The 57,671-nt window shown below is 47.8% G+C and carries 45 protein-coding genes, 1 tRNA gene and 1 rRNA gene (2 of these 47 running past the window's edge); 11 read left to right on the top strand and 36 right to left on the bottom strand.

The features are described from left to right. From ACI3EW_RS04070 to ACI3EW_RS04060, 3 genes are all read left to right on the top strand, one after another. Positions 1 to 1,225: the 3' portion of an IS110 family RNA-guided transposase gene (locus ACI3EW_RS04070; protein ID WP_227117340.1), read on the top strand. 77 nt of this gene lie to the left of the window's left edge; the window shows 1,225 of its 1,302 coding nt (coding positions 78-1,302); its start codon lies beyond the left edge, outside the window; it ends in the stop codon at positions 1,223 to 1,225. Between the two features lie 606 nt (positions 1,226 to 1,831). Next, entirely contained in the window at positions 1,832 to 2,941 is a 1,110-nt protein-coding gene (locus ACI3EW_RS04065) for an SLC13 family permease (protein WP_405579571.1), read from the top strand. A gap of 241 nt (positions 2,942 to 3,182) precedes the next feature. Then, complete coding sequence (locus tag ACI3EW_RS04060; RefSeq protein WP_021905215.1) at positions 3,183 to 3,989, top strand: enoyl-CoA hydratase/isomerase family protein; 807 nt, start codon at positions 3,183 to 3,185, stop codon at positions 3,987 to 3,989. 100 nt (positions 3,990 to 4,089) lie between these two features. Here ACI3EW_RS04060 and ACI3EW_RS04055 read toward each other — a convergent pair whose 3' ends face one another. The 9 genes from ACI3EW_RS04055 to ACI3EW_RS04015 all read right to left on the bottom strand — a co-directional run bounded on the left by ACI3EW_RS04055 (position 4,090) and on the right by ACI3EW_RS04015 (position 13,715). After that, on the bottom strand, positions 4,090 to 5,313 hold the full coding sequence (locus ACI3EW_RS04055; RefSeq protein WP_118532367.1) for a MalY/PatB family protein: 1,224 nt from the start codon (positions 5,311 to 5,313) through the stop codon (positions 4,090 to 4,092). A gap of 239 nt (positions 5,314 to 5,552) precedes the next feature. Then, entirely contained in the window at positions 5,553 to 5,738 is a 186-nt protein-coding gene (locus ACI3EW_RS04050; protein WP_177307950.1) for a hypothetical protein, read from the bottom strand. A gap of 298 nt (positions 5,739 to 6,036) precedes the next feature. Continuing rightward, complete coding sequence (locus tag ACI3EW_RS04045) at positions 6,037 to 6,744, bottom strand: helix-turn-helix domain-containing protein (RefSeq protein ID WP_118532369.1); 708 nt, start codon at positions 6,742 to 6,744, stop codon at positions 6,037 to 6,039. Between the two features lie 586 nt (positions 6,745 to 7,330). Next, positions 7,331 to 8,224, bottom strand: a complete 894-nt coding sequence (locus ACI3EW_RS04040) for a hypothetical protein (protein ID WP_485663300.1) — start codon at positions 8,222 to 8,224, stop codon at positions 7,331 to 7,333. Positions 8,225 to 8,774: 550 nt separating this feature from the next. Further along, positions 8,775 to 9,923, bottom strand: a complete 1,149-nt coding sequence (locus tag ACI3EW_RS04035; RefSeq protein WP_118532375.1) for a mandelate racemase/muconate lactonizing enzyme family protein — start codon at positions 9,921 to 9,923, stop codon at positions 8,775 to 8,777. Between the two features lie 20 nt (positions 9,924 to 9,943). Next, positions 9,944 to 11,233 carry an SLC13 family permease gene (locus ACI3EW_RS04030; RefSeq protein WP_405579563.1) on the bottom strand — a complete coding sequence of 430 codons (1,290 nt, stop codon included), beginning with the start codon at positions 11,231 to 11,233 and terminating at the stop codon, positions 9,944 to 9,946. A 74-nt stretch (positions 11,234 to 11,307) separates the two neighbouring features. Continuing rightward, positions 11,308 to 11,934, bottom strand: coding sequence for a L(+)-tartrate dehydratase subunit beta (gene ttdB, locus ACI3EW_RS04025; RefSeq protein ID WP_215704627.1), 627 nt, complete (start codon positions 11,932 to 11,934; stop codon positions 11,308 to 11,310). Beyond that, positions 11,934 to 12,836, bottom strand: coding sequence for a L(+)-tartrate dehydratase subunit alpha (gene ttdA / locus ACI3EW_RS04020; protein ID WP_345941794.1), 903 nt, complete (start codon positions 12,834 to 12,836; stop codon positions 11,934 to 11,936). Before ttdA ends, ttdB begins: the two co-directional genes overlap by 1 nt. A 231-nt stretch (positions 12,837 to 13,067) precedes the next feature. Beyond that, positions 13,068 to 13,715, bottom strand: a complete 648-nt coding sequence (locus ACI3EW_RS04015) for a GntR family transcriptional regulator (RefSeq protein WP_405579559.1) — start codon at positions 13,713 to 13,715, stop codon at positions 13,068 to 13,070. A 342-nt stretch (positions 13,716 to 14,057) separates the two neighbouring features. Here ACI3EW_RS04015 and ACI3EW_RS04010 point away from each other — a divergent pair, with 342 nt between their 5' ends. Both ACI3EW_RS04010 and ACI3EW_RS04005 read left to right on the top strand, forming a co-directional pair. Next, positions 14,058 to 15,008 carry a 2-hydroxyacid dehydrogenase gene (locus tag ACI3EW_RS04010; RefSeq protein ID WP_405579556.1) on the top strand — a complete coding sequence of 317 codons (951 nt, stop codon included), beginning with the start codon at positions 14,058 to 14,060 and terminating at the stop codon, positions 15,006 to 15,008. A 171-nt stretch (positions 15,009 to 15,179) separates the two neighbouring features. Continuing rightward, positions 15,180 to 16,319, top strand: a complete 1,140-nt coding sequence (locus ACI3EW_RS04005; RefSeq protein WP_405579553.1) for an amidohydrolase — start codon at positions 15,180 to 15,182, stop codon at positions 16,317 to 16,319. Positions 16,320 to 16,446: 127 nt separating this feature from the next. On the opposite strand, the gene ACI3EW_RS04000 is transcribed toward ACI3EW_RS04005, so the two are convergent. After that, the gene (locus tag ACI3EW_RS04000) at positions 16,447 to 23,091 is read right to left on the bottom strand and encodes an InlB B-repeat-containing protein (protein ID WP_405579550.1); all 6,645 of its coding nucleotides are present in this window, start codon (positions 23,089 to 23,091) and stop codon (positions 16,447 to 16,449) included. Positions 23,092 to 23,270: 179 nt separating this feature from the next. Continuing rightward, on the bottom strand, positions 23,271 to 24,680 hold the full coding sequence (locus tag ACI3EW_RS03995) for a cell wall-binding protein (protein ID WP_405579547.1): 1,410 nt from the start codon (positions 24,678 to 24,680) through the stop codon (positions 23,271 to 23,273). Positions 24,681 to 25,069: 389 nt separating this feature from the next. Here ACI3EW_RS03995 and ACI3EW_RS03990 point away from each other — a divergent pair, with 389 nt between their 5' ends. Genes ACI3EW_RS03990 through ACI3EW_RS03980 form a run of 3 tightly spaced genes read left to right on the top strand, consistent with a single transcriptional unit; the run spans position 25,070 to position 28,768 of the window. Further along, positions 25,070 to 25,930 (top strand): class I SAM-dependent methyltransferase, encoded by an 861-nt coding sequence (locus ACI3EW_RS03990; RefSeq protein WP_015552713.1) that lies wholly within the window; start codon positions 25,070 to 25,072, stop codon positions 25,928 to 25,930. 24 nt (positions 25,931 to 25,954) lie between these two features. Further along, positions 25,955 to 27,313, top strand: a complete 1,359-nt coding sequence (trkA, locus tag ACI3EW_RS03985) for a Trk system potassium transporter TrkA (protein WP_021905211.1) — start codon at positions 25,955 to 25,957, stop codon at positions 27,311 to 27,313. Between the two features lie 12 nt (positions 27,314 to 27,325). Further along, positions 27,326 to 28,768 carry a TrkH family potassium uptake protein gene (locus tag ACI3EW_RS03980; RefSeq protein ID WP_405579543.1) on the top strand — a complete coding sequence of 481 codons (1,443 nt, stop codon included), beginning with the start codon at positions 27,326 to 27,328 and terminating at the stop codon, positions 28,766 to 28,768. Between the two features lie 198 nt (positions 28,769 to 28,966). Here ACI3EW_RS03980 and ACI3EW_RS03975 read toward each other — a convergent pair whose 3' ends face one another. The 5 genes from ACI3EW_RS03975 to ACI3EW_RS03955 form a co-directional block, all read right to left on the bottom strand. After that, a complete protein-coding gene (locus ACI3EW_RS03975; protein ID WP_485663297.1) occupies positions 28,967 to 29,755 on the bottom strand; it encodes a ZIP family metal transporter in 789 nt (262 codons plus the stop codon). A 177-nt stretch (positions 29,756 to 29,932) separates the two neighbouring features. Next, complete coding sequence (gene feoB, locus ACI3EW_RS03970; protein ID WP_485663296.1) at positions 29,933 to 32,116, bottom strand: ferrous iron transport protein B; 2,184 nt, start codon at positions 32,114 to 32,116, stop codon at positions 29,933 to 29,935. Between the two features lie 115 nt (positions 32,117 to 32,231). Then, positions 32,232 to 32,456 carry a FeoA family protein gene (locus ACI3EW_RS03965; protein WP_015552719.1) on the bottom strand — a complete coding sequence of 75 codons (225 nt, stop codon included), beginning with the start codon at positions 32,454 to 32,456 and terminating at the stop codon, positions 32,232 to 32,234. 246 nt (positions 32,457 to 32,702) lie between these two features. Further along, a complete protein-coding gene (locus ACI3EW_RS03960) occupies positions 32,703 to 32,918 on the bottom strand; it encodes a FeoA family protein (protein WP_117470097.1) in 216 nt (71 codons plus the stop codon). A gap of 28 nt (positions 32,919 to 32,946) precedes the next feature. Next, positions 32,947 to 33,123 (bottom strand): FeoB-associated Cys-rich membrane protein, encoded by a 177-nt coding sequence (locus ACI3EW_RS03955; protein WP_015552721.1) that lies wholly within the window; start codon positions 33,121 to 33,123, stop codon positions 32,947 to 32,949. A gap of 382 nt (positions 33,124 to 33,505) precedes the next feature. On the opposite strand from ACI3EW_RS03955, the gene ACI3EW_RS03950 reads away from it, so the two are divergent. Continuing rightward, on the top strand, positions 33,506 to 34,708 hold the full coding sequence (locus tag ACI3EW_RS03950) for an FprA family A-type flavoprotein (protein ID WP_405582058.1): 1,203 nt from the start codon (positions 33,506 to 33,508) through the stop codon (positions 34,706 to 34,708). 15 nt (positions 34,709 to 34,723) lie between these two features. Then, positions 34,724 to 35,230, top strand: a complete 507-nt coding sequence (gene bilS / locus ACI3EW_RS03945) for a flavodoxin family protein BilS (RefSeq protein WP_182426591.1) — start codon at positions 34,724 to 34,726, stop codon at positions 35,228 to 35,230. A 108-nt stretch (positions 35,231 to 35,338) separates the two neighbouring features. Here the strand turns inward: bilS and ACI3EW_RS03940 are convergent, their stop codons facing one another. From ACI3EW_RS03940 to ACI3EW_RS03880, 13 genes are all read right to left on the bottom strand, one after another. Then, the gene (locus tag ACI3EW_RS03940) at positions 35,339 to 36,754 is read right to left on the bottom strand and encodes a serine hydrolase domain-containing protein (RefSeq protein ID WP_405582055.1); all 1,416 of its coding nucleotides are present in this window, start codon (positions 36,752 to 36,754) and stop codon (positions 35,339 to 35,341) included. A 282-nt stretch (positions 36,755 to 37,036) separates the two neighbouring features. Beyond that, on the bottom strand, positions 37,037 to 38,239 hold the full coding sequence (locus ACI3EW_RS03935) for a M20 family metallopeptidase (RefSeq protein WP_329752329.1): 1,203 nt from the start codon (positions 38,237 to 38,239) through the stop codon (positions 37,037 to 37,039). A gap of 22 nt (positions 38,240 to 38,261) precedes the next feature. Next, on the bottom strand, positions 38,262 to 39,560 hold the full coding sequence (locus ACI3EW_RS03930) for a CapA family protein (protein WP_405582051.1): 1,299 nt from the start codon (positions 39,558 to 39,560) through the stop codon (positions 38,262 to 38,264). Continuing rightward, entirely contained in the window at positions 39,561 to 40,826 is a 1,266-nt protein-coding gene (locus ACI3EW_RS03925) for a M20/M25/M40 family metallo-hydrolase (protein ID WP_405582048.1), read from the bottom strand. It abuts the gene before it with no gap. A 17-nt stretch (positions 40,827 to 40,843) separates the two neighbouring features. Continuing rightward, a complete protein-coding gene (locus tag ACI3EW_RS03920; protein WP_405582045.1) occupies positions 40,844 to 41,812 on the bottom strand; it encodes an ABC transporter ATP-binding protein in 969 nt (322 codons plus the stop codon). After that, positions 41,805 to 42,806: an ABC transporter ATP-binding protein gene (locus tag ACI3EW_RS03915; RefSeq protein ID WP_405582042.1), complete on the bottom strand. Its 1,002-nt coding sequence runs from the start codon at positions 42,804 to 42,806 to the stop codon at positions 41,805 to 41,807. The genes ACI3EW_RS03920 and ACI3EW_RS03915 overlap by 8 nt, the downstream gene beginning before the upstream one ends. Before the next feature lie 10 nt (positions 42,807 to 42,816). Then, positions 42,817 to 43,698, bottom strand: coding sequence for an ABC transporter permease (locus ACI3EW_RS03910; protein ID WP_405582039.1), 882 nt, complete (start codon positions 43,696 to 43,698; stop codon positions 42,817 to 42,819). Then, positions 43,691 to 44,644 (bottom strand): ABC transporter permease, encoded by a 954-nt coding sequence (locus ACI3EW_RS03905; protein WP_405582036.1) that lies wholly within the window; start codon positions 44,642 to 44,644, stop codon positions 43,691 to 43,693. Before ACI3EW_RS03905 ends, ACI3EW_RS03910 begins: the two co-directional genes overlap by 8 nt. A gap of 88 nt (positions 44,645 to 44,732) precedes the next feature. After that, positions 44,733 to 46,337 carry an ABC transporter substrate-binding protein gene (locus ACI3EW_RS03900; RefSeq protein ID WP_405582033.1) on the bottom strand — a complete coding sequence of 535 codons (1,605 nt, stop codon included), beginning with the start codon at positions 46,335 to 46,337 and terminating at the stop codon, positions 44,733 to 44,735. Positions 46,338 to 46,564: 227 nt separating this feature from the next. Beyond that, a complete protein-coding gene (locus tag ACI3EW_RS03895; protein WP_405582030.1) occupies positions 46,565 to 47,440 on the bottom strand; it encodes a LysR family transcriptional regulator in 876 nt (291 codons plus the stop codon). 33 nt (positions 47,441 to 47,473) lie between these two features. Next, positions 47,474 to 48,736 carry a 2-hydroxycarboxylate transporter family protein gene (locus ACI3EW_RS03890; protein WP_118532431.1) on the bottom strand — a complete coding sequence of 421 codons (1,263 nt, stop codon included), beginning with the start codon at positions 48,734 to 48,736 and terminating at the stop codon, positions 47,474 to 47,476. 22 nt (positions 48,737 to 48,758) lie between these two features. After that, positions 48,759 to 49,262 (bottom strand): transcription elongation factor GreA, encoded by a 504-nt coding sequence (gene greA / locus ACI3EW_RS03885; RefSeq protein WP_405582026.1) that lies wholly within the window; start codon positions 49,260 to 49,262, stop codon positions 48,759 to 48,761. Between the two features lie 257 nt (positions 49,263 to 49,519). Next, on the bottom strand, positions 49,520 to 50,290 hold the full coding sequence (locus ACI3EW_RS03880) for a sulfite exporter TauE/SafE family protein (RefSeq protein ID WP_021905198.1): 771 nt from the start codon (positions 50,288 to 50,290) through the stop codon (positions 49,520 to 49,522). Positions 50,291 to 50,522: 232 nt separating this feature from the next. On the opposite strand from ACI3EW_RS03880, the gene ACI3EW_RS03875 reads away from it, so the two are divergent. Further along, positions 50,523 to 51,488 carry a LysR family transcriptional regulator gene (locus tag ACI3EW_RS03875; RefSeq protein ID WP_405582023.1) on the top strand — a complete coding sequence of 322 codons (966 nt, stop codon included), beginning with the start codon at positions 50,523 to 50,525 and terminating at the stop codon, positions 51,486 to 51,488. 57 nt (positions 51,489 to 51,545) lie between these two features. Here ACI3EW_RS03875 and ACI3EW_RS03870 read toward each other — a convergent pair whose 3' ends face one another. The 7 genes from ACI3EW_RS03870 to ACI3EW_RS03840 form a co-directional block, all read right to left on the bottom strand. After that, a complete protein-coding gene (locus ACI3EW_RS03870) occupies positions 51,546 to 51,926 on the bottom strand; it encodes a hypothetical protein (protein ID WP_346011298.1) in 381 nt (126 codons plus the stop codon). A 121-nt stretch (positions 51,927 to 52,047) separates the two neighbouring features. Next, complete coding sequence (locus tag ACI3EW_RS03865) at positions 52,048 to 52,308, bottom strand: RidA family protein (protein ID WP_243022331.1); 261 nt, start codon at positions 52,306 to 52,308, stop codon at positions 52,048 to 52,050. A gap of 46 nt (positions 52,309 to 52,354) precedes the next feature. Continuing rightward, positions 52,355 to 53,548, bottom strand: a complete 1,194-nt coding sequence (locus tag ACI3EW_RS03860; RefSeq protein WP_118532415.1) for a Zn-dependent hydrolase — start codon at positions 53,546 to 53,548, stop codon at positions 52,355 to 52,357. Between the two features lie 79 nt (positions 53,549 to 53,627). Next, positions 53,628 to 54,959: a sodium-dependent transporter gene (locus ACI3EW_RS03855; protein WP_118532417.1), complete on the bottom strand. Its 1,332-nt coding sequence runs from the start codon at positions 54,957 to 54,959 to the stop codon at positions 53,628 to 53,630. Positions 54,960 to 54,983: 24 nt separating this feature from the next. Next, positions 54,984 to 55,565, bottom strand: coding sequence for an EAL domain-containing protein (locus ACI3EW_RS03850; RefSeq protein WP_405582018.1), 582 nt, complete (start codon positions 55,563 to 55,565; stop codon positions 54,984 to 54,986). 409 nt (positions 55,566 to 55,974) lie between these two features. Next, positions 55,975 to 56,046 (bottom strand) — tRNA-Gly (locus ACI3EW_RS03845). A 69-nt stretch (positions 56,047 to 56,115) separates the two neighbouring features. Continuing rightward, positions 56,116 to 57,671 (bottom strand): 23S ribosomal RNA (locus ACI3EW_RS03840) (it continues 1,331 nt past the right edge of the window).

The raw sequence follows: 57,671 nt of genomic DNA, 5'->3' as shown, positions 1-57,671 counted from the left end.
GGATTTTGAAGAAAACAAGTACATCTCATCCTCATTTGGCAACAATCAGCCCGGCGCTGATGAACTTGCCGATATGATCGCTAAATGCATGCAGAAACATAAAAACCTTGATACAATCATCGTTGCTTTAGAGTCTACCTCTGTTTACAGCGTCCATATCGCAAATTTTCTTTCTACATGTGAGACGCTTATGCCGTACAAGCCCTATGTTTTCTGTGTCAACCCCAAGGCTACATCCAATTACCGTAAATCCTATATCGGAATGGAAAAGACGGATCCTATCGATGCTTTTCTCATTGCTGACTTCGCAAGGGTCGGCAGGACGAAAAAGCTTGAGCCTTGGCGCGGCGGCCAGTTTATCGCCCTGAAGCGTCTTACCAGGCATCGCATGCACCTGTCAGAATGCATTACCAGGGAAAAGACCTACATGGTTTCAAACCTGTATCTGAAGTTCAGCGAACTGCAGCTTCTTGAGGGTGATAACAAGCCGTTCAGCAATATTTACGGCGCAACATCTTCTGCCATACTGACGGAGTTCCTGTCCCCCCAGGAGATCATCGACCTCTCAGAGGAAGAACTCCTTTCGTTCCTCGCTGAAAAAAGCAGGAACCGTATTTCTGACATATCCAGGACATCCGAGCTTTTGCGGAAAGCCGCAAGGGACTCGTACCGTTTGGATCAATGCATGTATGAACCACTGAATATTTCACTTGCAAGCTCATTTAACTGCATCCAGGCCTATCAAAAAGAAATAAAACTGATAGAGCAGGCAATTGAAAAGTGCATCAATGGGATGAACCCGAATGCGTTTCTTATCCTGAAGTCCATTCCCGGTATCGGACCGGTATGGGCCTCCGGCATGCTGTCCGAAATAGGCGACATAACTGCGTTCCACTCATCCGATGCACTTGCAAAGTATGCCGGTTTGTACTGGCTGAAAAACGATTCCGGCGATTTTATTTCCGAGGACAATCAAGTCTCAAAAGTCGGGAATCCGTATCTGCGCTATTATCTGGGAGAAGCGGCTAACAGCGTCAGGAAGCATGTGCCAGAATACACTGAGTATTATGCAAAAAAATATGCTGAAGTTACCAAGCATCAGCACAAAAGAGCACTCGCGCTTACATCTCGTAAACTTGTACGGCTTGTTTTTGGATTGCTGGTCAAAAACCAACTGTACACCGGCGAAAAGCTGGACACTCAATCAAATATCAACAAGAACTGATGTTCGCCTTTGGATTTTCCGCCGAAGGTCTATTAAAGTTACCCTTTTTCCTGAAAAATATATCAAAATCTTTTTTAAAAACTCTTGACATATCACCAGAATGCTCAAACAGAAACAGCAGACATCCTGTCCTGTTTATGCGCTGCTGTTCCGCGTAAATTAGCGGCACCCAGGAATTTTCATCCAGAGCTGCCGCTTTCCATTATTCTGACATCATTGTCTATACAGGCATAAAAGAAGCCCAAACAGTAACTGATTTTGCCGATGCTTCGCATTCCAAATCGGCAAAATCCACTGCCACCACTGTATTGTACGGAATTTTCAGGTCAGAAAATTCCTACCCATTTGCAGTGACCAAACATGTACAGTATACTCTTCTTCTTTACATTCGTAAAGTCACTGTTTATAATAATTACAGAAGTTTTGCAGTTGTTCCCATCCCGCAGGATAGGCAGTGACTCTGATCGGATTTGTCAGCTTCGCTGACCAGAATCACGCACCAAGTCTCTCGGATATTCGACTTGAATTGCAGGGCGGCACTTTGTATACAGTTTTTTCTGTCTTTTGCCGCATGCATGATATTTATATAAGGAAGGAAATTGATCCATGTCATTCATAAAAAAAGAACCAGTCCTTTCCGCGGCAGCGGTTCTGGCGGTCCTCTCCATGTTTTTTGTCGCTCCGTCACCGGAGTATCTGTCTTACATTGACTTCCGCACTCTGGCACTCCTCTTCTCCCTGATGACAGTGGTCGCCGGGCTGAAGGAGATCGGTCTGTTCCGTTATCTCGGATCATCCCTGCTCGCCGGAATGCATTCCACACGCCAGCTTGCCTTCACCCTGACAGCACTCTGCTTTTTCTCCAGCATGCTGATCACGAACGACGTGTCCCTGATCACATTTGTCCCGTTTTCCATACTGATCTTACATATGGCAGGACTTCCGGAGCTCATGATCCCCGTGATCGTCCTGCAGACCATCGCCGCGAACCTCGGCAGCATGGCAACACCCATTGGGAATCCACAGAACCTGTATCTCTACTCTTCCTTTGGCCTCTCTGCCGGTGAGCTTGTGGGATACATGCTGCCATTAACGGTACTCTCAGCCCTGCTGCTTGTAGCTGCCGTTTTTCTGCTGAAAAATAAAGTAATCACCCTCAGCCGGACCTCCCTTAAACAGGACGATTGTCCCACGAAGACTTCTCTGATCTTCTATCTGGCGCTTTTTCTCGTCTGTCTGGGCTGCGTCGTTCGGATCTATTCCTGGCCGGTCATGTTTTTCATCATCCTGGCCGCTGTTCTCATAAAGGACCGCTCGTTGTTTATCCGGGTCGACTACTTTCTGCTCCTGACATTCGTCTGCTTCTTTATCTTTATCGGCAATATGGAACGGATCCCTGCGATCTCCGGACTCCTCACGAAGCTGATCTCCGGTCATGAATTTCCGGCAGGTGTTCTCTTAAGTCAGTGCATCAGCAATGTCCCCGCGGCGATCCTGCTCTCCGGCTTTACCGACGCAGTGCGTCCTCTGCTTTTTGGTGTGAATGTCGGCGGTCTTGGGACCCTGATCGCATCCATGGCAAGTGTGATCTCCTACCGGGCCTACGCTGAGATTCCGGAAGCAAAGTCCGGAACGTACATGATGGTATTCACCCTTTACAATCTCATATTTCTCATAATTATGTGCGCGGCGGGGTGGATGCTGCTCTCTCTGTAAATCAAGTGTGCAGATGGTTAAATCATTACGTCTGTAACAGAATTTCATATTGTGATATAGAATGCAATACTTTTTCGCTTTGTGATATTGTCCAGGATTTTTCGATTCTGGACAATATTTTTTTGCAAATTTTACGTTAAAACCAGTTTCAAGGGCTTGACATTCTGTGTGAAATTCCATATAATGAAATCAGTTCCACAATATGGTATATTGAGAGAGTAAATAAGGGAGGAGATATTCTATGGCAGACTTGATCTACGAAGTACACAACCACCTTGCACGCATCACACTGAATCGTCCGAAGCAGCTCAACTGTTTCAGCGAGGAGATGATCCGTCTCTGGACAGAAGCGTTGGAAGATGTCCGTGACAACGATGATGTATATGCACTTCTGCTTTCCGGAAACGGAAAAGCGTTCTGCGCAGGCGGTGACGTCAAGGCAATGGCAGCCGGTGACGGATTCTTCGAAAGTCATGAAGATATCTCCTCCACAGCCCTCGCAAGAAAGAATTCACTCTGGAAGGGAATCCAAAGAATTCCGCTTCTTTTAGAAGAAATCGATAAACCGGTGGTTGCCAAGATCCATGGTGCCGCAGTCGGTGCCGGTCTTGACATGGCTCTCATGTGCGATGTGCGGATCGCCGGGGAGAGTGCTTCCATGTCGGAAAGCTATTTTAATGCCGGAATTGTACCTGGTGACGGCGGAGCATATTTTCTGCCCCGTCTCGTCGGCCGGGACAAAGCTTTAGACCTGTTCTGGACAGCCCGGACCTTAAAGGGAAAAGAAGCCGCAGATATGGGTCTCGTTACCCACTGCGTCCCGGATGCAGAGCTTGACGCGTTTGTGGAGCAGTATATGGAGAAGCTTCTGGCCGCGCCGCAGCAGGCTATGCGCCTCACAAAACGCGCAGTCGTACAGGGTGAGCAGAGTTCTCTGCGCGCCTCCTTAGATCTTATCTCCTCTTTCATGGGAATCGTCACCGAACTCGACGACTACCGTCAGAGGACCAGCGCCCTCGTTGCGAAAATGCAGCGGAAAGCTCAGTAAAACAGCCCATCAACAATCCTTAATTTCAGATAGAAACCCATCACACAAAAAGCGGCTCGTCCCATTGCGGGAAGAACCGCTTTTTGTATTTATGTATTAACTACTTCTCTTCTCCATGATACTTCTCTGTATGTTTCGTATTGACTGCCTCGCAGATCCTCTTTAAACCTTCCTCAAGAGTTGCGCGTGGGCATGCAAGGTTCAGGCGGATAAATCCATCTGAATGCTGTACAAACATATTTCCGCCTTCGAGAAGAACGCCTGCCTTGTATGCAAAGAACAGCGGAAGAACTTCATCCGGTTCAAAATATTTGCTGAGATCTACCCAGGCAAGATACGTTGCCTCAGAAATACGGAAGGTTGCTTTTGGAAGATGCTCTTTTAAGTATTCCTGAGTAAATTCAAAGTTTCCATCAAGATAAGCACGTAACTCCTGAAGCCATGCATCTCCGCCCTCGTATGCGGCCTGGGCAGCTGCAATGCTCAATGGGTTATCAAAGTTATAATGTTTGGAAAGCCAAATGTTTTTTAATCCCTCATCACGGATCATGACATTGGAGATCATGAGACCTGCAAGGTTGAATGTCTTACTCGGCGCCATGCATGTTACAAGCTTTTTATAGTCCGGCATAACCTTTCCCAGCGGAATATGCTTCTGATCAAGCCGGAGCAGATCACAGTGGATCTCATCAGAAATCACCCACATATCGTTCTTTTCAATGATCTCACCGATTTTCTTTAACTCCTCTTCCTTCCATACACGTCCACTTGGGTTGTGAGGATTGCAGAGGATAAAGAGCGTTGTTTTCTCATCTGCCGCTTTCTTTTCAAGATCCTCATAGTCAATGGTATAGTATCCATCTGTGTTGATCAGATCGGAGCAAACAGACTCGCGGTGGCTGGCATCTGCCGCATATTTAAAATATGCATAGGATGGGGTCAGGAAAAGAACCTTTTCATCCGGTTTGCAGATATACTCAACCATCTCAAACAGAGCCGGGATAATACCGTTGGACATTACCAGTTCTTTGCGGTCGAATGTCCAGTCGTATTTGCTCTTGCACCATGCCGCGAATGCGTCATAATAGCTCTTCTCAAAAACTCTTGTGTAACCGAAAATACGCTTTTCCAGTCTCTTTTTAATTCCGTCGATGACAACATCAGGTGTGGCAAACTCCATATCCGCCACCCACATACGGATAAACTCTTCATCCTGATACGGAAATTTCATGGTCTCATCCGCATGGAAGATATAGTCACGGAAACCATCCGTGTTCATTGCATTCGTATGACGTCTGTCAATGATCTCATCAAAATTATACATATCGTTTTCCTCGCAATTTCATTATTTTTACTGTAATGATTCCTATTTATCTACTGGATTGTTACAGCCTGTCTGATATTTTTATACTCTTCAAACTCACTGTCTGAGCAGTAGATCATGTGACCCGGGCTTACTTCGTGGTAAGATGGTCTGTTCTCATCACTGTAATTGTGAATCGACGGGTCATAATGGATTTTTACCCTTTTCTTCTCCTTGATCGGATCCGGTTCCGGAATCGCCTATAAAAGCGACCGGGTATACGGATGCAGCGGGTAGCGGAACAGCTCATCCGCATCTGCCATCTCTACAAGCTTTCCAAAGTACATAACTCCGATCCGGTCGTGGGAAAATATCATCCAGATCATACCAATACAGACTCCTGTGATCATATGGAAACGTATCGTTTTCATGGAAAGCTTTGTCATTCGTTTTCTCCTTTCCTCTTGTCGTTTTTTGCACAAAAAAGAGGGGATGCTGATCTCTTTTTGTGCAATATGCTTTGCTATGAACACATTGTACCAATCAGCATCCCCTCTGTCAAAACGCCTATTGTTTCCTCAGAGTGGATTTTTTATATTTATTTTTGAATGAAAATAAACTTTTTTGACCGATCCTCCAAAATTATATCCTTCTCACCAAAAAATCCCCTAATTCTTTTTAGAATATGATTTTTAGGAAACCTGCCAGTTACATTTTTCATACTATCCGGCATTGTTTTTTCCGTCAGGTGATCGCCATCATATTGTAAAGTTTCATCACCCGGATGTCCTCTTTTGATATTTTTAAAGAGGATAAAAGTGCATCATCCTCTTTCAGTTTTTCTTTTGAGAACAGCATCTTTGCTGCGATCGGCATCATAGGTCTGGATGAAAACCCATTAAACAGTCCCCATTTTGTATCTGAATCAAGATATGACGCCAGTAACTGGGCGCTTGCCTTCTCCATCGGAGAGTCCTGATTTACAAGGTGGATATTAGTAACTGCGTTATAATGTTCCATGTATCCCCAGTATGTATTTTCACATTTCTGGTAGTGCGCGTAATCCTTAAAATTCATATACATCATAACTTTATCACGGTTTCTTTCGTCTTTTGAGAGAAGGTCAAATACACAGCGTATTAACTGATTGCTCCTTCCATCAAATATATATCCATAAAAACGGTTTCTTCCCCGAAAGAATGCCGGACAAAACTCGTTCTGCATTTCCTTTCGTTCAAATGATCGCTGTGAGAGAAGCTGCTCTACATGGACACCGATCGCGTCCGCGATCTCGTAGAGCGTTTCAACGTCCACGGCAATCTCTCCTTTTTCATATTTCGAGATCGTTGATTTACTTTTGCAGATCTTTTCCGAAAGTTCGTCCTGCGTAAGATTCTTCGCTTTTCTGTAGTTTCTTATAAGTCCTCCGATCTCCCGGTTTAATTCCGACATTGTCTTCCCTTCCTTTCCCGTAATAGTACCGCCAGCGGTCCCTGCTCTTCATCTCTTTCTGTGTTATTGCAAGTGTCGTTAAAATCCAGATTTTGATAAAATATGACTGTTTTCTTTCCTTTTCCCTTTATTTTAGCACAATACTACTTTAAATTCTATTTCAAATGTAAAATTTTTGCAAAAAGTTTCTTTTAAAGAAACTATTGGGATTTTGACTTTCTTCTCTGAAATCATTAAACTGGAGATATCTTAAACGAAAAGGAGATTCGCCATGCTGTGTATTAAAAATGGTACCCTTCATACCGCAGTTTCAAAAGAACTGGTTTTGGCTGATATTCTTATTGATGCCGGTCCTTGAACATAAAATCCCATTAAAGGCTCATGCACACCAGGCAAACGATATTTTCAATGCGATCCGTGTCGCAAAAGAGTTTGGTCTTGATATCACTCTGGAGCATGTCACTGAAGGTCATCTCATTGTAGATGAGCTTGTAAAAGAAAACTTTCTTTATAATTTTGCTTCCTCAATATTCATTATATAGCCCCCTCCCTGGTCTTTCCAAGGCGGGGGGCTGGTTTATCGTATTTAGCGAGTCCGCTCCTCTTCCATCACCTCATGGACCTTCTTGCGGATCATCGCCGCCTGATGCGGCGTAAGTGTTCCGCCTCCCATTCCCCAGGTGTGGGAGACAGGCACAAAGTCTGCTTTCGGCATCTCTCCGAAAACAATTTCAAAGCAGACGCAGGCAGAAATATAATTTCCAAGATTATTCTGGTGTCCAAAATCTCCTGTTTTCTCTTCTGCGAGATATGGATCTCCGATTCCACACTTCACGACTTCATGATATGCTCTCACCACCGGTGCCAGCAGGATTCCCTTATTTTCCGGTTCTTCACAGAGATGTCGGTACCACTCCATATTTCTCTCCACCATCTCCTGCTCCGACAGGGTCAGCTGATATCTCCATCCATCCCGTTCATACCAGTCTCCCACATTTCCTATTTTCCATGGTTTCGCTGTCTTATCCCGGAAAAATCCATACTGATAAGCATGAGGTGCCCACAGAACCATCTTCGCGTGTTTTTCTTCTGCCCTTTTCTTCAGGATTCTGACTGCCTTCTCCATATTTTCCCGCAGAGAATAGTCCTCTGCTCCCGGCTTTCCGCTATGGGTTGACAAAGCCTCATCACTGTTTCCCGCAAAAAAGCAAAAATCATATTCCTCATTCGCGTCTAATACCTTTTGGCACTGCTCAGCACGTTCCATGCTCTCCGGGATCAGTCCCGCATACTGGGCAAGTCCCGTTCCTCCCCAGTAGCTGTATGCCACCTGCGCATGGTATCCGTCCGCCTCCGCCATCTGACGAAAATATTCATATGTACTGTCCCAGAGTCCCGTAAAGCTGTTTCCGGTGAAAGCCACTCTCGGTCCGTCCGCAATATAACTTAATGTTACTTCTGCTGCCGGATCCTCAGACACCCAGGTATGGGACCGCTGCCATGTTTTCCTTTTTTCTTCATCTCTCCATACAAGCGCATGAAAGGGTTCTCCACAATAAATTCCCGATTTTTCATCATACAGTCCCGGATCTATGATCTGTTCTTTTCCTTCATAAAAGGAAGCCGCATGAAACGGAGGGATATTTTCTGTACGATCTCCGCTCTTCCATGTTTCATGCGCCTCGATTCTCCCGATAAACTCTGTCCGTTTTTTTCCAGCGTATTCTGTTGTTACCGTAATATTCCCGACACGGAACGTGTTATGATTTGCGACCTGGATTTCTATTTCTTTATCTTTCTATATGTTACTGTCATTTCCAGATTATCATAACTATATCTCATAGATGATCTCCTTCCTGCAATTGCCCTTTGTGGCTGATTGATTCCCCGCTTACCCTGTCTCTGTGTCTTAGAATAAGACAACAGCCGCCTCTGAGATCAGGGGCGGCCGTCGATCGCAACCGCCTACAATTCTAAGCAGTTACTGAACATAAGGGGTATATGAAAAATTATATAATGAGGGGGCTAAATCACATATCCTTAACAGAACCGTCAAAGTACCGTTTTGCGGAGTTGCTTCCACGCTCATGAAGCGGATAAAGCTCTGATGCGTTCTCCGAAAGTTCCACACCGATACCAGGTTTGGATGGAATTTCCAGATAACCGTCCTTGAATTTTAACGGTTCCTTCACCATTGCATCTTCCTGACCATTCAGGCAGAATCCCGGAAGCTCCTGAATTCCAAGGTTTGGAATACTTGCACAGATCTGCAGGCATGCTGCTGTCGATACCGGTCCTAACGGATTGTGCGGGATCACGAGAACATCGTGTGCCTCCGCGATCGCAGCTACCTTCTTCGCGGTAGTGATTCCACCGATGGCACATACATCCGGGCGGACATACTGGGCAGCATGGCGGCTCATCAGGACTTCAAACTCCCTGAGGCTTGTGAAACGCTCACCGGTAGCAATCGGTACGCCGATTTTCGAAGCAACCTCTGCCATGGTATCGTAATTGTCCGGTGTCACCGGATCTTCCAGAACCATCGGGCGGTATGGCTCGACTGCGCGTCCGAACGCAACTGCCTCCGGAAGTGTCATTCCGCGGTGTGCCTCTAATATGAAATCGAAATCATATCCCACGGCTTCTCTGCAGATCTTCACTTTTTCAAGTTCCATCTCGATACGACCGGAGAAATATTCGTCATGGCCTTCTTTTAAGGACTTGTCATTTCCGTTGACAAAAATCTTCGCTGCTGTAAATCCCTGTTTCTTCAGGTCAATATAGCGCTTCGCCAACTGTTCCGGATCCTTATCCCGCACCATCGGAGATGCGTAAACACGGACCTTATCTCTCGTGAGACCGCCAAGCAGCTCGTAAACCGGTACGCCGAGAGCTTTTCCCTTGATATCCCAGAGTGCAATGTCGATCGCTGAGATCGCACTCATCACGACAGATCCCCGGAAATAAACAGACCGGTAAAAATTCTGATTGAAATCTTCGATCCGGAATGGATCTTTTCCTATTAAATATTCTTTGAACTTTTCGATCGCCGCAGCTGTCGCCATCAGGTAACCCCAGTTGCCCGCCTCACCGAGCCCGACGATCCCTTCATCCGTGTAAACCTGGACGAAAAGATAATGCTTCGCAAAAATCAGTTTCACATCTGTGATCTTCATTGTTTTTCCTCCTGACAGACTTAGAACGCCGGATATACCGTCATTGTGTAGAAAATGTTCACGACTGCGAGCAAAATACAGATCAGCCAGCCGCTCTTAAAGAGTGCCTTCAGGTCATATCCGCCTTCTCCCATGCACATGGCAACAGCCGGAGTCGCCATCGGAGTCATGAAAGCAGTCTGACAAGCGGATGCCACGCACATGACGAGTCCCATCGGCGCAGCCCCCAGGGACTGGCAGGTCAGAAGACAGATCGGGATAAATACTGCCTGGACAGAACGGTTTAACATAAACTGGGTCATCAGGAACGGAATTACAAAGAACAGTGCTCCGAGAAGGTAATTGTTGTGGGTTCCTCCGACTGCTGCAGCAAGCCATCCCCCGATCGCCTCGCCTGCTCCGGTGTTCACAAGACCATTTCCCAGGGCGAGCGCTCCTGCGTAGAGGATCAGCATTTCCCACGGGATCTCTGACAGTGCTTTTTTCTGATCTACAACTCCGAACATTGCCATGAGGATGCTTCCCGCGAGTGCGATCCACCAGGACGCAATGTGAAGCTGTGTGGAGAAGATCAGACCGAGCATGGTGACGATGAAGATCACGATTCCGATCCTGTCAACGGTCGGCGATAATTTGCTGGAGATATCTTTCTGCTCCTCGATCTCGGCCAGATCGGAGACCGCCTGCTGCGGACACATCTTCGGTCCGATCGTCATCGCCCAGATCAGGCAGAGGATGATCACCGGGAATCTCGCGAAGAAAAAGCTGATCGGGGTAAATTCCAGCCCGGTGAACTGATATGTCTCGAGATATCCGTTAAACTCTCCCGCTTTCTGGATCGAAGTCGGAAGCGGAAGTGCAAAACAGCAGGCAACCACGATCACCATCAGCGGGAAAATGTATTTTGAACGGCTGTATCCCGTCCTGTCACATAATGCGCAGAGGAGCGGACCAATGATCGCGTAGACCACCATCGGGCTGTTCATAAAGTTTGTCAGGAGCACTCCCAGCAGGAGATATCCGAAATATACCTTCATAAAAGAACCATTTGTCAGCTTCAGGAGCCAGTCACACATCAGTTTTACAAGAGATGTGCGGCGGAATCCCGACGCCACCATGAAACAGGCGCCCATCAGGATCGTGTTGACATTTGCGAATCCCCCAAGTGCTCCGTTCGCATCCACACACCCGGTAATGTAAAGTGCGCTGAGTGATAAAAGTGCCGTGACCCACATCGGGATCGTGTTGATGATATAGCTCAAAAGTGTCAGTGCAAAAATGACCATACAGATGACCAGTTTGTTATCCATCTTGTACTCCCCCGTATTATCTGAACCTGCAGCGATCTATGGAAGCATCTCTTTGATCTGCTGCTTTCTTCCAGTTATTTGATGAAACTTACCTGCGGATAGATCTCCTCTAACGCTTTATCTTTTCTCTCGTTAAATGTGACCTTGTTTTCCTCAAAGAGATTTCTTCCGTCCGGATCAATGGAGACAATTAACGGTCCAAGTTCCTTCACATCACAGTGCCATAAGGTCTCTGGCATTCCGAGGTCTCTCCACTGTGCTTCCACGATCTGCTCAACATGGGTTGCGGCAACAACAGCACATCCGGCCGGGAATACGCAGTGAATCGCCTTGAAATTCTTGCATGCGTACTCTGTATTCGGGCCCATGCCGCCTTTTCCGATGATCACGCGGACGCCGGTCTGCTCCACAAATTCCTTCTCGAACTTTTCCATTCTCATGCTCGTTGTCGGTCCAATGGAGACCATCTCAAATTTGTCATCCGGAAGCGGCCGGATGATCGGTCCGGCATGGAAGATCGCTGCATCCTTTACATCGACCGGGAGTTCCCTGTGCTCTTCCACGAGACGGCGGTGTGCCACATCACGGCAGGTCGTCATGCTTCCGTTTAAATATACGATATCACCGACATGGATTCCTTCCAGATCCTCAGCGCTGATCGGTGTTGTCAGAATTTTTTTTCCGTTCTTTACCTCAACCATTATAAAGTCACCTCCGAATGTGTTGTGATCGTGTAATTTAAGTCTTTATCAAAGATAATGTGTCCGCGGCGGTGGGACCAGCATCCAACATTTACTGCTACACCGATGGCAGATGGATGTCTTGCGGTATTCTCGATATTAACACCCATAACAGATGCTTTTCCGCCCATTCCCTGCGGTCCGAGACCGATATCATTGATACCTTTTTCAAGAAGTGCTTCCATCTTTGCGGCGCGCTCATTCTCATTGTGGCTTCCTATCGGACGCATCAGTGCTTTCTTGGAAAGAAGTGCTGCGGTCTCGACAGATGTTGCGACGCCGACGCCAACAAGAAGCGGAGGACATGCGTTTAAGCCATAGCTTGTCATAACGTCAAGGACGAATTTCGCGACGCCCTCATATCCGGCACCTGGCATTAAAACCATCGCCTTTCCAGGAAGTGTGCATCCGCCGCCTGCCATGTAGACATAGATCTCACACTGGTCGCTGTTCGGGACGATATCCCAGAATACGGTCGGTGTTCCTTTTCCGACGTTCTTTCCGGTGTTGTACTCATCAAAAGTCTCAACACTGTTGTGGCGGAGCGGGGCATCCACAGTCGCACGGACAACCGCTTCCTTTAAAAGAACTTCCAGATCATCGATCAGCGGGAACTTTGTTCCGCATTTTACCCAGAACTGGATCACACCGGTATCCTGACAGCTCGGTCTGTTTAACTCAGAGGCTAATCTCTGGTTTAAGTTCATTGTCTCATAGATGGACTTTGCAAGCGGGTTTGTCTCCGCCTCTGCTAATTCTGAAATTTTTGCCTTTACATCGTCCGGGAGATGCTTTCCGATATAGTCCGTAAAATGGGCGATATATGTGGTAAGCTTCTCCACCTGCTCCTCTCTGTTCATCATATAACCTCCTTAAAATTTTTGACTGTTCGTGCTTTAATTTTGACTTCCGGCAGCCATTTGCTTTTCGTCTGCATGTTGATTTCTTGCATTTGATATTTTATTTTTTATCATGTATACAATTTATGTATTTAAAATAAAACAGTATGATGAAAAAGTCAATACCAATTTTACTTTTTCATCATACTGTCTAATTTGTAGCTTATGTTTTTGTGCATTATAGATAAATTGTATTTATTTTCTGTACCGCGTCAGCATATCCTCCAGGCTTCTCCTGATATGTTTCTCCATCTGCGCTCTCGCGGTCTCTGCGTCCTTCGCCGCAATCGCCTCATAAATTTTCTTATGTTCCGCAAACGATTTCTTCGCGTACTCCATCTCCGTCGTCTGGACTCCCATGGAAAGTCCGTTCCAGAGTTCTGAGAGCATTGTCACAAGCTTCTCATTCCCCGACGCATTCCAGATCTCGTAATGGAACGACTGGTTCATATCCGAATATCTGCTGCTGTCTCCGGAAGCGAGCATCTCCTCCGATGCCTTCAGACAGTTTTGCAGGGCAGAGAGATCTGCCCCGGTTTCCACGCAGAGCACACAGGCGTACCCTTCAAGCACTGCCCGGATCTGATAGTGATCCCGCAGCGTCTTTTCCGTAACCCCTAAAACGGTGGCTCCTTTATTCTGTTTCAGCTCTAAAAGCCCATCCCTCGCGAGGATCTGAAACGCCTCCCGCACCGGAGTGATCGACACCCCAAGCTCCTGAGCCGTCGCCTCGAGCGCCAGCGTCTCGCCTTCCTTAATCTGTCTCGATATAATTGCCTTTCTGAGCGCCGAAGCAACCCGCTCCCTCGCAGGCATCAGTTTTACCGGTTTTAATCCAAGCATATGATTCCATCCATTTCAAATATTATGGCATAAGTATACTTCCGAAATCCGGACAGCGCAAGTAGCTTCACGCTAATTTCCAGCACTTAGGCAGTGGCATATTTCCCATTTACTGTCTCACAGGCCCATTTAAGTTTTTCCGGAAGTATCGCTCCCTGACACACAAGTTTCAGACGGATAAAACCTTCGGAATCCCCATCAGACCACGACAATACTAAAACGATTCACATAACCTATAACCACAAACTCTTTATTGTCACATTTCAAAAACCGATATATAATGGATATAGGGTCAAAGCACGCACAATTTTCTTATTATCATTTTCACAGGAGGATTTACCCATGAGCGACAAGACCGTTGTATTAAACGCAAAAAAAATGAACTTTGACGGAAATCTCGACTTTTCTGTTCTCTCTTCCGACGTGACCGTCTACGATGATACCACACCGGAACAGCTCTTAGAGCGCATTGAGGGAGCTGATATTATCGTCACAAAGGAGATGCCGGTGAACAGTGACCTGATCCGCAGATTTCCAGCTTCCGTAAAGCTGATCTGTGAGGCCGGTACCGGATACAACAATCTGGATCTTGATGCCGCAAGGGAGAAGGGGATTACCGTCTGCAATATCCCGGCATACAGCTCCGAGCGCGTAGCCCACACGGCGGTCATGATGATCTTAAATTTAAGTTCCACCATGCAGGTCCAGATGAAAATGCTGGCAAACGGAAACCATGATAACTTTACGAAAAATCTCCAGGTTCCGCACGTTGAGGTAAACGGAAAGACTTTAGGAATCATCGGTGCCGGACATATCGGAAAGACTGTAATGAAGATTGCAAAAGCTCTTAATATGAACATTCTCGTGTATACAAGAACACCGAGAGCCGACGAAGACGGCATCCGCTATGTGGATCTTGAGACAGTCTTAAAGAACAGTGACTATGTTTCCCTGCACTGCCCGTTAACTCCGCAGACAAAGCATATGATCAATAAAGAGACTCTTGCGCTCATGAAGCCGACCGCATTCCTGATCAATACCTCCCGCGGTGCTCTCATCGATGAACCGGCTCTGATCGAAGCGCTTGAAAAGCACCAGATCGCAGGCGCAGGCCTCGACGTCCAGGAAACTGAGCCGCCGAAAGCCGACAACCCGCTCTACACCCTCGACAACGTGATCCTCACCCCGCATATGGGCTGGAAGGGACTTGAGACAAGACAGCGTCTCGTTTCCATCCTTGCCGGAAATGTAAAGGGATTCCTTGAAGGGAAACCGGTGAATGTAGTTTCATAACTCAAATATAAGGAACTTTTCATCTTTTAAGATGATATAGTTCCTTTTTTATTACTGTTTGCGCAAAGCGTGAATCGTAACTTTTTTTAACTACTGTACAGAAAGAATCCTTGAAATATTCTCGCAATTCATGTATGATGGAGTTATGATTTGAAAAGAGGAGGAATTCCCATGATTTGTATCAAGAATGGAACACTTCACACAGCGGTATCAAAGGAAACTTTTATCGCTGACATCCTGATCGACGGCGGAAAGATCGTAAAGATCGGAAAAGGTCTCTCTGCTGACGGTGCTGAGGTTATCGACGCCACCGGACTCCAGGTTTATCCGGGATTTGTTGAGGCCCACTGCCATATCGGTCTTGACGGCTACGGGATCGGCTACGAGGGACATGACTACAATGAACTGAATGACCCGGTAACTCCACAGGTACAGGCGATCGACGGAATCAACCCGTTTGACCCGTGTATGAAGATGGCCGCGAAAGCCGGTGTTACCTGCTTCGCAACCGGTCCAGGCAGTTCCAACTCCATTGGCGGAACCTTCGCTGCTATCAAACCGGTTGGAACCCGTGTTGACAATATGATCGTAAAATTCCCGGTCGCTATGAAATGCGCTTTCGGTGAAAACCCGAAACGCTGCTACCAGAAACAGGGAATCTCCAGCCGTATGACAAATGCCGCAAAGATCCGCGAGGCTTTAAATAAAGCGAAGGTTTACAAGGCAAAGATCGAGGCGGCCGGTGATGATGCTTCCAAGCTTCCGGCTTACGACCAGAAGTCCGAAGCTCTGATCCCGGTATTAAACCATGAGATCCCGTTAAAAGCCCATGCCCATCAGGCAAACGATATCTTCACTGCGATCCGTATCGCGAAAGAATTCGGTGTCGGCCTGACTCTGGAGCACGTGACAGAGGGCCATATGATCGTGGATGAACTCGCGAAGGAAAATCTCCCGCTCGCGGTAGGTCCGACCTTCGGACATGCCTCCAAATTTGAGCTTCAGAATAAGACCTGGGAGACACCTGGCATTCTCGCGAAAGCCGGATGTCATGTTTCCATCATCACAGATGCGCCGGTAACTCCGCTCCACTACCTGCCGCTCTGCGCAGGGCTCGCTATCAAAGCCGGTATGGACGAGTATGAGGCACTCCGCGCCGTAACCATCAACCCGGCCGAGCATATCGGCATCGCTGACCGCGTCGGTTCTCTGGAAGAAGGAAAAGACGCCGATGTTGTCATTGTTGACGGCTGTCCGTTTGATGTGACAGGTGTGATCCAGCACGTTTTGATCAATGGTAAAGAAGTTTAATGAGACTGCCTTTCATTGATTATTTCTCTGAATTTTTAGGTTCATAAATGATAAAAACTCCCTCTCTGTGCGTTTATCCCATAAACTGCAAAGAGGGAGTTTTCTCACCTGGCTGTTCTCTTATTTATTATTTTGTCTTTCCGTCCCAGCTGCCATCTTCCGTCACAAAATACTCATCCGGCGTTTTTCTTCCGATAAACATCATTCCTCTTGTTCCATCAGAAACCGGATTGAAGAAATACCATCTTTCATTGATGAGTACCCAGCCAGTCTGCATTCCGGAATTTTCGTCCATATAGAACCAGCCCCTATAACCGGCATCATAGAAAAGTCCAACACGCAGATATCCCTGCTCATCAAATGTATACCAGCTTCCGTTGATCAGTTCCCACTGATGCTCAACCGTCTGCATATTATCGTGCTCTCCCACGATCATCTTTCCTGCCGCATAACTGCCATCGCTGTATCTCAGCCACCAGCCATTCTTATCCTTCATCCAATGGCTGTGTCCATCGTTTACCGCTTTGTTCGCAGCGCCCGGGATAATTCCCTTTACAGGATCAATATATCCCTTTTTACTGTCACGGCTGATATCCGGCTTTCTTTCACTGATCTCCGGTTTGGAAGAGTCTGAACTGGATGAACCAGTTCCACTTCCTGGTCTTGAGCCATTGTTTTCTCCGGAATTTCCACCATCTCCAGGCTTTGTGCCGTTATCTTCTCCAGCATTTCCGCCATCTCCAGGCTTTGTGCCGTTGTCTCCTCCAGTATTCCCGCCATCTCCGGGCTTCTCCGGTCCGTCCACAGGCGGCTTTTCTGCCAGTTTCGGAGTTCTTCCGGAAACCTCCGCCGCAGGTCCCGCATTTTCTGTCTCCGTCTCCTTCAGACGGATCCATCCGTGATACAGGGTATCCGGCTGGCAGTCATCTTTCCGGTTGTTGTCTGACCAGGTGGTACCGTCAAAACTGTACTCTGCGCCCTCGACAGCCCCGATCTCAGCTGTGAATGTTTTTTCATCACCATTCAGCTGGAACGTAATCGTTCCCGCAATCGGATGCTGCTCATTCTTGTCATTCAGAGAGATTACGACCTGAATATCCGGTATCTCATAGTTTTCCGTAAGAACGCCACTGACCCGGATCACTGCTGATGCTCCGATCTGTGATCTGTCATTCTTCTTCAGCGCGAATTTTAACTGCGTCCCCTCTACGGCAATTTTCTCTTCCAGAATGCCGGACTTATCCGATATGATATCGGCATTTCCGCCAGAAATCTCTCCACAGTCTTCCGAGAATCCGGAAAGAACGATCTCCTGCTCTCCGCTTATTCCATAGCTGTACGCCTCAGAGATCTCCGGAACAGAGGGCGCTTCGGCTTTTTTGATGCTCTGTCCATCAAGAATGAACTTTCCTGCTTGATCCAGAACGTAATTCTTTGCATTTTCCGTATCGGATAAGGAAACCTCTACAAAAGCTTTTTTATCTGTTCCCGCATTTGCATCTTCAAATTCTGCTGCTGCAGAATAATCCTTTGACTCCAGAGTATCTCCGTTTGCAAGACCGCCAAAGCTTACTGATCTCACATTCACGTCAGTTCTTCCGTCATAGATTTTTTCCTCCAGTACAATGCCCGCCACAATCACCGTTTTGGGAATAATCTTCCAGGAAGAAATATTCTCTCCTTTCTGTGAGTCATCCTCATAAAAAGCTTTTACAAGATAACTTCCCACTGTTTTCGGTGCTTCCGTACCCCATGTATTTCCACCATCCACACTGTACGTGTAAGCCCATGTCTCATCTCCATCCACATTTCCCGCAAATGTTCCCTTCGGAACTGGTGAGCTGCCATATTCCACATCAGGTACCGTCACAGATATCTGCTTATCCACGATCGTTTTGTCTGCCACTGTCACCGTTTTTGTCTCGGAAGTTTCAATATATCTGCCATCAACAGCAGCTGTTTTCGCCGTGATCGTGATGATCGTCCCGACAGCGGTACCAATAGGGATCTGGATCTCATTTCCTGAAGCAGTCTGCTCAGCTCCATCCCCGATCTGATAAGAAATTCGGATCTCCGGTACATCCTCAAGTGCAGAAGAAAACGCATTTTTCGCTTTTGCCGAAACAGTTATCCGCTTTCCTGCAACCTGCGTCTCCCGGTCAAGTTCCATAGTGAGATCTGGTTTTGCCGCCGAAACAGTAACCGAAACTTCTTTTTCAGTCGCTCCCGTGTAGTTTTTCGTATCCTCCGGGGTAAATACTACTGCGCAGGATGTATCTGGATAAAGTACAGAATCTGGATCCTTAAAGCTCCATTTTCCATCCACAATCATCTGCTTCTGCTCTATATATTTTGGATTGATCACCTTTCCTCCAGAGATCACCGCATCTTTCAGGGACTGTCCATACTGAATATTTACCGCAGGATTCTCCTCGACTTTCGGAGTTGACGGTAAAACTTTAATCTTAACTTCATGGTAGATCGTCTCATACGTATCGCGGTACGCTGGCTTTGGCGTAAAGTGGCACAGAGCTTCATCTGTTCCCACTTCCGGCCATGCGACATCAAAACCAAAGTCGCCAGGTATAGTTCCAGATTGTCCGCCCTGCAGTCCGGCATTTGATGCCCGTTGACCATAATAAATCTCCCTTATAGCTTCCGGCCATTTTACAATCTGTGGATTACGTTTTTTTACAGTCACTGAGATCTGTCCACTCTTGACCCGGAATCCGTTTCCGTAATATTCCGCATAGATCTCATGTGTTCCCAGCGGGAGAAGTTCTTTTCCGATCGGAAACGATGTTTCGCCTCCCGTTGATGTGATCGGACTTCCCACCGCGGCTTTATCTACATAAAACCGGATCTGTCCACTCATTCCTTCCGGAACCGTCATCACAGCCGAAACAGAATCTCCAACTTCAATTTCTTTTGAACCAACCGCAAGACCTGTCTGGATCTGTTTCACTGTTACCTTGGCGGATGCAGTTTTATTATATGACCTTAAGCCCGCTGTCACGCTGAGCGTTTCCGCTTTCTCATCCGCACCTACCGTCAGAATTCCCAGCGAACTGATCTTTGTATCGCTGCTGGTATTTCCGGATACCCGCCAGTCCACCGTCGGATCCTTTGCTCCTTTAACAGCTGCGGTAAACTGTTTTGAACTTCCAGGATACATTACCTCCGTCTTCGGCGTCAGTGAGATCGAAGCGGCCTCTCCGCTCTCATCGGCCTGAAAATAAATGACCGCGCAGCGTCCCATCCTTGTGGTCTTCTGATTGATCTCCTTCGCTGTAACCTTCTCATCTGCGGAACTCGGTCCGTGCATGATCAGCGCTCTCTCGTTAATATAAAACTCCACATCATCATTTTTTGATCCTGCGCCGACACCGCTGGTCGTTTTTTCGCCAGCGTACCTGTCTCCTCCCTTTCCTTCTGTCCTTCCTCCGGTAATCGTTATCCTGCTCTTCGCCCAGCTATTATATCCGATTCCGATACCAGCAGAGCCCTGGCCTCCGACAGCCTTTACGGTTCCGCCGGAAATATTGATATTGACATTTCCGCCTGCCTGACTTGCGCTTCCGATGCCGGCACCTCCCCAGCCGCCGTCAGCTTCCACGGTACCTCCTTCGATCGAAATGGAGAAATTATTATTTGTTACCCGTGCGTCTCCGCCGATTCCCGCCGCTTCATATTCACCTTTAGCAATAACTGTTCCGCCTTTTACAGTAATGGAACCGCCTCTGATTCCGGCATAATTGATCTGGCCAGACTTATTTCCTTCCGCACGCAGTGTTCCCGCAGAGCTTCCATCACCCTGAATACTCGTGATCGTGAGATAAGAATTGTCCTGCACATACACACAGTTCCATTGTTTGGAACACATGGAGTTTTCCCCATCCAGGATCAACGTCACATTTGCTTTATTCCCGATCCTGAGCGCTTTGTTTCCATTCACTTTTACGCTATGGAGCGTAATTACAGATGTTCCGCCCTGAACCGTGATCTGGTTTCCAGTCGTCTCAATGCCCTCTTTCAGGGAGATCTCGTATTTTCCGCTGCCCGTTATGGTCAGTGTTTCGTTCTCATATTTATAATCTGTTCCCAGGATTCCGCCGCTCACGATGAAGTCACCGGTGAGTCCTTCGCCCTTATACTGGGCTGTGACCACAGCATCTTCTGATCCGATCGTGAATTTTGTCGTGCTGCTGTAGCAGTTTTCAAAGGTTCCTGAGCCAGAATCCAGCGTCCATGATGAAAATTCTGATCCCGCCGGTAGAAATGCCGTGATCTCGATTACATCTCCAGTTCTATATGCTCCGCTTCCAGTTCCATTATTTACCGTGAGGCTGTGCCCGGAAACATAGACCGCCTTTACGGACAGGCTGCTGTTTACTTTAAGCTGTGCCGTTTTCTGACTGGCCGTTCCGTTTAAGAATTCTCCGTTTCCGTTCGTGATCTCCCAGCGATCGAAACATAATTTATCCGAAGATTTATCTTTCGCTGTGATCGTGACAGTACTTCCCGGCGCATAGTTTGCCTGTTCCGGGGTGATGGTTCCGTCAGCAACTGTAACAGAATATCCACCTGTATAGTTCGCCTTGATCTCTGTATCCACATCGGACATCGTAAATGTTGTTCCGGAAGACAAAGGATCCGCGAACGTTCCGCTTCCGTTTTCAACCGTCCATCCTGCAAAATACAAGGTTCCTCCGGCTCCATCCGTGATCTCGGCACTCGCGCTGACCGGCACTTTCTCACCCTCCGCAAATTCGGACTCTGTTGAGGTGATCGTTCCTCCCGTAACAGTAAGGTTATGCGGTGTTCCAAACTTTACACGCATATACTTCTCTGACACGGGCTCATATTTTTCTTCCCCGCGCAGCCCGAGAACCGCGCTTCCCGGAGCTGAGTTTCCTGTATACAGTGTCGCTGTTTTTCCATTTTCAGGCGCTATCGTGATAGGACTCTGACAGATTTTTCCTGTGTCTCCGGACACCGTCGCTGTGACATTTCCTCCTGTGATCCGAATATTCGGTACCGAACTAACATAAACGTCTGTCGAGCCAATACAATAACCGCCCCCGCTCTTGATCAGGTTTACATTTCCACCGGAAATGACCAGATTATCTGCACTCCCCGTACTTGTGCTGCCGGCAGCACCAGCTCCCAGACAGGTTCCTTCTCCATTTGACCGCAGGGTCAGATCACCGCCGGAGATCGTAATATTTTTGCCTACCGGCACAGAATATACATAGCAGCTGCCACCGATCGCCGCAGACCCGGAGCCGGCTGTGGCATCCAGACTTCCGCTTCCTGTTATCTCCAGCGGAGTCCCATGATTATCGATCGCCGCCGCAAGCTCAGCGCCCTTAAGAATATTTCTGCCTTCCAGATTTAAGGTCACCTTTTTAAGTCCCGCATCGATATCAATTGCGGGAACCTTCTGTACATTCGGATAAATATTGAGCTGTTTCAAAGTAACGGTACAGCTGCTCTTGATCTCAATAAATTCCCATGTCGCTGTCCCAGAATCTGCCATTGTAACTGTATATGGACCAGCTCCGGCGATCTCAACTCTTCCGTTTCCAGAATAGGTAACACCTTCTTTTGGAGTAACGGTAAGCTTCCCATTTCGTGTCTGTTCTCCATACTTGATCACCACACGGCTTCCCGGATACTCGATGGTCTGCTCCTTTCCAATATTGACCGTGTATGTTTTGGTTTGATCAACTCCACGGAATTCTGCCGTTGCTTTTTCTATTTCACTGGCTTTCAATGTAAAACTATTATTCTTACCATCGACCATCTTTGGACCGATTGCAACAGCATTCACGCTACGGTTATACTCTCCGCCCCGTGCCTCTACATCTCCGCCGGAAATCACAACAGTTCCCGATGTTCCCTTATATCCACCACCGATTCCAGCTCCAACAGATGCTGCTGCATAAACAGATCCACCAGCGATTGTAATCATACCACCGCCAATTCCCGCCGAACCAGATCCGATTCCGGCTCCACTGTCCGATTCCGTTCCTTTTTCCAGTCCTTTATCTGTCAGACTCATTCCAGAACAAGCTGCCACCGTTCCGCTTTCGATCGTGATCTCGCCATGTCCCTCTCCGCTGTTTCCTCCGATTCCCGCTCCATAAGCGCGCGCAAACGCATACAGGGTAGCCTGATCAGATCCTGCCTTGATCGTCAGGCTGCTTCCTTCCGGCACATGGATCGCCGCGCCGGAATCGCTGACTGTATACAGGTTGTTCATTCCGGAGAGAACCAGCGTCACATCCGCTCCCTCTTCAAGTTCAATACAGGACATTTTAACTGTATTCGCATTTGCGGTTTCAATTGACACACCCTTTAAAGTGATCGTCGCAGAAACATCCTTCTTCACCGTGATCACATGATCCGTTATATGGGCCGTTCCAGTCGTCTTTTTATATGTGCCGCTGATCGTGTAATCGCCATCCCGATCAATGATCACTTCCCCATTCTTCAGATCATACTCCTTTGCGGCACTCAATGTCCTGAGAAGCGCATTGGAGTCCGATGCCTTAAGCTTCAATAATTCATCTTTTTTCGCCCTCTGCGGTTTTCTCACCGTGTCTGACTGTGTCGCTTTCTCCTTCACTGCATCACTCGCCGTATATACTTCAAAATCAGTATCCGGTCGAATCATAGCTGATTCCGCATACACTGGTGATATGATCGTGGATCCCACCATCACTGCCGTCAATAATCCTGCCATCCATCTTCTAAAATTATATCTCATGCGATCCGCCTCCCTCTTATCGTCAAGTCTCTGTCGCCAGAATATCATTAGAAAACAAGGCGTATCAATCGGTTCGACACAAGATGTCAAAATTCTGCACGAAATGCAAAAGAAAAGACCAGGAACATCTCTGCCCCTGGTCCTTCAAAAAATCCTTTATCGTTTATCCTGGATCCATATCAGTCATTCTCAAATACCGGCTCAGTCGGCTCACCGTAATCTTCCGTGGAGCTTGCTGCCTCGTCATTGATATGCGTCAGAATCCCGCTGGAATTCACTTTATATTTGTTTCCATCGCGGTCCTTTACCGTCGTATTCTTGGAGATACGTCCGGAGCTGTTTACCACATACGTCTGATAACTGCCGTTTCCATTCGGAATGCTGATCAGCGCATAGCGGCTGGAGCTGTCTGCCTGCTGAAGTTTTCCCATATAATAAAGGTATCCGTTCTTCACGCCGTTTGTTCCGCGGCCTGCATAGGTCCCTTCATTGAAATAAAACGTGGTCTTATTTCCATCGCCTTCCTCGACGGTCATTTTTCCTTTTACTGAGGTTCTGGATGACTTATCAAAGTAGTAGGACGTATATTCGCTGGTCGATCCGATCCGTACCTTCTTTAATCCTTTGACCGGATTTCCTTTCTGATCGAAGAGATACGTCTTTCCATTGATGCGGACAAAATCGCTCGTGGACGCTTTTCCGTCTTCCGGTCCGGTCTTTGGCTCACCGTTTTTATCAAAATAATACCATACCACCGGCTCATCCACATTGTCCTGAAGCTGTTCCGGCGGGTTTAAGGAAAGCCAGCCTGAGATCGCCGCGCCGACTGTAGCGTTCTGGATCCCGCTCTCCGCGAAATATCTCCAATCCGCAATCGAACTCTTACTTGAATTTTCCGGATCACCTTCTAAATACACCCAGCCGGTGCGCATCCGTCCGTCTGCGTCAAAGCAATAGTATTTTCCATCGATCTTTGTTACCTTATACTCTCCGCCGTCATCGCTGGTCGACGGGCTCTGCTTCTTTCCGCTTGCGGAAAAATAGAACCAGTACTTTCCATCATCGCTTTCCGTTCCGTAAAGGCTGCTGTCCTCATCCTTCGGCTCCAGATATCTCCATCCTGTCACCATCGCTCCGCTGGAGCTTAAATAGTAATCCCCATCTTCGGTCCAGCCGGTCTGCATGATTCCGTCAGCGTCAAAGTAATAACTTTTTCCATCGATCTTCTTCCAGGTGTCCTTTGTGACTTTTCCGCTGGAACCGAAGTAGAACCAGTAGGTCTGACTGTCTCTGCTGTACGGGGACGCGATCTGCATCCACTTATTCGCCACCATGATTCCGTTAGCATCCACATAGTAATCGTTGTCGGCCCAGCTGTTGACCGCCATTTCACCGCTGTTGTTTAAATATCTCCAGAGATTGTCCGCGCCCTTTTTCCACTCATTCGTCACGCGGTTTCCGTTCTTATCAAGATACGTCCATATATTATTGGAAAGCGCCCAGCCTTCCGCTGCGTAGGCGTTCATCGTCAGACATCCGAAAGTCAGGACCGCCGCTGCTGCCAGTATTCTTAACCCTTTTTTCTTCACTCGCTCCGTCTCCTTCCTGTACCCCAAAAGGCGTATAACTATCGCCAACATCCATTCCGGATCAGCTCCGCCGATGGGATTTCTGCCTTCCGGCCGTATTTTTCATTTCGCAATACATCTGATTTTATTTTACCAGTAACTCCCTGATTATTCAACAGAAAATACCTGTCAATTCTCTTAAGTCCCCACCACAGTTCTGCCGCATTCCCGCCACAGAAAGACACATTTTCCGTTCATGTTCCCCATATTTCCGCCAACATCCCGCATTCCATCCCCACTCCTATTTGACAGTATCCCCCGAATCTATTATACTGGTATATCATAGGCATTTTATGCCCCTGATCCGTTTTTACGCAAAAAAAGTCTAAAGAAAGAGATGGAATACAATTATGTGGATAGCAGATGGATGGAAGGACTATGAAGTCATCGACTGTTCCGGCGGTGAAAAGCTGGAACGTTGGGGAAAATATATTCTGGTCCGTCCGGATCCCCAGGTTATCTGGGATACCGATAAAAAGGCACCACAGTGGAGAAAGATGAACGGCCACTACCACAGAAGCTCAAAAGGCGGCGGCGAGTGGGAATTCTTCAGTCTCCCGGAGCAGTGGAGCATCAACTACAAAGGCCTGACCTTCCAGTTAAAGCCCTTCAGCTTTAAGCACACCGGTCTTTTCCCGGAACAGGCGGCAAACTGGGACTGGTTTGGCGAAAAGATCAAAAACGCGGGACGCCCGGTCAAGGTCTTAAACCTCTTCGCCTACACCGGCGGAGCAACTCTGGCAGCCGCGAAAGCCGGAGCTTCCGTGACCCATGTTGACGCCTCAAAGGGCATGGTCGCCTGGGCAAAGGAGAACGCGAAGTCCAGCGGCCTTGAGGACGCGCCGATCCGCTGGATCGTGGATGATTGCGTAAAATTCGTAGAGCGTGAGATCCGCCGTGGAAACCACTACGACGCGATCATCATGGATCCGCCTTCCTATGGAAGAGGCCCGAAGGGCGAGATCTGGAAGATCGAGGACGCAATCTACCCGTTAGTAAAGCTGTGTGCAAAGCTCCTCTCCGACAAGCCGTTATTCTACCTGATCAACTCCTACACAACCGGACTAGCTCCGGCCGTTCTGACTTATATGCTCGGAACAGCCGTTGTTCCGCAGTTCGGCGGAACTGTAAGCTCCGAGGAGATCGGACTTCCGGTTACAAGTTCCAAACTTGTACTCCCGTGCGGCGCTTCCGGACGCTGGGAAGCGTAATTAATTGAAAGGACCGGTAAACATATGAAGATCATCATTGTCGGCTGCGGAAAAGTCGGCGTGAGCCTTGCGGAGCGCTTAAGCGCCGAGGGCCACGATCTCGTTATGGTCGATATGAATCCGCAGAAAGTGGAACATCTTTCCAACCAGTTTGACGCCCTGGGAATCGTTGGAAACGGCGCCAGCTTCAATATCCAGCAGGAGGCCGGAGTTGAAAGCGCGGACCTCTTTATCGCTGTCACCGGCGAGGACGAATTAAACCTCCTCTGCTGCCTGATGGCGAAGAAGACCGGACACTGTGACACCATCGCCCGCGTAAGAAACCCGCTCTATAATAAGGAGATCCGCTTCATTCAGGAAAAGCTCGGACTCTCCATGATCATCAACCCGGAGCTGACGGCGGCCAGAGAGATCTTAAAGCTCTTAAAATTCCCGTCCGCCATCAAGATCGACACCTTCGCAAAGGGACGTGTCGAGCTTCTCCGTTTCCGCTTAAAACCTGAGATCGGGTTCGGCGGAAAAACTATCATGGATATCATGAGACAGTTAAAATGCGATGTCCTGATCTGTGCCGTTGAGCGCGGATCCGAGGTCGTGATCCCGAACGGAAGCTTTGTCCTTCAGGATACGGATATCCTCTCTATCGTGGGATCTCTTGAAAATACGGCTCAGTTTTTTGAAAAGATCGGTCTCCGCTCAAAATCCGTAAAAAATTCCCTGATCATCGGCGGCGGCACCATCGCCCACTATCTGGCCCAGGACCTCTTAAAGATCGGGTTCCGTGTCCGGATCATCGAGCAGCGAAAAGAGCGCTGTGATTACTTAAGCGAAGTGATTCCCGGCGCTGACATCATAAACGGGGACGGAAGTGATCGGGATCTTCTTCTGGAAGAAGGCCTGACCTACGCTGATTCCCTTGTGGCCCTCACCGGACTTGACGAGGAGAATATCTTCCTCGCCCTCTACGGAAAGCTCCACTCCAACGCAAAGCTCATCGCAAAGGTCAATAAGATCGCCTTCGATGACGTGATCGACAGCTTCGGTATCGACAGCATCATCTACCCGAAGTACCTGACGGCAGATTATATCCTACAGTACGTCCGTGCCCGCCAGAACACCATCGGCTGCAACGTGGAAACACTGTATAAGATCCTGGACGGCCGTGCCGAAGCACTGGAGTTCTCCATCAAAGAGGATTCCGCTGTCACGAATGTGCCGCTTATGGACTTAAACTTAAAGGACAACCTTCTGATCTGCTGCATCAACCGAAACGGTCAGATCCTCACCCCCCGCGGTCAGAATATAATCAAGGTCGGGGATACCGTGATTCTCGTGACCACAAACCGCGGTCTCGGTGATATCCGGGATATCTTAAAATCATAAAGGAGCGATTCCATGAATTATTCGATGATCTTTTATATTATCGGCTGGATTCTGGACGTGGAGGCGGCGCTTCTTGTGCCATCCCTGGCAGTCTCCCTGATCTACCATGAAAGCTGCGCACTGGCATTCTTCATCACGATCGTCCTCTGCCTGATTCCGGGTGTGATCCTTGTCCGCAAGCAGCCGAAAAACAAGGTATTCTACGCAAGGGAAGGTTCCGTGACGGTTGCCTTAAGCTGGATCGTCATGAGTATCATGGGTTCCATCCCGTTCCTCTTAAGCGGATCCATCACAAATCCGGTGGATGCCCTGTTTGAGACTGTGTCCGGATTTACGACGACCGGTGCCAGTATTCTTCCCGCCGTGGAACCGCTTCAGCACGGCATCCTGTTCTGGAGGAGCTTTACACACTGGATCGGTGGTATGGGAGTTCTCGTGTTCCTTCTCTGCCTGCTTCCGCTTACCGGAAACGGCTATCATATGAACCTCATGAAGGCAGAAAGCCCGGGACCCTCTGTCACAAAGCTGGTCCCGAAGGTGCAGTCCACCGCAAAGATCCTCTATGGGCTCTATCTCTTCCTGACGGTTCTAGAGGTTATTCTCCTGCTTGTGGGACAGATGCCGGTGTTTGATTCCCTGTGTACCGCTTTCGGTACCGCGGGAACCGGAGGTTTCGGTATCAAGAACGACAGCTTCGGAAGCTATTCCACCTACCTTCAGGGCGTAGTTACCGTGTTTATGATCCTCTTTGGCATCAACTTTAACGTGTACTTCCTCTTCTATATGAAAAAGCCGAAGGAAGCGCTGCGCTGCGAGGAGGCGCGATGGTACCTCGGGATCATTGCCGCGTCGATCCTCGTCATCACGTTTTTTGTCCGGGATTTCTTCGACAGCCTGTTCCTCGCGTTCCACCATGTCGCGTTTCAGGTTGCTTCCATCATCACGACCACCGGCTTCGCCACCGTGGACTTTAACTCCTGGCCGACAATCCCGAAAACAATCCTGGTGCTCTTAATGTTTATCGGTGCCTGCGCGGGAAGTACCGGCGGCGGCATTAAGGTGTCCCGTATCGTGCTGTTATTCCGCTCCCTGACAAAGGAGCTCTCCCAGAGTCTCCATCCGAATCAGGTCCGCAAGATCCATTTTGAGGGACGCGCGGTGGAGCATGTGGTTCTCCGCTCCGTAAATGTCTTCATTGCGGCATACATCCTGATCTTCGCGATCTCCGTGCTGCTCATCGGCATCGACAACTACGATCTTGTGACAAACTTTACCGCCGTCGCGGCGACCTTAAACAACATCGGACCGGGATTGGAACTTGTAGGCCCGGCCCAGAACTTCGGGCTCTTCTCCAACTTCTCCAAGCTGGTTCTGACCTTTGATATGCTTGCCGGACGTCTGGAGCTCTTCCCGCTGCTGCTGCTTTTCTATCGGGGTACCTGGAAGAGATTCTAATTAAGCACACATTCCCAATAATAGATGTAATTTTGACAATTTGACTGATCCGTGTTGAAAAATCTGATTGCCGGAAATAAAAAGTGGATATCCCAGAGTCACATCATGGACTCTGGATATCCACTTTTCTTTTTGTTTTTCTGTCTTTTTTCCACCGAACAGCGGGCAGACAGATGACACTCAATCGTCCATATTGTATCACCCAAGTGCCACGTCAAGCATCATCATCAGGGCAAACCCGACCGCAAACCCGATGGTCCCGATATTCGAGTGTTCTCCCTCCGCGGTCTCCGGGATCAGCTCCTCCACGACCACGTACATCATCGCTCCTGCAGCGAAGGCGAGAAGATACGGCAGGACCGGAGCGAGGACCCTGTATAGCAGCACGGTCAAAAGCGCCGCGACAGGCTCTACAACGCCGGAAAGCGTTCCATACAAGAATGCCCGGTTGCTGCTCATTCCCTCACCCTTAAGCGGCAGGGAAATGATCGCGCCCTCCGGGAAGTTCTGGATCGCGATCCCGACGGCCAGGGCAAACGCACCGGCTAAGGTGATCCCGCTGTTTGCCGTAAGAAGTCCCGCGAACATGACACCGACCGCCATTCCTTCCGGAATATTATGAAGGGTCACCGCAAGGACAAGCATCGTATTTTTTTTTAACGTGCAGGACGGACCTTCCGGTTCATCGCACCCGATGTGAAGATGAGGCACATGCCCGTCAAGGAACAGCAGGAACAGAATGCCGCAGAAGAATCCGGTCACCGCAGGCAGAAACGCCAGACGTCCCAGATCCGCGGAAAGATTCATGGAAGGGATCAGAAGTGACCACACGGATGCCGCCACCATGACACCGGACGCAAAGCCCAGAAGACCTTTTTCCACATTCTGACGGATTCCCTTCTTCATAAAATATACACACGCAGCTCCAAGTGTCGTCCCCGCAAACGGGATCATGATCCCAAGAATAATATTTCCGATATTTTCCATCGTTTTTGTCTCCTTTGATCCGCGAAGGCCGTCCGGACCCCGGCGCGGCTCTCGCAATCTTCCTTCTATAAGCTATGCGGTTTCCAACTGAAAAGATCCAGGCCACGAAGCGACGTCCGCCTCTGACCTGGATCTTTTATAGAGTTTCTATGGAATAATGAAGTAATACTGCCAAAATTAAGCTGCTACAGAGCGGCGGGATGCCTTCTTCTGGTTCTTATAAGGATCCGGACGGAACAGCATATAGAGGAATCCGAGAAGAACAATAACGGCTGCTGCTGTGCCGATTCCGAAGGAACCGCCTTCCATAAGAAGACCGAACTGGTAGAACATCAGTGCTACACAGTAAGCGAACACGTTCTGGAAGATGATTGCAAACCAGAACCACTTTCTGGACTGCATCTGCTGGGCCATTGTGGAAATAGCCGCCAGACACGGGGAGTTTAACAGGTTGAATACAAGGAAGGAGAAGGCTGCTGCCATTGTCGGGAACCAGTCTCTGATCGCGGCTGCGACAACGTCTGTCTCCTCGGAGAGATCCTCGCTGACATTTGCAAGGACACCCATTGTGGAAACGATACCCTCTTTTGCGGAGAATCCGGAGATCGCCGCTGCAACACACTGCCATTTGCCCCATCCGAGCGGAGTGAAGATCCATGCAAGTGCACTTCCGAGGATTGCCATCAGGCAGTTCTCTGTATCTTCTACCATGCCAAAGGAACCATTCTCAAAGCCGAATGTGGAGAGGATCCACATGATCACGCATGCAAGGAACAGGATCGTTCCGGCTTTCTTAATGAAGCCCCACAGACGCTCCCAGGTGTGCATGAGAACGGTCTTGGCAGACGGGATGTGGTATGCCGGTAACTCCATAACGAACGGAGCTGCCTCGCCGGAGAACGGTTTTGTCTTCTTTAACATGATCGCTGCTACAAGAACGCAGACGATACCTAACGCATACATTAAGAATGCTGTATTTCCCGCATCGGAGTAATCTCCGGAGGTCCAGCCGACCATGATGCCGCCTAAAAGAGCGATAACCGGAAGCTTCGCACCGCACGGAATAAATGTGGCTGTCATAATGGTAAGACGTCTGTCGTTATCGTTTTCAATGGTCTTGGAGGCCATGATACCCGGGATACCGCAGCCGGATGCGATAAGGAGCGGAATGAAGCTCTTACCGGAAAGTCCGAAGTGACGGAACACACGGTCCATGACGAATGCGATACGTACCATGTATCCGCAGTCCTCAAGGATGGAAAGCATTAAGAATAAGAGTGCCATCTGCGGCAGGAATCCGAATACAGCGAAGAGTCCGCCGAGGATACCGTCTACAACAAGGCTCTGGATGAAGTCGCTTGCACCTGCCGCTGCGAGTGCTGCGCCTGCCCATTCCTGAATGCCGCCGCCGAATGTATCATTTGCCCAGTCTGTACCCATGGTACCAAGTGTACTTACGCAGATGTAGTAAACGAACCACATTACTGCCGCGAAGATCGGGATACCTAAGATACGGTTTGTAACGATCTTATCGATCTTATCGGAGGTGGAGAGCTTCTTGCCGGATTTCTTAACGGCCTTATCGATCACGCTTCCGATGTATGTATAACGCTCGTCTGTGATGATGCTCTCTGTATCGTCATCAGTCTCTTTCTCAAGACGGGTAACCTCCGTGTTGACCGCTGCCATAGCGGATGCCGGAAGATGTAACTGCTCGATGACCTTGCTGTCCTTCTCAAGAAGCTTGATCGCGAACCATCTCTTCTGGTCTGCGTCCACAGCGTCACCGACAGCCTCCTCAACCTTCTCAATCGCGTTTTCTACGCTTCCGGAGAAGATGCCGGCCGGGTTCTTCCACTCGTTCTTCTTCGCTGCCTCGATCGCTTTCTCGACAACTTCCTTAAGGCCTGTGCCCTTTAACGCGGAAGTCTCAACAACTTCACAGCCGAAGATCTCGGAAAGCTTCTTCACATCGATCTTATCCCCGCTCTTTGCAAGCAGATCAGCCATGTTTAACGCGATTACAACCGGAATACCGATCTCGAGGATCTGAGTCGTCAAATATAAGTTTCTCTCAATGTTTGTTGCGTCTACCAGATTGATGATCGCCTGCGGTTTCTCGTGAACGAGATAATCACGGCTTACAACTTCCTCCAGTGTGTACGGAGAAAGGGAGTAAACACCCGGAAGGTCTGTGATGATGATCTCTTCACCGCTCTTTGAAGATTTTAATTTACCTTCTTTTTTCTCTACTGTTACACCCGGCCAGTTTCCGACGTACTGGTTCGCGCCTGTGAGGGCATTGAACATGGTCGTCTTACCACAGTTCGGGTTGCCGGCTAATGCGATTTTAATAGCCATTTTTCATCCTCCTATTTTCCTGCACTTGTGTTGTCACTGTCCACACTCCGCGGGGACAGCAACCGTGTTTTGCCAATGTTTTGCATACACATCAGGTAAAACATTTATCCCGTCATCAGACTGTAACGACTTCGACACTTTCCGCATCGTCTCTTCTCAAAGACAGTTCATATCCACGGACCGTGATCTCGACCGGATCACCGAGCGGCGCTACTTTACGAACGTAGATCTCGCTGTTTTTGGTAATGCCCATGTCCATGATTCTGCGGCGGAATGCGCCCTCTCCGTTGATCTTTACAACTTTAACCGTTGTATGTACCGGAACTTCACGTAATGTCATGTCTTCTCCTTTCTATCCTTGTGAACCACTCCTGCGGTCCGGATCCATTCCCCCTGCCTTTTGTGAAATTTTTCCAAAAGTTTCCGATTAGTTGTTGCTAATTAGTGCATGCTAACCTATGGGGAAAAAGCAAAGTGGGAAAACTCCCACTTGAACTTTCATCATCCATAACTGCCCATTCTTCCCAGTCTGCACTTCCCTGCGGGATAATGCAAACTGCTGAACAGTTACCATCTTTTTTCACAGCTACTGCACCATAACGTGCTTTGCCATCTCCTTGTTGATCGCAACTCTGGAATCCTTGATGTTTACGATCAGATTTCCGTTGAGTTCAGAGATCACTGTCACTGCTGCGCCATCCACGAAGCCAAGATTCGCGAGGAATCTCTTTGTATCCTCCGCTCCGCCGACACGCTGGATCATGCCGGTCTCACCGGCACGTAAAAATGTCATTGGCATCATGTTTCCTCCTCTTTACACTCCCATCCGCTCAGGCTTTATGAGCTTTCGGAGCTGTATCGTAATGGACACTGCCGCATCCGCTGCAACCGGAACAGGAACCGCAGCAGCCCCCACAGGAACCGCTCTTCTTCTGTTTCCGGATACTCTTTATCACACCGATCACGGCCATGGCAACCAGCAACAAAACAATTACATCTGTAAGCATTTCCATCACCTCTCACCAAACCATTTGTGGGAACAGTTGTATTGATAACGAATATCAATTTCAAGTGAATTATATGACTTCATATCCCGCTTGTCAACTGGTATTTAATAATTTTTTAAGATTTTACAGGATGGTTTTACTTGCTTTCCGACGACTTTCCATTTAAAATGATAATATATCTGCGCTAATATTTCTGTCTTGTCTGAATTTATTTCTATAATTTCAAAATTCATCAACAATATAGATATATAGGTCCAGATGATTTTATTTTTCGACCTTTTGTGACTCTTTCAGAAGCCAGTACCTTTCCGGTATTTCACCGTTCCCGTTCTGACAGATTCCGAAAACGCCACAGCAATATTATTATCAGGAGGTTTCTAACATGAATAACATAAGAAAGCTTACAGATTCTCTCTTCTGGGTCGGCGTCAACGACCGCCGCATCGCTCTCTTTGAAAATGTTTATCCGGTTCCTACAGGAATGTCCTATAACTCTTACGTTCTTCTTGACGAGAAGACAGCGCTCTTCGATACCGTGGACGCGTCCTTCACCCATGATTTTCTCGAAAATGTGACCGCTGCCTTAAAGGGCCGCACTCTGGACTATCTCATCGTAAACCACATGGAGCCGGATCACTGCGCATCCATCGCCGATGTGATCGCCGCTTACCCGGAGGCAAAGATCGTATGCACCGCAAAGGCTGTGGGAATGATGAAACAGTTTTTTGATTTTGATGTGGACAGCCGCGCGATTCCGGTAAAAGAGGGCGATACCCTCTCTCTTGGCTCCCACGAACTCACCTTCGTGATGGCCCCGATGGTACACTGGCCGGAGGTCATGGTTACCTATGAAAAGACAGAAAAGATCCTGTTCTCCGCTGATGCCTTCGGTTCCTTCGGCGCTGTCGACGGAAATATCTTTGCTGATGAGATCGACTATAAGGGTGCCTGGCTCTCTGAGGCGAGACGTTATTATACAAATATCGTTGGAAAATTCGGCATGTCCGTACAGGGTCTCTTAAAGAAGGCTGCCGGGCTCGAGATCCGGATGATCTGCCCGCTCCACAGCGTGATCTGGAGAGAAGATCTCCCATGGCTCATCGATAAATACCTCAAATGGAGCTCCTATACGCCGGAAGAAAAATCTGTAACGATCGCCTACGGCTCTGTTTACGGCCATACGGAAAAGGCTGCCGATATCCTTGCCGGAAAGCTTGCCGACCGCGGCATCCGCCATATTTCCGTCTTTGACGTCTCCAAGACCCATCCGTCCTACATCATTGCAGACGCGTTCCGTACCTCCGCGATGGTCTTTGCATCTATCACCTATAATGGCGGTATCTTCTGCAATATGGATACGCTTCTCCACCAGCTTGCAGCCCACGGTCTTACAAACCGTACCGCGGCCCTGATCCAGAACGGAACCTGGGCGGCAACCACCTCAAAGCAGATGGGTGAAATCCTCGGTACAATGAAAAATATCCATGTGCTCGAGGCAGATGTAACCATTAAATCAGCCCTGAAAAATGATCAGGAAGCTGAGCTTGACGCACTTGCAGACGCAATTGCCGCATCATTACAGTAAATGGAGGAAATGCCAATGAAATATGCCATCGTTTATTCCAGTAAAACCGGAAATACTGCAGCACTCGCAGATCGTCTCCATGATATCCTTCCGCATGAGCACTGTGTTTATTTCGGTGATACGTCCCATTACTCCCCAGAGCTTGGCGCGGACCTTATCTTCGCCGGCTTCTGGACCGATAAAGGAAGCTGTGATGACAGGACACGGATCTTCTTAAAAAACCTTCAGAATACAAAGATCGCTCTTTTCGGCACAGCCGGATATGCCGCTCCTGATTACATCCACTCGATCTTAAAGCAGGCAGAGGCAAATATTCCCGTAAACAACACTGTTCTTACAGGCTTCGTCTGCCAGGGGAAAATGCAGCCGGCAGTCGCCGATAAATTTGCCGCAATGCTCGAAAAGGACCCGGAGGACGCAAAGGCAAAGCTTCTTCGCGACACATACAATGAAGGCCTCTCCCATCCGAACGAAGAGGACTTCGCAAACTTTAAGAAATGGGCAGAAGGCTTTATCCACTAATTGATCGTCATATAAAACACACTGTATGGATCCAGCATGGCAGTCAAATGCCGGACGATCAGTCTTCCCGATCGTCCGGCATTTTTTCATGCTCAAACTTTGATCCAATCAGTCTTTCACTCTCGGCAGCATTCTTCCACCGTATCCGATTGCAAAGATCTCACCATTCTCATTTTCGAAGAATCTCACGTAGCCATCCTTATCCGGGTTGCGCACAATCCCTAAAAATTCCTGCACCGGCACAAATCGAAGAAGCGTCTCTCCCTCTTTGACTGCCAGATTTCCATCTTTTTCAAAGATCGTGATATTGTTATCTTCATCTGAACGGAAGGTGCCGCATATCGCCTTTCTCTTTTCCGCATCCCACTCCGTCTCCTGATAAACAAATCGGTCCTCGATCGGATTTCTTCCATGATACATCCGCATTGCTGCATCCGCGATCGTGCTAACCGGCACGCCCGACGTGTTGCACAGTACCATAACGCCCACTCCGGCATCATACGACCAGGATAAATTTGACGAAACTCCCGGCAGGCTTCCGCCATGCTCCATAACCGTCAGGTCATCCAGCTTCTTCTGCGAAAGGCCAAAGCAATAATGGCTCTCCGGGCGATAGTCGATTCTTGGGCGGCACATCGTCCGGACACCCTCCTGGGAGAGGATCCTTGTTCCATCGATTCCTTTTCCGTAATTCAGATACATGCAGATGTATTTTTTCATGTCTGCAAGCGTAGATTTAAGGGAACCGGCTCCGCCAAGAGAAAATGCATTGTCATGGTAATCTCTGCCGGAAGTCATGACACCTTTTTGCATTTTGTAGAGAATTGCCGCATTCGCATCTGCTGCCGGTCTTACATACTCTCCGCTGCTCCGCTCCATGTGAAGAGGCTCAAGAATATGTTTTTTCACATATTCCGCAAAGCTGTTCTCTCCGCCGACACGACGTACGATCTCCGACAAAAGTCCAAAGCCATCATTGCAATAGCTCATGTAGTTTCCCGGATCTCCGATCAGACCGCCGTTTTCCTTTGTCTGGGCATCCAGCAGCTCAGCGACTGCCTTTGTTCCTTCCAATGCGATCTTCTCACAGAACGCAAAATCCCCTGTCTCATTCTCATCCAGTCCTGCCTTCTGCGCAATCTCATTGATGATTGTGCGGTGCATCGGATAAAAGCCCGCTGTGTGACATAAAAAGTGCCATACCTTTACCGGTTTCTGATTACGGTTTGTAAATTCCGGAATATATTTGCTCACCGGATCATCCAGATCTACTTTTCCGGCTTCGACTAACTGCATGATCGATAAAGCCACAAAGGATTTCGTGACGGACGCTAATCCGAAGATCGTATCCTCATCGATCGGCAATTTTCTCTCCTGATCCCGGTATCCAAAAAACTTTTCATACTGTGTATTTCCATTTCGGTCAACGATCGCAACCGCGATTCCCACTGCGTTGGAACGTTCCTGTATCCTGGATACAAGTTCCTCAAAAAGAAATCTTGACGCATTTGTGATTTTGTTCATGGGTACTCTCCTTTACTCTGCGCGCACCTGATGATCCGCTTCTCACACAGGTGCGCCGTCTTCATATTGATTATATCGATTCTGATCGATTTATTCAAATATTCTTTTTGAGTTTCCTATACAGATCACTGTATTTCTTAATTATGAGTAACTATTCAGTACCTTCATAGTTACGTGCAAAAATCCATTCCAGATCAGCTTCGCTGATGGGATTTTTGCCTTCCAGCCTATGTTTTCTTACGGTCAGCGCAGCAAGTGCGCAGACCTACTGAACAGTTACAATTATGATTTCTTCTCTTTATAAAAATCCGGGATCTGCTGTTCATGGAATCTACGGATCTCCGCCTGGAACTCATCGCTTGACAAAATATCATATCCTGTCATCGCAAGACCCTTCGCACCTTTCAGGCAGATTTCCTGAGCTTCTTCACTTTTTGCAGCATCCGCATACTCTTTCGTATGAGCCTGAATCGTTTTATCATCAGTGATCGACAGATAATCATGGATCGCCGGAATTTTTATAGAAACATTGCCGATATCCGATGATCCGTACTGTGCCTTCGGATCCGGCCACTTCATCTCAATTCCCAATATCTCCATGTTATCTTTAAATGCCTGACACATCGGCCGGTTCGGATAACGCTCCGCTGATATCTCACCCCAGCTGATATCCGCTTTTGCTCCGGTCAACTGTTCCGCGTTTCTGACACAGAGTTTTATTACATCGATCAGCCCTTCGATTCTCTTCATGGTATCCGCGCGGATACAGAATTCACAATCTGCTGATGCCGGAATCACATTGGCCGCACTTCCGCCATTCGAGATGATTCCATTGATGTTATCCTGCGGGTCAAAAGTCGGTCTCATCAGGTCGATCTGCTGGAAAACATGAATGACAGCGCTCAGGGCATTGATTCCATTTTTCGGTACGGAAGAATGCGCACCTTTTCCGGTAAAGTGTACTTTTACGGAGCAGGCGGCCCGGCCTCCGCGTCCTACAAGATTTGAACCACCTGATGACGGATGCATCATCAGGGCAAAGTCAACATCATCAAACGCCCCATTTTTCAGAAGCTTTACCTTTCCGGCACCGCCTTCTTCCGCAGGTGTTCCTATGATACATACTTTTCCCGGGAGATCTTCCATCACGGAAGCGAGTCCCAGAAAAGCCCCCGTTGAACACGTTGCGATTAAATTATGGCCGCATCCGTGTCCAACTCCTTTCAATGCATCATACTCTGCCAGAAAGGCTACGGTCGGACCCGGTTTTGATCCTTCTTTTTCAGCCCGGAACGACGTTTCCAGACCTCCGTATCCCTGTTCCACACGGTATCCGTGCTTTTTCAATACATCACTGATATAGCTAAGCGCATGAAATTCCTCAAATCCCAATTCAGGATCATCGTGGATCTTTCTGGATAATTCTTCAAGTTCTTCCCTGTCCCGGTCAATTTCGCTCAGGATTTTGCTCTTTCTATCTTCCATATCTGCTCACCTTCTATCTTCTTTAAAGTCTGATCGTTCCTACGCCGTCTTTAATTTCCATCTCAGTTCCGTAAGGTTTTGAAAGCTCTGCCAGGTATGACAGTACGTTCTCATCACCGGTCAACACCGGAACTCCTTTTTGCGGCCTTTTTTCTGTCATTCCAAGAGAAATCGGATACAGTTTGATTTCTGTCAAATGTCCATCTTCCATGGTCCAGCCTGCCATCACGGATAGCCAGATCTCCGGAAGCACTCCGTATCCGGCCGTGCCGTTTTTACTGCGGGCATCCATATAGGCACCCACCTTGGCATCCAGCGGCATTTTTTTATTTATGTATGCATCATAAGGCTGCTTTTCCACAGTTTCTGTCTCAAAAAGGAAATTTCCCAGACTGTAGAAGATAGGCGCTCCGTGATAGATCTCAATTCCACGAAGTTCATGCGGTCCGTGTCCGATTACCGCATCAGCTCCCGCATCCACACATCTTCTTGAAAATGTCTCAAGGAACATGGATGGAACCGTTGTGTCCTCCCCATCTGTCTCATGACCATGAAAGCTTACAAGAACGATATCTGCCTGTTTTTTTGCCTCAATGATCTCCTTCTCGACACGTTCCATATCAGCCGGGAATGGAACGCTCTCGATCCAGTCTTTTTCATCCAGAACAAATTTGTATGTTCCAAAGGGCAGTGTTCCGGAAGCCGGCGGATTCTGATATCCGTTTTTTACAGACCGCTCCATCGTTGCGTTGATCTTTGTAAGCGCCGCCAGTTCTTCTGCTTTCTTATAATTCTCTTTTGTGACATGGTAAATCGTTTCATAACGAAGAGGATTTAATCCCGGTCTTCCGATCAATTCCGCGCTCTGTCCACCAGCCATTCCTGACTCATGGAAGCTTGAAGAGACCGCAATCATTGCGACACGTCCGTTTTTCGTCTCCAGGTAGCATGGTTTTGATGCCTCGGAAAGATTTTTTCCTGTTCCGGCAAAGATCATGTCTCTCTCTTCAAGATTTCGGATAGTCGCAAGAACGCCTCCATGACTGTAGTCGCAGGAATGATTATTTGCCGTATTAAACAGATTAAAACCAAACGATCTCATATCATCAAGGGTTCTTGGATCTGCCATTGCCCAGGTTCCTCCGGAAAATGCCGCCGGATATCCTTCCTCATTATGGAATGTCATCTCCAGATTCGAAAATTTCACATCATACTGATTGATCACGTCTCTGACCTGCTCAAATCCCTCATAACCGCCTTCCGGAAATCTTCTTGTGATAAACGCATCTCCTGTAGCGATCAGTGTCATTTTCTTCATCATCTATTTTCCCTCCACAACAGAATTTGTCTCCCCGTCGATTCCTGCTGCCATCATCAATACCATAAATGCCTGCTGAACTGCCTTATATGAGTCGGTGATCGGAAACTTTTCATGAACACTATGATTCATTATATTCTTTCTATTTTCATCCGGTGCAAACGCGCGTCCAAGACAGATCGATGGAATTCCTTTCGAAACCGCTACGTTCGCATTTGTGCAGCCGCCTTTATGGAATACCGGTTCAATATCCAGAGACTTCAAACCAAGCCACGCGGATTCTACCAGTGGTGTATGGGAATCCTGAGTTCCGCCCGGAACCTGACTGATCAGGTTTTTATCCCAGGTGATCTCATCTTTTCCCCATTTTTCTGTTTCTTCCCGGCATGCTTCTTCGATCGCATCAAAGATTTTTGTGCGAAGCTTTGCAAGCTCCTCCGGTGAATTTGATCTGAAATTAAATTTGATGGTTGCCTGCGATGCGATCGCATGCACTCCGGCCGCAGTTCCAGCGTGGAAATTTGAGACACAGAAGCTTGTCTTCGGATCTGATGGAACTGTAAAATCAGCGATCTTCGCAACTGCTCTGGCTGCTGCATGGATCGGCTGTGCCATCTCGCCAAACGATCCAAACGCATGACCGCCGATACCATAAAAGTTGACCTCGTAGGTTTCTCCGCTTGTCGCCTCGAAGATCAGTGCGCTCATGTCATTGTTATCAATTGTGAGTGAAATATCAATGTCGTCATTATCATTCAGGAAATCTTTCATTCCGCCGAGACCGCCCATACCTTCCTCGCGGGTAGTTGCCACAAATACAATGTCTCCGAATGTCTTGATCTCGTTCTGATTCAATGCTCTTAAAAGTCCCAACAGCATTGCCAGTGCTCTTGTATCATCACCGATTCCCGGTGCGTAGAGGAATCCGTCTCTCTCCTCTACACCATGTACCGTTCCAAATGGAAAGACTGTATCCAGATGACCCTCGATCAATACCTTCGGTCCTTTGCCGCTTCCTCTTCGAAGGCCAACAACATTTCCACCGCGGTCAATGTGAACATTTTCAAGGCCAAGAGCTTTAAATTTTTCCATCATGACCGCAGCTCGTTTTTCTTCCTCTCTCGTCGGAGCCTCTATGAGAACCAGTTCTTTCTGTTCTTCAATCGTATTTCTCTCGTCATCCTGTATAAATTTCATAGCTTCCTTTACACACGGAATACTCATTGTATATTCAAACTGTTTTTTTACCCGCTCTGATACCTGATACATGCTTCATCCTCCTATATTCACTCACTCAAAAAATCCTTCCACAAATGACAGGAAACAAAATGACCCGGTCTGACTTCCATAAGCTTCGGACATGACTGATGACACTGGTCACAGGTATAAATACATCTCTTTGCAAATCTGCACTCATCCGGCGGATCGATCGGAGAACTAATCTCGCCTTTTAAGAGGATTCTTTCCGGACGGCTGATTCCAACTTCCGGGATCGGAATCGCGGAGAGAAGTGCCCGCGTATACGGATGGATCGGATGATCGAAAAGCTCCTCTGTCGGTGCCTTCTCGATCAGCTGACCAAGATACATAACTGCAATCTCATCTGCAAAGTGATTAACAACTGAGAGATCATGCGTGATAAAAATAAAGGTTAGTCCCATCTGCTCTTTCAGATCCTGAAGAAGATTCAGAATCTGTGCCTGAATGGACACATCCAGTGCGGATACCGGCTCATCGCAGACAATAAATTTCGGGTTCATCGCCAGCGCTCTGGCAATTCCGATTCTCTGTCTTCTTCCTCCGTCAAGCTCGTGCGGATATGTATTGACGAGCCGCTGCGCAAGACCTACCGTTTCCATCAGTTCCTTCACGCGTGCCTCAATTGCTTTTTTGTCCTTCAGGATCTTATTCTCTATAATCGGCTCTGCGATCGTCTGGCTGACCGTTTTTCTCGGATCCAACGAAGAAAAAGGATCCTGAAAGATGATCTGCATGTCACTTCTCATCTTTCTCATTTCAACTGCCTTCAAGGCAGTAATATCTTTTCCATCAAAGATCACCTGTCCGGAGGTCGGCTCTAATAATCTCAGGATCGCACGACCGGTTGTCGATTTGCCACAGCCGGATTCTCCTACAATTCCAAGCGTCTTCCCCCGCTCGATCGTAAAACTCACGTCATCGACCGCATGCAGGGTTCCTCTGGCTGTTTTAAAATACTTTTTCAAATTTTTGACTTCAAGAATCGTATCAGCCATTCTTTTTCCCCCTTTCAATATGGAATTTTTCATCTTCATACGCCAGACAGGCTGCCTTATGCGTTCCCTCGAATGTCATAAGCTCCGGTTTCCTTTTTTTACATGCTTCTGTTGCATAATTACATCTCGGTGCAAATGAGCATCCTTCCGGAAGATTCGTCGGATCCGGCATCAGACCATGAATCGGCCGAAGTCTTGCCGTTCTGTTCTTAATATTTGGCAGCGAATTGAACAAGCCCTCTGTGTATGGATGCAATGTATGGTTGAAAACCTCTTCCAGCGTTCCCTCCTCTACAATTTTTCCAGCATACATAACTGCTACCCGGTCACACGTCTCTGCCACAATTCCAAGATCATGGGTGATCATGATCACAGATGTATTCTTTTTCTCTTTCAGTTCTCTCATAAGATGAAGGATCTGTGCCTGGATCGTCACATCCAACGCTGTAGTCGGTTCATCCGCAATCAGCAATTTCGGACTGCAGGCAAGAGCGATTGCAATGATTACACGCTGTTTCATTCCTCCTGAAAACTGATGCGGATATTCAATCGCCCGTTCTCTCGGAATTCCAACAAGTTCCAGCATATCTTCTGCCTTTTTCCAGGCTTCCTCGTGATTCACTTTTTCATGGCGGAGAATGCTCTCTGCAATCTGCTGTCCCACAGTAAACACCGGATTTAAGGAAGTCATCGGATCCTGAAAGATCATAGACACCAATGTTCCTCTTATATGCTCCAGTTCTGATGCATTCATTGCCAAAACATCTTCCCCACAGATTTCCATCTTGTCACATTCCATAACTCCCGGAGGAGAATCGATCAGTCTTAAAAGAGACAATGCTGTTGTCGTTTTTCCTGCACCAGTCTCGCCAACAAGCCCCAACGTCTCTCCCTGATCCAGATGAATGCTGATACCATTCACAGCCTCTACCGTATCTTCTTCTAATTCAAATTTTACATTGAGATTTTTAAGTTCAAGAACATTTTCTGCCATATTCGCCCTCCTACTTCTTTAATTTTGGATCAAGGGCATCGCGAAGGCCATCACCCATCAGATTCAGTGCAAGTACCGTAATCATGATCGCAAGTCCCGGGAACAACGTCATATAAGAATAGTCACGGATATATTTTCTTCCGCCTGATAAAAGAGCTCCCCACTCCGGAGATGGAGCCGGAACACCAAGCCCCAGGAAACTAAGGCTTGATGCAGAAATGATCGCGGATGCTACCCGGAGAGTTGCCTGAACAATAATCGGAGACAGGCAGTTCGGAAGAATATGTTTAAATATGATCTTTCTGTTGTTGAGTCCAATTGCCTTCGATGCTTCCACGTATTCCTGGTTCCGGACAGTAAGGACAGCCGCTCTTGTAATCCGGACAAACTGGGGAACACTCGTAATTCCAACCGCAAGCATCAGATTCCAGATACTCTGTCCAAGTACGGAAACGATAACGATCGCCATAAGCATATTCGGAACCGCTCCGAGAATATCGGTACAGCGCATGATCAACTCTTCCAGCCAGCCTCCGAAGAAACCTGCGATAGCTCCCAGCGTTACGCCGATAACAAGACCGATCGTCACGGCAACCAGGCCTACTGAACATGAAAATCTTGTTCCGTACAGGATTCTGCAGAAAATATCACGCCCAAGCTCATCTGTTCCAAACCAGTGATTCGCATTTGGGCTCTGAAGACGTTCCGCAAGATTCTGACCAATTACCTGTGTATCATAATCCAGAAGGAAATCTGCAAAAACAGCTATAAATATAATAATAAGGACAACTGCACCTCCAAGCATCGCACCTTTATTTTTCCGAAACTGATGCATTACCTCTGACAATTGGCTTCGTGCTTTTTTGGAAGTGCCTTTCATTGCTTTAGCCATTCTTTTTCCTCCTTTTCGATGTCACATACTGTGCCTTGATCCGAGGATCTACTGCTGCATACAAAAGATCAACAATCAGAAGGACAATGCTGACCAGAATCGTCGTCATAATAATACTGCCGGTTACTAACGGAGTGTCCCGCATATTCAGTGAATCAACGATCAGACGTCCAACTCCCGGCCAGGCAAATACAGTTTCCGTCAAAACACTACCGCCCAGTACGCCGGCAAGCTGTGTTCCCATGATCGTGATAATCGGAATCAACGCATTCCGAAGCGCATGGGACATGACAACAGTTTTCTCCGGAATTCCTTTTGCGCGCGCTGTTCTTAAATACTCCTGTTTTAAGACATCCAGCATGGATGATCTTGTGGTTCTGGTAAGTGTTGCCATAAGTCCCGTGCCAATCGTAATAGCAGGAAGTACGATTGCTGACCAGGTCTGATCGCCTCCTGACGGGAACCAGTGAAGGTGAAGGGAAAACTCGATGATCAGCAAAAGTCCCAGCCAGAAGTTCGGCATAGACAAACCAATGATCGCCAAAACCATGCTGATATTATCCTGAATACTTCCCTGTTTTGTCGCTGAATAAATTCCAAGCGGCACTGATAAAATAATAGAAACAAAAATGGATGCAAAGGAAAGTATCAGTGTTGCCGGAAGTTTTTGCATATATGTAGAAAATACATCGGTCTTTGACACATAAGAAACGCCCATATCGCCTTGAAGCATCCCCAGCATATAATCAATATAGCGGAGTACAACCGGCTTATCAAGACCAAGATCATGACGGATCGCTGCGAGATCCTGCGCCGTTGCTCCCTCCGGTGCCATAAGGTCTACGGCATCTCCCGGCGCCATATCCATGATAAAAAACACAAGAAACGAAACGCCTATGATAACCGGAATCATCATTAATAATCGCTTTATAACGTAACGATGCATAGAATCCTCCTTTTCATTTTCACAATGTTCTGTATGATATCAATTGCGGACCGCTGGTGCGGTCCGCTGATGAAATTCTTATATTTAATTAGTTTACCGGAACGAAGATATTCGAATAGTCATGGTTAGAAGTTGGATAAATATCAATTCCGCCAGTTCCCTTCTTTACACCAATGAAGCCTTCTGCAAAATAAAGCGGAATATACGGAACATGTTCATAAACATTTTCCTGAATCTCTTTATAATACTCTTTTCTCTTCGTCTCGTCTGTTTCCGCAACAGCCTTGTCAAGAAGATCCACAACTTCCTGACTTTCATAATGTGCTTTGTTTACAGCGGAACCCGGCTGAAGGATTCTTCTCGCATCATCACCAAAGATATTGAATCCCATACCGTAAATACATGACTGATGCTCGCCATTCGTTGTGCTTGTACTGATTCCGGCTGAATCAAGCTCTGTGATATTTACTGTGATTCCTACGTCCTTAAGCTGGCTCTGTATCATCTCCGCAATTGTCTTTCTCTCTGCTTCACTTACAGAAATATCAAGTGTCGCGCCGCCATTCGGATATGCCTTTGCCAGATACTCCTTTGCCTTATCCTGACTGTATTCGTAACCACCGCAATCATAGTAGCCATACTCATCCCAGCCCCAGAAGGAAGTCGCTTTTTTTCCGTGTCCCTCTGCTGCTACAGCGATAATGCTGTCAATGTCAATTCCGTATGCCACTGCTTTTCTGAGATCTTCATTGTCTGCCGGCGATTTTTTCGTATTGAACGCAAGATAAGTAAGGGAGCCTCCATCATAGCTGATCAGATCCAGATTCGGATCATCTTCGACTGTTCCAAGTTCAATCGTCGCAGGATCAGCGCAAATATCAACTTCTCCATTCTGCAGCGCGATCAATCTCGCAGAATTCTCAGGAATATAGCGGAATGTAAATGTCTTCGCATTCGGAGCACCTCTCCAGCTGTCGGCGAATGCAGTAAGTTTTGTGTAGTTTCCAAACTCATAGGAATCAATCTGCCACGGTCCAGTTCCAACTCCAGGTCCTTTTTCCGGATCCTCTGTCACTGCTTTTTCACTGAGAATCGATGCTGTCGGTAATGTCATCATATATGGCCAGTCCAGATTCGGATCAACCAGAACCATTTTAACGGTCAGGTCGTCAACTGCCTCCACTGATTCTACTTTAGCATATAAACCATTACATGATGTCGTTCCCTGCATTCTATTAAATGTAAATACGACATCTGAAGCTTTCAAAGTTTCACCGTTATGGAATTTAACACCTTCGCGCAGCTTGAAGATGTAAGTTTTTCCTCCATCATCGGTTGACCATTCTGTCGCAAGCTGAGGCTCCAGTTCTTTTGTCTCATTATTAAAATGAATCGGTGTATCATGAACCATACGCCACATGTAGTTGTGCTGGGTATTGCTGGCTTCCATTGGATCAATTGTCGTGTGTTTAGATTTCATTCCGATCACAATATCATCCTTCAGCGCTACTCCTTCCGGGGGAGTTGAGGGATTTAATCCGGTTTCCGCTGCCTGCTTTCCCGAATCTGCCGTGCTTGTTTCCGCCGAAGAACCGGCCTCTCCAGATGACGACTTTGAACATCCGACGATACTTGCTGCAAGCATCGTCATCATAAGTGCCGCTGCCGTAATGCGATAAAGTCTTTTTTTCATAATCCTTCCTCCTTCTGTAGTCATGTCTTCCAGGTCTCAAAATGCCAAAAAAGCGCTACTTTTTAAGAAGGGGACATTCAGACCCCCGCCATAAGTTCTATGGTTTGATTCTTAAAAAGATGCGCTTTCTTTTATGAAACAATTATATATTTAAACTTTATATTATGCAAATATTTTCTGCGAATACTTCATATTCTGATTTCGAATAGATTTTTCTTACATTTTATTTACATATCTCTTACTAAACCAAAATATTCTTCCGTGTATTTGCAGAATTTCTCTAATTCCTCTGTCATCTTCAGATCTTTCTGAACAATCAAATAAAGAGATCTCCTAAACTCATTCTTATCAATCTCCCGGAAGCAGACGTCTGTCAGTTCGGTCTCATTTAACAGGTGACTTCTCCAGGAATACTTCGGCCAGATTGCAATACCCAGCCCCTCCTGGACCATCCGCTTCAAAATATGGACTGTATCGCATTCAAACGCAATATCCGGAATAAATCCCTCTTTTTCAAAAATCGCATCCGAAATCGTCCGGATGCTTCCTCCACTTCTAAGCATAACAAATCTTTCATTTTTTATATCTGAAAAGGTGATCTCCTTAAGCTCCTTTAACCTCGAACTTTTATGGAAAGCAAGATACAAAGGTTCTTCCATCAACTTTACCGCATTATTAAACACAAACTGCGGAAGAGTACTTCTGATACAGACATCCCAGTTTGTCACTTCTCTTCGATCCATCACCTTGAAAAAAACATCAGGATTTTTCTCCCGGAATTTTCGGATCAATTCCGGGACAAGCTGATCCCCTGTCAATGCATTGATACGGATTATCTTCTTTTTTTCGCTGTTTCGAAATTCCAATGGAATCCGTTCAAGTTCTTCCAACACTGGGCTTATCTTTTCCTGAAGCAGATACCCATCATGCGTCAGCACACATGATCTTCCATTTTTCCGCAGCAATTCTGTATTCAATTCTCGTTCCAACGCCTGAATCGCTTTACTGATAGAAGGCTGGGATACATGCAATTCCTGTGCAGCCATCGTAATATTCTCATATTTCGCAGCATATGCAAAATATCGAAGTTGATATATTTCCATTTCTAGCAAACCTCCTCCGTTCTAAAAAAGAAGTCATCCCACCATCTGCACTAATATTCCTCCAATCGTCAGCATCAGCGCTCCGCAGGATCTTGTAACGATCTGTGCAAACGGCAGAAGCTCCATTCTATGTGCACTGCTCAAAACAGCCACATTGCCGGAACCGCCCATATTTGTCGTACACATCCCCGCTGCGATGGCTGATTCCAGTGGGAAAAAGCCAACCAGCTTTCCAAGAACTGACGCCGTAAACGTAATGATCCCCACGATGAGCACCACCGTGATCAGATATAACGGTGTCAGAGTCTTTAAAATTGTATTCAGATCGATCAGCGTAAAACCGATCCCCGCAAGTGCCGCCGCCGTCCAGCTCTTAATGGCAAACTGCCCCCACTCTCTCGCCGCATCCTCCAGCTCTTCGGACATGATGCCGGTTCCCTTCACAAGCACGACCGCAATGATCATCCACGCATACGTCGGGATCACAGGAACAAACCTGTGCAAGATCGCGCCAAGCTGATAAAAGGCGAACGCAATGATCATCCCGGTACATAAAGACGCAAATGTCGGTTTCAATGGCGGTGTCTTTTTCACCGTTTTTCCATCATTCACCAATACACCGTTTCCGGTCGTCTCCGGGTGTTTTTTTCCGAAATTGTTTAAAAGACCGCCAAAAATAATCGCTACACAGTTTCCAAGCACTGTGGCCGGTGCCATCTTTGTCAGCACATCCGCCGCTTCCACGCCGAGCGCCTGGGAGTACATGGCAGAAAGAGGAACTGTACCCGCTGTCATTCCGCCGCTGGTCATAGGCACTCCGATATAGAGGATCCCGCCCCAGAAACCTTCCCCAAGGATGATCCCCATAATTCCTGAAAGCAGAATTCCCATAGAAAGAGAGATCACCGCCACCGGCAGAAGCTTCACTGTAGCCCTGAGCAGAAGATTCCGGTCGATATTAAAGAGACTGCCGCAGATCAGCGCCGCGATATAAAAGATCAGGAAGCCACTGTCATTGACAAAATAATCGAGCGTCTCAAGCGTCTGCTCAGGAATCAGTCCGCCTGCCGTGAGGATCGCAGAACCGAGAATACAGATCACAGATCCTCCGAGATACGTCTTCACCACCGGTACGTTATTTCCAATCGCATTTAAGCCCTCACCGAATACCATCAACACCAAAAACGCCGGAACCAGACTCTTCGGGACACAGCCCGTAAACATGCATGCCGCCGTCAGTGCCAGAATGAGGACATACAATGGCAGCGGAAAACCCGCCACTTTAAAATCCTTCATACTCAACCTCTCTCTGTCTTCTTTAAAAACTCCGGATCGCATCGCTTCCGTCATCCACGGTCTTCTCCAGACGCTTGATGATTACGTCATATCCGGCCCTGTCATTCACCTGCACATGTACCCGGTCGCCGACCTTATGCCCCAGAAGTGCCCTTCCAAGCGGGGACTCGGAACTGATCAGTCCCTTTAAGGAATTTCCGCGGATCGTCGTAACGATCTTATAGGTCTCCGTCTCATCGTCATCCTCAAAATACACGTCCACCGTGTTGTAGAGGCCGACCTCATCGTCTTTTGACTCATCAGAGACCACCTTCGCCGTCCGGATCATTTTCTCCAGATACCGGATCCGGCTCTCATTCTTGTTCTTGTCCTTCTTCGCTGCATAATATTCAAAATTTTCACTTAAGTCGCCCTGGGCTCTCGCCTCTTTTACCGCCTCGATCGCCTCTTTCCGGACCACAAGTTTCCGGTATTCGATCTCCTCTTCCATCTTCTTTATATCATTTTTTGTTAACTCATCATACATAGTTTTTCCACTTCTTTCCTGAATTCTTTTAACACTATCTTATCTCATTCCTGCCTTAAAAACAAGCCCTGAGGAATCCGGCCCCTGCAAATATACCGGCAGTCTTACCCTGTGCGCATCCTTGGCACGTTCGTGCCTTTTGTGTAACAGGGAATTCCCCGGAATTTCCTGTTACATAAAAAGAGCCGGTCCACAGTAGGACCAGCCCTTTTATATGGGTAAACAAAAACAGGTAAACCTTATTGAATTTTATGCCTTTAACCCCACAGATGATTCTGCCATGCAAATTTGATCACAGTGAGGATTACTACGACTAACATCACCGGTTTGATGATCTTCTCGCCCTTCCTGATCGCCAGATTAACGCCGACGAGGTTTCCTGCAATGGCACAGAGTGCTGCCGGACAAGCGATCTCATAAGCGACATTTCCCGTTTTCACATAGCTTACAAGGGCGATGGCGTTCGTAAGTACGATGAGGACCTTACCGTTACCGGACGCACATCTCGCATCATAGTGCATGATCATCGTAAATGCGATGATCGCTACGGTACCGATCCCCGGTCCGAAAAGACTGTTGTAAAATCCCATGATCACGCCGACGATCAGGGCCTGAACAACTGTTTTTTTTGATATCTCGCTTCTCATGATCACGTTTCTCGCGTCTGTCTTTCTGAGAACCATGATGAGGGCAATCACCGGAAGTGCCACCGTGATGGCCTTCTGAATGCTCTCCTCCGGAAGGAGAAAGATGATCTTTGTTCCGATCCATGCCCCCGTCATCGCCGTGATGGCTGAGACCAGTGCAATCCTCAGATCGACCATGTTGTTTTTAAAATACTTGATCGCTGAGACCAGATTTCCAAGACCTGCCTGCAGTTTGTTGCAGCCGTAAGCCGAGCGGACCGGCAATCCGATCATTAAGTATGTCGGCAGTGCGATCAAGCCTCCGCCTCCGCCTATGGAATCAATGATACCCGAAATAAAGAAGATCGGGCAGATGATAAGCAATGTTTTTAAGTAACTCATTTCCTTCTCCCTTTTTGCACAGCCCGCGTTCTTTCATCATCTCCGGGAAACTGTCTCCGCTGTGCTGCTGTTCGTATTTGCTGTTATTTTGATCCGTCAAAACCTCTCTTCCCGGCACATAAATCCTTTTATTCTCTCCCAGGATCATCTTGAATATATCATGGATCTCATATATAATCAAATTTATAATATTGATATTTTTCATTAATTATATTTATATAAGGAGAACAAAATGTTCCAGTCAAAAGACTACATCTACGAGATCTACCGCTGCGGCAGCTTCTCCGCCGCGGCCAAAAACCTCTACATCACCCAGCCCGCTATCAGCATCGCAGTAAAAAAAGAAGAACAGGAGTTAGGCCAGCCCATCTTTGAGCGTTCTTCCTCCCATCTTCTTTTAACTGACGCAGGCCGCGCCTACATCGATGCCGTGGAAAAGCTCCACCGCATCGAAGATGATCTGAAGATCTACTGCAACGACCTCTCGAACCTCAAAACAGGTGCTCTGAGGATCGGTGCCTCCAGTTTTTTTCTCTCCAGCATCGTTCTCCCGGTCGTTGCCGAATACAGCCGCCGCTATCCCGGAATCTCTCTGGACGTTCAGGAAGCGCCATCTCTTGAATTACAAAAGCGGCTCGCGAATGAAGCGCTCGACATCCTTGTGGATCCGGTGGACCAGCAGTGTGACACCTTCAACTCTGTTATCCTCTTCGAAGACCACTTTCTCCTCGCTGTCCCAAGTGCTCCAAATTTCTTTGCCTCTATGGGAATAAAAAAAGACTTTCTTCCTGCGGCATTCACCGCCGACGAGATCCGCCGCGGTATTCATTTAGATCCGGCTGCGCCTTCCGTCTCCCTCTCTTCCTTCGCAAAGGCTCCGTTCCTGCTGCTACGCCCGGAGACCATTGCCTACGAGCGCGCCGTGAAGCTCTGTTCCCAAAATGGCTTTGCCCCAAATATCCGCCTGCAGTTAGATCAGCTCGCCACCGCCTACCGCTCCTGCGGTGCCGGTCTCGGTGTCACACTCCTGTCTGACACCGTTGTCCGCATGTCTGACCACGATGAACCCGTCGTTTTTTACAAACTGGACTCCGATGATGTAAGCCGTGACATCGCTGTTATGTGGAAGAAAAAGAGATATGTATCAAAGGCTATGGAAGAATTTACGAAGCTGGCGGCAGAGATGTTTTCCGGCTAAATACTTATAACGTCCTCAACCGTCCGTATATATTCTTTACATTCCTTTTCAAACTGCTCAATCAGTTCCTTTTTCTTTAAAAATGCATGCAGGAATAATACTGAAAGAATTAGGAATCCGTAAAAGTTCCGGTATCAGCTCCGTTGTATCCGTCACCATAAGCGGCAGGTCTAACGGGTTCATCTGCTTCTCATGCCACTCCACAAACCCCGTTCCCCAATCAAAATAGATTTCATTGAAACGCTTTAACTGCTGTGCTTGCACAACCTCAGGGTAATCAGAAACACTTTTTGAGCTAAGCAGAAATAACGGTTCCTTAAAGATCGCTACTGCCTCCACCACCTTCGAATAAAAGACACGCGGGGTAATTCCGATGTCTGTCTCCCTGTTCTCCAACATCGAAATAATGCGGTCTGTCCAGTGTGTTGCTAATGTGATTGAAAGTTTTCCTTTCCCAAGAAGTTCTCTGTAAACAGTGTTTTTCTATATTTATTGTGAGATAAATTTTCTGTTAAAAAGCTGCTGCACAACTTTCTGGCAGCAGCTTTTCCTTCTTAATCTAATATTTTATACTTCCTACCCCCGCAATGACCGCAATCTCCACCGGCGCTTCTCCCGGAAGAACCGCAACACCGACAGCCGCACGGCTTCCAACACCAGATTCACCAAGCTCCTCGCAGAAATACTCAGACGCGAAATCCGCGATCTTCGGCTGCTTTGTAAAATCAGGCTCAGAGTTTACATAAACTGTAATCTGCATGATCTGTACGATCTTCTCGCCCTCTTCCAGCTTATTTTTTGCAGCTGTGAGCGCATTCATTTATATAGTTTTCCAAATTTGTCCATTCATTCAATCATCTATAAAATTAAAATCCATTTTCATCCAGTTTTAACACAGTCTGATACAGAACATCCGCCCCCATATCGATATGTTCCGGTTTTGTATATTCGTCACCCTGATGGCTGATACCCTTGACACTCGGGACAAAGATCATACCGATCGGAACTCCTTCGTGGGCCATCGAATTTGCGTCATGGCCTGCACCGCTGGGCATGATGATATGGCTGATTCCCTTTTCTGTGCAGACATCGTCGATCAGTTTGATCAATCTCGGATCACACGGTGTGGAATATTTGGCACCGGTATTTACAAATTCAAACTCACAGTTCGGAATCTCTTTTGCGAGTGCCTGAATATCTGCATAGAACTGATCTGTTACAGCTTTGTCCATATGACGCATCTCAAAGTTCGCCACAGCCTGTCCCGGAATTACATTTTCCTGTCCGGGTGATACAGAGATCTTTCCGACCGTAAATACAAGCGTGTCGTTCAGTTCTCTTGCCCGCTCTTCTGCTGCTACGATCAGCTTTGCCATTCCGACAAGCGCATCTTTTCTGTTAGCCATCATCGTTGTGCCCGCATGGTTGCTCATGCCTTTTGCCGTTACCTTATAGTCGATGATGCTGACGATTCCGCTGACAACGCCCACATCTATTCCTGTATGATCGAGTTTATCGCCCTGTTCGATATGATATTCCAGATAACACTCATACTTGCTGATATCTCTCTTGGCTGCTTTTGCTTTTTCCGGACTGCAGCCAAACTTTGCTAATTTTTCCGCATATCCGGGAATGTCTGGATCAAGCATCCCTGTCACGCATCTGCTTCCAAATGTACCGCCAAGAATACTGGACTCTTCCATATTAAAGCCCCAGATCTCCAATGGATGGCGCAGGGTACGTCCTTCTTCCTTTAAGCGGGCCGCAACTTCCAGGGCACCGGTCACACCCAGCATTCCATCATAAACACCGCCCTGCATAACTGTATCCATGTGGGAACCGAGCACGATGGATTTTGCTTCCGGGTCACTCCCCTGCAATACGCCATGAAGATTTCCCACCGGGTCAGTCTCCACCTGCATTCCCAGCTCCTGCATGCGTCCTTTTAAAAACTCAAGCACTTGGAAATATTTTTCTGAAAATCCCAGCCGTGTGATCGAACCGTCTTCATTCCGCCCAATATTGCCCGCCTGTTGGAGCAATTCGTTTAATCTGCTCATATTTGTAAATTACCTCCTCAATTAAATTTCCACGTATCGTCCTCAGATTTCTCCTGACGAAACACGGAAGTATCTCTTATCAGCCAATTCCCCCAAGCAGTGCCCCCGCCACAAGAGCGATAAAAGCCGCCGGCACCAGTACAAATCTCCCCAACGGGATAAACCAGCCGCCGATCGGTTTATTGGTTCCTTTATTGACCGCGGTAAGCGCAAAGTCCTCTCCGGCAACCCAGAAGAACATGATCGCCGCCAGCATGGCACCGAGCGGGCAAATATAGATCGACACTGCATCCATCCAGCCGGAAACGATTCCCTGGATCATGAGCGCGATCGCGCCTCCGAACACGGCGATCACGATCACGGCACTTCTTCTGTTCAATCCAAAACGCTCCTGCATCATCTCCACCGGTGCCTCATAGAGGTTTACCAGAGAGCTTAAACCGGCAAACAGGACGCAGATATAAAATACCAGCTCCACGATGCGTCCGCCCGGCATCCCGTTAAATACATTTAAAAGATAGATAAACATGAGACCCGGTCCGCCGGAAGAAAGCTCTGCCCCGCCGGCTGCCATTCCCGGAATGATCACGAGAGCCGCAAGCAGCGCCGCCAGGGTATCGAAAACTGCCACATTTCTCGCGGAACTCACTACATTTTCCTCGTCACTCAGATAGGAGCCGTAGATAACGGTTCCGTTTCCGGCGATGGACAGGGAGAAAAATGCCTGTCCGAAAGCATAGATCCACAATCTCGGATTCAACAGCCCCTGTGGATTCAATGTAAAAATATACCGGTATCCATGTCCGGAACCCGGCAGTGTGAAAATGTAGGCGCCAAGTCCCAGAAACAATACAAACAGTAGGGGCATCATGACCTTATTCGCTTTTTCGATTCCGCCTGCGATTCCATAAGCCATGATCACGCCCGTCACGATCATAGCGATCACCTGCCAAAGGTTATTTCCGAAGGACGATGCCGTTCCATCGAAGAGTCCGCCGATTGCGTCCATATCCTGTCCCATCCGGAACAGCCCGCCAGTGATCGCAAGAAACGCGTATTTAAAGATCCATCCTACGACCACCGTATATCCGATCGCCAACGCCAGAGAGCCAAGAACCGGAATCACACCGATCACCTCACCCGTCCGCTTATTTCCGGTGCGGATCTCCGTACATTTGCCAAATGCCCTGATCGGTCCGCTCTTTGCCGCGCGGCCAAGCGCCATTTCCTCGATCACGCCGGTAGACGCAATTAGAACTACAAATAGAACATATGGAAGTAAAAATGTCATTCCACCCCAATCCGATACCATATATGGGAACCTCCAGATATTCCCCATACCGACTGCCGACCCAATGCAGGCCAGCACAAATCCTGTCCGGCTCTTAAAGCCATCCCTATGTTTTCCCATACGCTTACAACTGCCTTAAAACAGCTATGCCCCTTTCTCATGATTCATATTAAAAGCTTCTTTTTTTTTAAACTTCTCCAGTTCTGTGATCGTCAGCGGCTGCGCAAACAGATATCCCTGATACATCCCCGGATCCGCCTCACGGATAAACCGAAAAATTTCTTCGCTTTCGATTCCCTCTACACAAACCGATACGCCAAGTGCCTTTGCAAAATTAATGATCGACTGGACCATGATCTGATCGGCAGGCTGCACCAGAATATTTCGGATAAAGCTTTGATCGATCTTGATGCAGTCAAAATCCAGAGTTTTCATCAGATTGAAAGAAGAATATCCGCTTCCAAAATCATCTGCCGAAATCCCAACTCCATATTTGTGAAATTCCGCAATATGCCATTTCAGGATCTGTTCATCCAACGCCTGACAATGCTCCGTCAATTCCAGGATCAGATTGGAGGCAGAAAAATATTCTTCCTCCAGAATATCACACACATCCTGCACGAACTTTTCCTGTGCAAACTGCCGCCAGGAGACATTGACACTCACCTTGAAATTCCATGAAAATCGATAGTGACTTTCCGGATCCGTCTCAAATATATTCTTCATGTCTGTTTTTCCTTTAATCAGCTCGTAAGCAATGATCCAACCTTCCTGCGTGTCATTAACAGAATTGGATTTATGCCATCAACCAGCATTTCCGAACATATTTTATCATACCATGCAATCTTATGTTTTACAAGTATTTGAACTTGTTGCGACGACCGCAGCGGAGCGTAGACTTCGAACCGCTCGACCCCGGCAAGGCTCGAACATGCGAAAAAAGAGGAGGTATCCATCGGATATCTCCTCTTTTTCACATCTTATTGAGAGCACGAGACGTCGCAGAACGTCCGGGGGACGTTCGACTGCGACGACCGGAGTGGAACGTAGACATTCGAACCGTTCGAACCCGGCAGGGCTCGAACATACAAAAAAGGAGATATCCAACGGATATCTCCTTTTTTGTATCATTGAGAGCACGAGACGGGATTCGAACCCGCGACCCTCGCCTTGGCAAGGCGATACTCCACCACTGAGCCACTCGTGCATAGGTAACATACCTTCAAAACCACATATTGAAATCATCTTCACCGTTTCATCAACCAACCAGACCTTCCTGGATAAGCCCTCGACCGATTAGTAACAGTCAGCTCCATGCATTACTGCACTTCCACCTCTGCCCTATCTACCTCGTCGTCTTCAAGGGGTCTTACTTCTTTCGAATGGGATATCTCATCTTGAGGGGGGCTTCACGCTTAGATGCCTTCAGCGTTTATCCCTGCCAGACTTGGCTACCCGGCCATGAGCTTAGCAGCTCAACCGGTACACCAGCGGTCCGTCCATCCCGGTCCTCTCGTACTAAGGACAGCTCCTCTCAAATATCCTCCGCCTGCGCCGGATAGGGACCGAACTGTCTCACGACGTTCTGAACCCAGCTCGCGTACCGCTTTAATGGGCGAACAGCCCAACCCTTGGGACCTACTTCAGCCCCAGGATGCGATGAGCCGACATCGAGGTGCCAAACCACTCCGTCGATGTGAACTCTTGGGAGTGATAAGCCTGTTATCCCCAGGGTAGCTTTTATCCGTTGAGCGATGGCAATCCCACTTTCATACCACCGGATCACTAAGTCCTAGTTTCCTACCTGCTCGACCCGTCGGTCTCGCAGTCAAGCTCCCTTCTGCCTTTGCACTCTTCGAATGGTTTCCAACCATTCTGAGGGAACCTTTGAGCGCCTCCGATACCCTTTCGGAGGCGACCGCCCCAGTCAAACTCCCCACCTGACATTGTCCCCGATCCAGATCATGGACCATGGTTAGAAACCCAGTAACGCAAGGGTGGTATCCCAACAGCGGCTCATATGAAACCGGAGTTCCATACTCATAGCCTCCCACCTATCCTGTGCATGCATTACCGAATCCCAGTATCAAGCTGGAGTAAAGCTCCATGGGGTCTTTCCGTCCTGGCGCAGGTAACCAGCATCTTCACTGGTATTTCAATTTCACCGGGTGCATTGTCGAGACAGCGCTCAAATCATTACGCCTTTCGTGCGGGTCGGAACTTACCCGACAAGGAATTTCGCTACCTTAGGACCGTTATAGTTACGGCCGCCGTTTACTGGGGCTTCAATTCAAAGCTTCGATTGCTCTAACCTCTCCTCTTAACCTTCCAGCACCGGGCAGGCGTCAGCCCATATACATCACCTTACGGTTTCGCATAGACCTGTGTTTTTGCTAAACAGTTGCTTGAGCCTATTCTCTGCGGCCAGATCTCTCTGGCACCCCTTATCCCGAAGTTACGGGGTCATTTTGCCGAGTTCCTTAACAATGCTTCTCCCGCCGGCCTTAGGATTCTCTCCTCATCCACCTGTGTCGGTTTACGGTACGGGCACATGATACACAATAGCGGCTTTTCTCGGCAGCTGGAATCAGATGCTTCCCTACTTTAGTTCGGTCCGCGTCACGTCTTTGGCTTATCAGGCGGATTTGCCTGCCTGACACCTCCTACGCTTGCCCGGGAATCTGTTCCCCGGTCATCTTATCCCTCTGCGTCCCCACAGTTCTGATATCATGTGGTACAGGAATCTAAACCTGTTGTCCATCAGCTACGCTTCTCAGCCTTGCCTTAGGCCCCGACTTACCCAGGGCAGATCAGCTTTACCCTGGAAACCTT

This window comes from Pilosibacter rotomagensis (assembly GCF_045062245.2).
In the GTDB taxonomy this organism is placed as follows: Bacteria; Bacillota; Clostridia; order Lachnospirales; family Lachnospiraceae; genus Pilosibacter.
This window is presented reverse-complemented; position numbering and strand designations above follow the sequence as displayed.

Coding starts and splice junctions, on each gene's coding strand:
- ACI3EW_RS04065 (WP_405579571.1), top strand. CDS start 1,832: ATGTCATTCATAAAAAAAGAACCAGTCCTTTCCGCGGCAGCGGTTCTG.
- ACI3EW_RS04060 (WP_021905215.1), top strand. CDS start 3,183: ATGGCAGACTTGATCTACGAAGTACACAACCACCTTGCACGCATCACA.
- ACI3EW_RS04055 (WP_118532367.1), bottom strand. CDS start 5,313: ATGTATAATTTTGATGAGATCATTGACAGACGTCATACGAATGCAATG.
- ACI3EW_RS04050 (WP_177307950.1), bottom strand. CDS start 5,738: ATGACAAAGCTTTCCATGAAAACGATACGTTTCCATATGATCACAGGA.
- ACI3EW_RS04045 (WP_118532369.1), bottom strand. CDS start 6,744: ATGTCGGAATTAAACCGGGAGATCGGAGGACTTATAAGAAACTACAGA.
- ACI3EW_RS04035 (WP_118532375.1), bottom strand. CDS start 9,923: ATGAAGATCACAGATGTGAAACTGATTTTTGCGAAGCATTATCTTTTC.
- ACI3EW_RS04030 (WP_405579563.1), bottom strand. CDS start 11,233: ATGGATAACAAACTGGTCATCTGTATGGTCATTTTTGCACTGACACTT.
- ttdB (WP_215704627.1), bottom strand. CDS start 11,934: ATGGTTGAGGTAAAGAACGGAAAAAAAATTCTGACAACACCGATCAGC.
- ttdA (WP_345941794.1), bottom strand. CDS start 12,836: ATGATGAACAGAGAGGAGCAGGTGGAGAAGCTTACCACATATATCGCC.
- ACI3EW_RS04015 (WP_405579559.1), bottom strand. CDS start 13,715: ATGCTTGGATTAAAACCGGTAAAACTGATGCCTGCGAGGGAGCGGGTT.
- ACI3EW_RS04010 (WP_405579556.1), top strand. CDS start 14,058: ATGAGCGACAAGACCGTTGTATTAAACGCAAAAAAAATGAACTTTGAC.
- ACI3EW_RS04005 (WP_405579553.1), top strand. CDS start 15,180: ATGATTTGTATCAAGAATGGAACACTTCACACAGCGGTATCAAAGGAA.
- ACI3EW_RS04000 (WP_405579550.1), bottom strand. CDS start 23,091: ATGAGATATAATTTTAGAAGATGGATGGCAGGATTATTGACGGCAGTG.
- ACI3EW_RS03990 (WP_015552713.1), top strand. CDS start 25,070: ATGTGGATAGCAGATGGATGGAAGGACTATGAAGTCATCGACTGTTCC.
- trkA (WP_021905211.1), top strand. CDS start 25,955: ATGAAGATCATCATTGTCGGCTGCGGAAAAGTCGGCGTGAGCCTTGCG.
- ACI3EW_RS03980 (WP_405579543.1), top strand. CDS start 27,326: ATGAATTATTCGATGATCTTTTATATTATCGGCTGGATTCTGGACGTG.
- ACI3EW_RS03975 (WP_485663297.1), bottom strand. CDS start 29,755: ATGGAAAATATCGGAAATATTATTCTTGGGATCATGATCCCGTTTGCG.
- feoB (WP_485663296.1), bottom strand. CDS start 32,116: ATGGCTATTAAAATCGCATTAGCCGGCAACCCGAACTGTGGTAAGACG.
- ACI3EW_RS03965 (WP_015552719.1), bottom strand. CDS start 32,456: ATGACATTACGTGAAGTTCCGGTACATACAACGGTTAAAGTTGTAAAG.
- ACI3EW_RS03960 (WP_117470097.1), bottom strand. CDS start 32,918: ATGATGCCAATGACATTTTTACGTGCCGGTGAGACCGGCATGATCCAG.
- ACI3EW_RS03955 (WP_015552721.1), bottom strand. CDS start 33,123: ATGCTTACAGATGTAATTGTTTTGTTGCTGGTTGCCATGGCCGTGATC.
- ACI3EW_RS03950 (WP_405582058.1), top strand. CDS start 33,506: ATGAATAACATAAGAAAGCTTACAGATTCTCTCTTCTGGGTCGGCGTC.
- bilS (WP_182426591.1), top strand. CDS start 34,724: ATGAAATATGCCATCGTTTATTCCAGTAAAACCGGAAATACTGCAGCA.
- ACI3EW_RS03940 (WP_405582055.1), bottom strand. CDS start 36,754: ATGAACAAAATCACAAATGCGTCAAGATTTCTTTTTGAGGAACTTGTA.
- ACI3EW_RS03935 (WP_329752329.1), bottom strand. CDS start 38,239: ATGGAAGATAGAAAGAGCAAAATCCTGAGCGAAATTGACCGGGACAGG.
- ACI3EW_RS03930 (WP_405582051.1), bottom strand. CDS start 39,560: ATGATGAAGAAAATGACACTGATCGCTACAGGAGATGCGTTTATCACA.
- ACI3EW_RS03925 (WP_405582048.1), bottom strand. CDS start 40,826: ATGTATCAGGTATCAGAGCGGGTAAAAAAACAGTTTGAATATACAATG.
- ACI3EW_RS03920 (WP_405582045.1), bottom strand. CDS start 41,812: ATGGCTGATACGATTCTTGAAGTCAAAAATTTGAAAAAGTATTTTAAA.
- ACI3EW_RS03915 (WP_405582042.1), bottom strand. CDS start 42,806: ATGGCAGAAAATGTTCTTGAACTTAAAAATCTCAATGTAAAATTTGAA.
- ACI3EW_RS03910 (WP_405582039.1), bottom strand. CDS start 43,698: ATGGCTAAAGCAATGAAAGGCACTTCCAAAAAAGCACGAAGCCAATTG.
- ACI3EW_RS03905 (WP_405582036.1), bottom strand. CDS start 44,644: ATGCATCGTTACGTTATAAAGCGATTATTAATGATGATTCCGGTTATC.
- ACI3EW_RS03900 (WP_405582033.1), bottom strand. CDS start 46,337: ATGAAAAAAAGACTTTATCGCATTACGGCAGCGGCACTTATGATGACG.
- ACI3EW_RS03895 (WP_405582030.1), bottom strand. CDS start 47,440: ATGGAAATATATCAACTTCGATATTTTGCATATGCTGCGAAATATGAG.
- ACI3EW_RS03890 (WP_118532431.1), bottom strand. CDS start 48,736: ATGAAGGATTTTAAAGTGGCGGGTTTTCCGCTGCCATTGTATGTCCTC.
- greA (WP_405582026.1), bottom strand. CDS start 49,262: ATGTATGATGAGTTAACAAAAAATGATATAAAGAAGATGGAAGAGGAG.
- ACI3EW_RS03880 (WP_021905198.1), bottom strand. CDS start 50,290: ATGAGTTACTTAAAAACATTGCTTATCATCTGCCCGATCTTCTTTATT.
- ACI3EW_RS03875 (WP_405582023.1), top strand. CDS start 50,523: ATGTTCCAGTCAAAAGACTACATCTACGAGATCTACCGCTGCGGCAGC.
- ACI3EW_RS03865 (WP_243022331.1), bottom strand. CDS start 52,308: ATGAATGCGCTCACAGCTGCAAAAAATAAGCTGGAAGAGGGCGAGAAG.
- ACI3EW_RS03860 (WP_118532415.1), bottom strand. CDS start 53,548: ATGAGCAGATTAAACGAATTGCTCCAACAGGCGGGCAATATTGGGCGG.
- ACI3EW_RS03855 (WP_118532417.1), bottom strand. CDS start 54,959: ATGGGAAAACATAGGGATGGCTTTAAGAGCCGGACAGGATTTGTGCTG.
- ACI3EW_RS03850 (WP_405582018.1), bottom strand. CDS start 55,565: ATGAAGAATATATTTGAGACGGATCCGGAAAGTCACTATCGATTTTCA.